At 64.7% G+C, this 57,671-nt stretch carries 41 protein-coding genes (2 of these 41 cut by a window edge); 20 read left to right on the top strand and 21 right to left on the bottom strand.

Annotated features, from left to right (window positions below):
- From Spa11_RS12630 to Spa11_RS12595, 8 genes are all read right to left on the bottom strand, one after another.
- Window positions 1-1,121 carry the 5' portion of an FAD-dependent oxidoreductase gene (locus Spa11_RS12630; RefSeq protein WP_197529356.1) on the bottom strand. Its footprint begins 568 nt before the window's first position, so the window shows 1,121 of its 1,689 coding nt (coding positions 1-1,121); the start codon lies at window positions 1,119-1,121; its stop codon lies off the left edge, out of view.
- 717 nt (window positions 1,122-1,838) lie between these two features.
- Window positions 1,839-3,290 (bottom strand): Gfo/Idh/MocA family protein, encoded by a 1,452-nt coding sequence (locus tag Spa11_RS12625; RefSeq protein ID WP_145112759.1) that lies wholly within the window; start codon window positions 3,288-3,290, stop codon window positions 1,839-1,841.
- Between the two features lie 54 nt (window positions 3,291-3,344).
- Window positions 3,345-4,340: a DUF6807 domain-containing protein gene (locus Spa11_RS12620; protein WP_197529355.1), complete on the bottom strand. Its 996-nt coding sequence runs from the start codon at window positions 4,338-4,340 to the stop codon at window positions 3,345-3,347.
- Between the two features lie 221 nt (window positions 4,341-4,561).
- Window positions 4,562-5,149: an imidazoleglycerol-phosphate dehydratase HisB gene (gene hisB / locus Spa11_RS12615; protein WP_145112755.1), complete on the bottom strand. Its 588-nt coding sequence runs from the start codon at window positions 5,147-5,149 to the stop codon at window positions 4,562-4,564.
- A 248-nt stretch (window positions 5,150-5,397) separates the two neighbouring features.
- Window positions 5,398-5,625 carry a hypothetical protein gene (locus Spa11_RS12610; protein ID WP_145112753.1) on the bottom strand — a complete coding sequence of 76 codons (228 nt, stop codon included), beginning with the start codon at window positions 5,623-5,625 and terminating at the stop codon, window positions 5,398-5,400.
- A gap of 225 nt (window positions 5,626-5,850) precedes the next feature.
- Window positions 5,851-6,762 carry a 16S rRNA (adenine(1518)-N(6)/adenine(1519)-N(6))-dimethyltransferase RsmA gene (gene rsmA, locus Spa11_RS12605; protein WP_145112751.1) on the bottom strand — a complete coding sequence of 304 codons (912 nt, stop codon included), beginning with the start codon at window positions 6,760-6,762 and terminating at the stop codon, window positions 5,851-5,853.
- Between the two features lie 103 nt (window positions 6,763-6,865).
- Window positions 6,866-7,213, bottom strand: coding sequence for a P-II family nitrogen regulator (locus tag Spa11_RS12600; RefSeq protein ID WP_145112748.1), 348 nt, complete (start codon window positions 7,211-7,213; stop codon window positions 6,866-6,868).
- Window positions 7,214-7,969: 756 nt separating this feature from the next.
- Window positions 7,970-9,466: an ammonium transporter gene (locus Spa11_RS12595; RefSeq protein ID WP_231932921.1), complete on the bottom strand. Its 1,497-nt coding sequence runs from the start codon at window positions 9,464-9,466 to the stop codon at window positions 7,970-7,972.
- A 624-nt stretch (window positions 9,467-10,090) separates the two neighbouring features.
- On the opposite strand from Spa11_RS12595, the gene Spa11_RS12590 reads away from it, so the two are divergent.
- The 3 genes from Spa11_RS12590 (at window position 10,091) to Spa11_RS12580 (ending at window position 14,599) form a co-directional block, all read left to right on the top strand.
- On the top strand, window positions 10,091-11,656 hold the full coding sequence (locus Spa11_RS12590; protein WP_145112745.1) for a glycoside hydrolase family 10 protein: 1,566 nt from the start codon (window positions 10,091-10,093) through the stop codon (window positions 11,654-11,656).
- A 79-nt stretch (window positions 11,657-11,735) separates the two neighbouring features.
- The gene (locus Spa11_RS12585; RefSeq protein WP_197529354.1) at window positions 11,736-13,040 is read left to right on the top strand and encodes an MFS transporter; all 1,305 of its coding nucleotides are present in this window, start codon (window positions 11,736-11,738) and stop codon (window positions 13,038-13,040) included.
- A 2-nt stretch (window positions 13,041-13,042) separates the two neighbouring features.
- A complete protein-coding gene (locus tag Spa11_RS12580) occupies window positions 13,043-14,599 on the top strand; it encodes a glycoside hydrolase family 3 protein (RefSeq protein ID WP_197529353.1) in 1,557 nt (518 codons plus the stop codon).
- Between the two features lie 9 nt (window positions 14,600-14,608).
- Here Spa11_RS12580 and Spa11_RS12575 read toward each other — a convergent pair whose 3' ends face one another.
- On the bottom strand, window positions 14,609-15,466 hold the full coding sequence (locus tag Spa11_RS12575) for a hypothetical protein (RefSeq protein ID WP_145112741.1): 858 nt from the start codon (window positions 15,464-15,466) through the stop codon (window positions 14,609-14,611).
- Window positions 15,467-15,778: 312 nt separating this feature from the next.
- Here Spa11_RS12575 and acnA point away from each other — a divergent pair, with 312 nt between their 5' ends.
- From acnA to Spa11_RS12535, 8 genes are all read left to right on the top strand, one after another.
- Window positions 15,779-18,490 carry an aconitate hydratase AcnA gene (gene acnA, locus Spa11_RS12570; protein ID WP_145112740.1) on the top strand — a complete coding sequence of 904 codons (2,712 nt, stop codon included), beginning with the start codon at window positions 15,779-15,781 and terminating at the stop codon, window positions 18,488-18,490.
- 143 nt (window positions 18,491-18,633) lie between these two features.
- A complete protein-coding gene (locus Spa11_RS12565; protein ID WP_145112738.1) occupies window positions 18,634-19,200 on the top strand; it encodes a hypothetical protein in 567 nt (188 codons plus the stop codon).
- Window positions 19,201-19,830: 630 nt separating this feature from the next.
- Window positions 19,831-20,223: an SRPBCC family protein gene (locus Spa11_RS12560; protein WP_145112736.1), complete on the top strand. Its 393-nt coding sequence runs from the start codon at window positions 19,831-19,833 to the stop codon at window positions 20,221-20,223.
- Window positions 20,224-20,609: 386 nt separating this feature from the next.
- Window positions 20,610-20,939, top strand: coding sequence for a DMT family transporter (locus tag Spa11_RS12555; RefSeq protein WP_145112734.1), 330 nt, complete (start codon window positions 20,610-20,612; stop codon window positions 20,937-20,939).
- A gap of 232 nt (window positions 20,940-21,171) precedes the next feature.
- Window positions 21,172-21,609 carry a nucleoside deaminase gene (locus tag Spa11_RS12550; protein WP_145112732.1) on the top strand — a complete coding sequence of 146 codons (438 nt, stop codon included), beginning with the start codon at window positions 21,172-21,174 and terminating at the stop codon, window positions 21,607-21,609.
- 115 nt (window positions 21,610-21,724) lie between these two features.
- Window positions 21,725-23,116 (top strand): M90 family metallopeptidase, encoded by a 1,392-nt coding sequence (locus Spa11_RS12545; RefSeq protein ID WP_145112730.1) that lies wholly within the window; start codon window positions 21,725-21,727, stop codon window positions 23,114-23,116.
- Between the two features lie 2 nt (window positions 23,117-23,118).
- Window positions 23,119-23,616, top strand: a complete 498-nt coding sequence (locus tag Spa11_RS12540; protein WP_145116997.1) for a GNAT family N-acetyltransferase — start codon at window positions 23,119-23,121, stop codon at window positions 23,614-23,616.
- A gap of 209 nt (window positions 23,617-23,825) precedes the next feature.
- Window positions 23,826-27,089, top strand: coding sequence for a PKD domain-containing protein (locus Spa11_RS12535; protein WP_145112728.1), 3,264 nt, complete (start codon window positions 23,826-23,828; stop codon window positions 27,087-27,089).
- Between the two features lie 77 nt (window positions 27,090-27,166).
- Here Spa11_RS12535 and Spa11_RS12530 read toward each other — a convergent pair whose 3' ends face one another.
- Window positions 27,167-28,108: an AEC family transporter gene (locus Spa11_RS12530; protein ID WP_145112726.1), complete on the bottom strand. Its 942-nt coding sequence runs from the start codon at window positions 28,106-28,108 to the stop codon at window positions 27,167-27,169.
- A gap of 220 nt (window positions 28,109-28,328) precedes the next feature.
- Here Spa11_RS12530 and bglX point away from each other — a divergent pair, with 220 nt between their 5' ends.
- The 6 genes from bglX to Spa11_RS12500 all read left to right on the top strand — a co-directional run bounded on the left by bglX (window position 28,329) and on the right by Spa11_RS12500 (window position 38,297).
- On the top strand, window positions 28,329-30,719 hold the full coding sequence (bglX, locus tag Spa11_RS12525; RefSeq protein ID WP_197529351.1) for a beta-glucosidase BglX: 2,391 nt from the start codon (window positions 28,329-28,331) through the stop codon (window positions 30,717-30,719).
- A gap of 97 nt (window positions 30,720-30,816) precedes the next feature.
- Window positions 30,817-31,833: a LacI family DNA-binding transcriptional regulator gene (locus Spa11_RS12520; protein ID WP_145382915.1), complete on the top strand. Its 1,017-nt coding sequence runs from the start codon at window positions 30,817-30,819 to the stop codon at window positions 31,831-31,833.
- Window positions 31,834-32,304: 471 nt separating this feature from the next.
- The gene (locus Spa11_RS12515) at window positions 32,305-33,777 is read left to right on the top strand and encodes a hypothetical protein (protein WP_145112720.1); all 1,473 of its coding nucleotides are present in this window, start codon (window positions 32,305-32,307) and stop codon (window positions 33,775-33,777) included.
- Between the two features lie 80 nt (window positions 33,778-33,857).
- Complete coding sequence (locus tag Spa11_RS12510) at window positions 33,858-35,081, top strand: DUF1559 family PulG-like putative transporter (RefSeq protein WP_145112718.1); 1,224 nt, start codon at window positions 33,858-33,860, stop codon at window positions 35,079-35,081.
- Window positions 35,082-35,185: 104 nt separating this feature from the next.
- Window positions 35,186-36,607 carry a glucoamylase family protein gene (locus Spa11_RS12505; protein WP_145112716.1) on the top strand — a complete coding sequence of 474 codons (1,422 nt, stop codon included), beginning with the start codon at window positions 35,186-35,188 and terminating at the stop codon, window positions 36,605-36,607.
- A 127-nt stretch (window positions 36,608-36,734) separates the two neighbouring features.
- Window positions 36,735-38,297, top strand: coding sequence for a sulfatase family protein (locus tag Spa11_RS12500; RefSeq protein WP_145112714.1), 1,563 nt, complete (start codon window positions 36,735-36,737; stop codon window positions 38,295-38,297).
- A gap of 86 nt (window positions 38,298-38,383) precedes the next feature.
- On the opposite strand, the gene Spa11_RS12495 is transcribed toward Spa11_RS12500, so the two are convergent.
- From Spa11_RS12495 to Spa11_RS12465, 7 genes are all read right to left on the bottom strand, one after another.
- Entirely contained in the window at window positions 38,384-39,403 is a 1,020-nt protein-coding gene (locus Spa11_RS12495; RefSeq protein ID WP_145112712.1) for a zinc-binding alcohol dehydrogenase family protein, read from the bottom strand.
- Entirely contained in the window at window positions 39,400-40,242 is an 843-nt protein-coding gene (locus Spa11_RS12490; RefSeq protein ID WP_145112710.1) for an amidohydrolase family protein, read from the bottom strand. The genes Spa11_RS12495 and Spa11_RS12490 overlap by 4 nt, the downstream gene beginning before the upstream one ends.
- Complete coding sequence (locus Spa11_RS12485; protein ID WP_145112708.1) at window positions 40,239-40,628, bottom strand: RbsD/FucU domain-containing protein; 390 nt, start codon at window positions 40,626-40,628, stop codon at window positions 40,239-40,241. The genes Spa11_RS12490 and Spa11_RS12485 overlap by 4 nt, the downstream gene beginning before the upstream one ends.
- Window positions 40,625-41,662 carry an aldo/keto reductase gene (locus Spa11_RS12480; protein ID WP_231932919.1) on the bottom strand — a complete coding sequence of 346 codons (1,038 nt, stop codon included), beginning with the start codon at window positions 41,660-41,662 and terminating at the stop codon, window positions 40,625-40,627. Before Spa11_RS12480 ends, Spa11_RS12485 begins: the two co-directional genes overlap by 4 nt.
- Window positions 41,663-42,065: 403 nt before the next feature.
- Window positions 42,066-43,805 carry an ammonia-forming cytochrome c nitrite reductase subunit c552 gene (locus Spa11_RS12475; protein WP_145112707.1) on the bottom strand — a complete coding sequence of 580 codons (1,740 nt, stop codon included), beginning with the start codon at window positions 43,803-43,805 and terminating at the stop codon, window positions 42,066-42,068.
- A gap of 4 nt (window positions 43,806-43,809) precedes the next feature.
- Entirely contained in the window at window positions 43,810-44,334 is a 525-nt protein-coding gene (nrfH, locus tag Spa11_RS12470; RefSeq protein ID WP_145112704.1) for a cytochrome c nitrite reductase small subunit, read from the bottom strand.
- Between the two features lie 167 nt (window positions 44,335-44,501).
- Window positions 44,502-47,012: a DUF3656 domain-containing U32 family peptidase gene (locus tag Spa11_RS12465; RefSeq protein WP_145112702.1), complete on the bottom strand. Its 2,511-nt coding sequence runs from the start codon at window positions 47,010-47,012 to the stop codon at window positions 44,502-44,504.
- A gap of 139 nt (window positions 47,013-47,151) precedes the next feature.
- Between Spa11_RS12465 and Spa11_RS12460 the strand changes: the two genes are divergently transcribed.
- Both Spa11_RS12460 and Spa11_RS12455 read left to right on the top strand, forming a co-directional pair.
- Window positions 47,152-48,609, top strand: a complete 1,458-nt coding sequence (locus Spa11_RS12460) for a sensor histidine kinase (RefSeq protein ID WP_145112700.1) — start codon at window positions 47,152-47,154, stop codon at window positions 48,607-48,609.
- Window positions 48,606-50,051, top strand: a complete 1,446-nt coding sequence (locus Spa11_RS12455) for a sigma-54-dependent transcriptional regulator (protein ID WP_145112698.1) — start codon at window positions 48,606-48,608, stop codon at window positions 50,049-50,051. Before Spa11_RS12460 ends, Spa11_RS12455 begins: the two co-directional genes overlap by 4 nt.
- A 205-nt stretch (window positions 50,052-50,256) precedes the next feature.
- On the opposite strand, the gene Spa11_RS12450 is transcribed toward Spa11_RS12455, so the two are convergent.
- The 4 genes from Spa11_RS12450 to Spa11_RS12435 all read right to left on the bottom strand — a co-directional run bounded on the left by Spa11_RS12450 (window position 50,257) and on the right by Spa11_RS12435 (window position 56,888).
- Window positions 50,257-52,971: an efflux RND transporter permease subunit gene (locus Spa11_RS12450; protein ID WP_145112696.1), complete on the bottom strand. Its 2,715-nt coding sequence runs from the start codon at window positions 52,969-52,971 to the stop codon at window positions 50,257-50,259.
- Window positions 52,972-53,331: 360 nt separating this feature from the next.
- Window positions 53,332-54,444 carry a DUF1559 family PulG-like putative transporter gene (locus Spa11_RS12445; RefSeq protein ID WP_145116995.1) on the bottom strand — a complete coding sequence of 371 codons (1,113 nt, stop codon included), beginning with the start codon at window positions 54,442-54,444 and terminating at the stop codon, window positions 53,332-53,334.
- Between the two features lie 123 nt (window positions 54,445-54,567).
- Window positions 54,568-56,286: a FecR domain-containing protein gene (locus Spa11_RS12440; protein ID WP_231932917.1), complete on the bottom strand. Its 1,719-nt coding sequence runs from the start codon at window positions 56,284-56,286 to the stop codon at window positions 54,568-54,570.
- A gap of 26 nt (window positions 56,287-56,312) precedes the next feature.
- Entirely contained in the window at window positions 56,313-56,888 is a 576-nt protein-coding gene (locus Spa11_RS12435; RefSeq protein ID WP_197529350.1) for a sigma-70 family RNA polymerase sigma factor, read from the bottom strand.
- Window positions 56,889-57,271: 383 nt separating this feature from the next.
- On the opposite strand from Spa11_RS12435, the gene Spa11_RS12430 reads away from it, so the two are divergent.
- On the top strand, window positions 57,272-57,671 hold the 5' portion of the coding sequence (locus Spa11_RS12430) for a DUF1559 family PulG-like putative transporter (protein WP_145112692.1). Its footprint extends 689 nt past the window's final position; the window shows 400 of its 1,089 coding nt (coding positions 1-400); it begins with the start codon at window positions 57,272-57,274; its stop codon lies beyond the right edge, outside the window.

Below are 57,671 nucleotides of genomic sequence, written 5' to 3'. Positions count from 1 at the left end.
CCAAGCTGCCATTTCTTGTGCGCCGCGGCGACGCGCTCGCGTCCGGCGTGGTCGAGCGTCACCCAGCTCCACACCGTCTTGCCGTCCTCGTCGAGCTTGTAATTGCCGCCGATGAAGTCCATCGACACGCCGCCGTTGTTGTTGGTGTCGGTCTTGCGATTGGGCATCAGGCTGGTAGTGAAGAACGGCCAGCGGTGGCCCGCCTCGATTGCGCGGAACAGCAGCTCGTAGTCCGCTTCGCGGTAGCCCTCGGGCTTGGCGATCGTGATCCGGTTGGCGGGGACGTCGGTTAGCGTCAGGCGGTAGCAGTACGATTGCAGCCGCTCGTCGGCCGAGCCGAGCGGCCCGCCGATCGTGGCGTTCACGCTCGGCAAGAGGCCGCTCGACGCGTCGCGGGCGACGACGTAGGGGTCGACGCCGTCGGGCATCTGGTGCGTGCGCCGCTGGCCGGTGTTGCCGTTGCCCATCTCGTTGAACTCGGCGTTGGCCTCGCGGCCGACGCGGAACGAGACGCCCGCCGCCGGGAGCAGGTCGCCCTCGTAAGAGGCGTCGATGAAGACGTCGCCCTCGATGAGCCCTCCACCCTCAAGCCGTAACGCCGTGAGGCGCCGACCGTCTTTGACCGCCCCGTCCGCCAAGTCGATGCGGCCGCGGACAACCTGAACACCAGCGTCCTTCAAAAGCTCATCGAAGACGGCTTCGGCGACGTGCGGCTCGAAGGTCATCGCCAACTGCGTCTTGTCATCGAGAGCCGGCGCCCCTTGGCCCACGTTGTTGAAGTCGGAGCGCGCTTCCCACTCCCAAGCGGCCTCGTCTTGGTAGTGGAGGTAAACGCGGTGGTAGAACTCCCGCGCGACGCCGCCGAGGATCGCCGAGCGACCGATGTCGGTCCAGCCGAGCCCGCTGCTGGTCATGCCGCCGAGATGGCCGACGGGCGAGACCAGCACCGTCTCCTTCCCCATCCGTGCAGCCTGCACCGCCGCGGCGACGCCGCCGGACGTGTCGCCGTAAACGACGACCTGGGCGCTAATGGCCTTAGCGGCAAGTGTCGTCTCCTCGGCAAAGGCGACAGAGACGACGCTAGCGAAAGCAAACAGCAGAGCGAGTGCAGAAGGCTTCATCGGCGGGGGTTCTCGATCGGGCGACGTGATTCGAAAGGTGGGAGCGGCGACATGACCCAAGAGCTGGTCCGTGCGACGATGGCATGCTTCAGAAAAGCGGCTCGCAGCTCCCGGCGGCGTGGGTTGATCTGAGCCGGCGCCAGGCGTGGTCGTAGACATGCGTTTAGAGGCTCATAGGGGGCCCTTAGGCGCGTCCTGACGCTTTTAACCAGGCCTCCCGATTTAAACGCCTCAAACGGCCTCCTAGGGGCCTTCACGAGGCTTCCCCCGGCAGTGGGGGGAGCCGTGCGGTGCTGACATCAAAAAGTAGGGTGGCTGCCTTAAGAGCGGACGACGCCTCAGTGTAGCGGCTCGCTTGAGAAAACTTCTTAGCCGAGGGCGGCCCAGGATTATGCAAGGGCTAGCAGTTACCACGTTCAGATAAGGACTTAAGCGTCGTCGGACTGCTATCGCAGCAGTGCATCATCGACGTAAGTCCTTTGTTAAACGTCCATTTGCTAGCAGTTGCATAATCCTGGGCAGCCCTCGGAGATCAGCGTGACTCGCATTCCACTCCGAGGGTTGCCGTCCACGGCTAAGACGAGACGGTAAGGCGAAGCGAGTTATGAGATACCAGTGAACCGTAGACGCGCTGCATAAGGGGGCTATCGCGTAACAAAACGGCCCCGGCCGCATCCGCGCGACCGGGGCCGTTGCAAGCTCAAAGATCGCTCCGGATCAGGCGTCGTAATCCGGCACCTCGTGGCCCTTACGCATCGGGCACTTGAAGTACTTCTCGGCGTCGCCGTTGTTGGTGAAGCGCTCGGTCTGCGTGTCGATGTCGAGCCACGGGCCTTGCGTCAGCACCGGCTCGCCGTCGACATCGACCTCGTTAGCGCGCAGGTGGCCGAGCATGCGGTCGAACGACGCGCTCAAGAGCGGCATGCCGGCGATCGAATTAGCGATGTCGGCGGTGGCGACCTTCTCGCCGCACTGGTGCGACGCCCCGCCGACGTGGCAGAGCGAGCTAGAGAGGTGGCCTTCTTGAATATCGGCGTTGAGGAGCGAGCGGTCGTTCGCCTCGATCGCCTTCAGCCAGTTGGCGTGGTGGTCGGCGCCGCCCTGCCAGTGCTTGACCTGTTCGCCCTTGAGGTCGTAGGCGGTCGCCTCGGTGTAGTTGGGCACCAGCACGTGGCCCTTCTCGCACTGGATGATCACGCCGACGCCCGTCCCGCGGTACCGGTCCATCGAACCGCCCCAACGCTTCTGGCCTTCCTTCGAACGCGGCAGACCGCGGGTCTCGAAGATCAGCGGCGCCTTCTCGTAGTCGAAGTAGCAGACCTGCGTGTTGGGCGTGTCGCCGGCGTCGTCGTAGCCGAGACGGCCGCCGATGCTGATCACACGTGGCGACAGCGTGTCTTCACCGAGGAACCAGCGGGCGATGTCCATCTGGTGGATGCCCTGGTTGCCCATGTCGCCGTTGCCGGTGTTGAAGTCCCAGTGCCAATCGTAGTGCAGCTGGGGCCGGTACAGCTCACGCTTCTCGCGCGGACCGCACCACAGGTCGTAGTCGATCGACTCGGGGATCTCGAGCGGCTGGTCGAGTTTGCCGATCGGCGGGCGCGGCTTGTAGCAGGTGCCCAGCGCGTACTCGATCTTGCCGAGGGCGCCGCTGTTCACCCAGGCGACCGCGTCCATCAGGCTCTTGCTAGAGCGTGACTGCGTGCCGCACTGCACGATGCGGTTGTGCTTCCGCGAGGCGGCGACGAGTTGGCGGCCCTCCCACACGTCGTGCGAGATCGGCTTCTCGCAGTACACGTCCTTGCCCGCCTCGATCGCGGCGATCGCGATCTGGCAGTGGGTGTGGTTAGGCGTGGCGATCGACACCGCGTCGATGTCGGCCTTCTCGAGCATCTCACGGAAGTCGGCGAACTTAGCGGCCTTCACGCCGTTGCGCTCTTGGTGCTCCTGCCCAATCCTCTCGAGCACGTCGCTGTCCACGTCGCAGAGACCGACGGCGTTCTTGCCGAGCGACCGTAGGTGCTCACGACCGCGGCCCTTCACGCCAACAACGGCGACGCGGAGATCGGCCGCCTTCTTGCTGGCGGCGCCGAAGGCGTGGACGCCGGTCATCGTCAGGCCCGCGACGGCGGCGGTAGCGGAGAGAAAGTCACGTCGATGGATTGGCATCTTGGCCTCGGGCAAATGGGAGCGCTGGGTAGCGAAGAGTATCAGTCTACAAAGTTAGTTGGCTTCGGCGTTCGCAAACGCGTCGAACCACTTCTGAATCTTGTCGGCTGCGACGTCGCCATCGTAGAAGACAACACGGTAGTTCAGAGTGAGCGTTTCGTCTTCGTCGAGCGTCACGGCGCCCTGAGCTGGCTCGCCCTTCGGGAAGTCCTTGTCGCCGCCGAAGGGGTTCGCGGCGAATAGACCGTAGGTGCGTACGTGCCAACGCGGGACGGGTCGGAACGACTCGGGGTGGCACATGATGACGACGCCGCCAGTCGGCTGGTCGGCTTCGCTCGTGGCGGTGAGCGGCCCGCCGTAATCGACCCACTCGGCGGGTCGGCCCCACGCCTTGCCGTCGGTCTCGCCGCGGCTGTTGCGGATCTTGCCGCCGAGTTTGTTGTCGACCGTCAGCGGACCCGAAACGCGGATGCCGAACGACCCTTCCTTCGTGTCGGCAAACGTCGCCGGCCCTTCGCTGGCGTTGAGCTTGATCTGGAAGTCGATGTAACGCGGCGAGTCGGCCGCGTCGCCCAGCAGGCCGAACGTCAGCCGCCGTGTGTCGGTGATGATCGTCTCGCCGCCGGCGTTCCAGTCGTTGGCGGTCTCGATCGTCGCCGCGTTGTCCAGCACCTCACTGCGAACAAACTTCTTGTGAACGATGTGCGTCTTGGGCTCGCCTTTGGCGACGGCCCAGAAGTCGTGGCCGTTGACGCCGCCGTGCGAGAACCACAGCGACTCGTGGTGCGGGTGGTCGACCTCTTCGGAAGGCTGCTGGGGACCGAGGGGCCAGCTCCGTGTCATCGCCTGACCGCTCGGGCCGTGGATCGGCCACACGGCGGGCTGGCGGCCCGTGTCGGTGAGGTACTCGGCAAACAGCTGGTCGTCGATCGACACTCGCTTGCCGGTAGGGGTGGACTCGATCGAGATCGCCGGCGTCGAGGTCGAATCGGCGCTGTTGTCGCCAGTGGCAACGTCGCCAACGGCAACCTTGCCGATCGAAGCCATCATGATGCAGAGGAGCAGCCGCCGGAGAAGCATTGCAGACCAGAAGACCCTTGCAGGCCAGAAGAGGAGTGAAATAAGGGAGCGTTTCCCCCACACGATGAGTATTCCGCGGGGTCGCTATTATTTACACAACTTTACGGGATTCCCAGGCAGCGGAAGGTGAGCCCCGTCGCAAAACCGCGGAGAATCTCCGGCTTTGCACGATTTGGGACCGCGTTTTCGCTTTATAGCACGCCCTTGGTGCTCGGGGCGCCCTTCATCCGCGGGTCGGGCTCGGCCGCCTGGCGGATCGCCCGGCCGCACGCCTTGAAGGCGGCTTCGGCGATGTGGTGGCTGTTGCGGCCGTGGTGGAGCACCACGTGCAGGTTGGCGGCGGCATTGGCGGCGAACGACTGCCAGAAGTGCTCGACGAGCTCGCTGTCGAAGTCGCCGATCTTCTCCGTCGGGATCGCCAGCCGCCACTCGAACGCGTATCGCCCCCCGAGATCGATCGCCGCGGTGACGAGCGTTTCGTCCATCGGCAGCGTCATCGAGCCATAACGACGGATGCCCGACTTGTCGCCCAGCGCCTCGCGTACGGCCATCCCAAGGCAGATGCCGATGTCTTCGACCGTGTGGTGCTGGTCGACCTGGAGATCGCCCCTGGCGTTAACCGTCAAGTCGATGCAGGCGTGCTTCGCCAGCAGCTCGAGCATGTGGTCGAGGAAGCCAACGCTCGTCGCCAGGTCGATGCGGCCCTCGCCGTCGAGGTCCAGCGTGAGCTGGATGTCGGTTTCGCGGGTCTTGCGGTTGATCGAAGCGGTACGCGACACGGCGGGGTCCGAAGGCGGTGGGGGCGACTCCCTAAGGATACCCGCAAAGCGGCGGGAGTTCGGCGCCGTCGGCACGCCGAGGGGAGATTAGGATCGGCCCCGTCGACCCGACTGGGCCGGCTGGGATGGTCGTAACGGCTCGCCAAACGGAAGACGGCGAGCCGGCGACGTTAGTCGTCGGTGTACGCCGCCGCTTAATTTGACCACCGGCTGCTTCAATCCGACGACTCGCGTCGCCGGCTCGCCAGCTACGCCCAGTTGAGGCCCGTCTCTTTCCGGATCCGCTCGTCGAACTCGCCGATCAAACCGCCGACGACTTCCCACCCCTCGGGGCGGCGGACCTCGATGTCCCCTTCACGGTTGACGCGGACGATCGTCGCCTCGTTGACGCCGGCGGCGACGAGGTCGTCGTGGTGCAATTCGTCCTCGACCAACAGCTTATCGAGCTGCTGTCCGGTCATCTCAATAAACGCCATGGTGGGGGTCTCCGTCTGCGGTGGGGGCGCCGTCAGCGTACGGCGGAAATCGAGAAACGCCAAGAGACCGGGCGGTGCAATGACCAATGACCAAGCCCCAATGACCAATGGCGTGCTGCCGCACGAGCGGTTTAACAATTTTCAACCTGATTAATGACCCCTGACTCCAGTCCTCTGACCCCTCCTTCCTTGGTCATTGGGGCTTGGTCATTGGTCCTTCCCCCGCTACAGCGTCCAATCCGGCGCGAGCTGCCGGAGCTTCTCCGCGAAGGCTTGCAGCGTGAGGATATCGACCTGCTCGGTGCGGGTGTCGGGGGCGAAGCCCATCTCGTCGAGCACCGCGTCGATCTGTTCTTTCGTCAGATGCCGCTTCATCGCCGAAACAACATTGGCCCGGAGGAACTTGCGGCGGTGGAGGAACAGGGCGCGGACGATCTGCTGGAAGTACTTGAGGTCGGGGATCGCCGCGCGGCGCTCGGGATCGACGACGATCCGTACGATCGCCGACTCGACCTTCGGCGCCGGCCAGAAGACCTTCGGCGACATGATCCGGACAATCTCGGTCGTCGCTTGGCTCTGCATCCACACCGAGAGGGCGCCGTAGTCCTTGCTCCAAGGCTCGGCGACGATCCGATCGGCGACTTCTTTCTGGATCGTCGCCACCATCGAGTGCGGCGTGTGCTCGCACAAGAGCAGGTTCGACAGGATCGGCGTCGCCACGTTGTACGGCAGGTTCGCCACGAGCTTGAGCCGCGAGTCGGGCGTGCCGCGCAGTGCCTCGCCGACGGCGTCCATCACCTCGGGCGCGAACGTGCTCTTGTTGTGCAGCGCGTCGACACGCAGTTGGGTGACGTTGTCAAACCGCAGCAGCTGCTCCGACGCGAGCTCGAACAGGTTGCCGTCGATCTCGACCGTGACGACATGACTCGCCAGTGGCGCCATCAAAGTTGTCAGCGAGCCGGTGCCGGTGCCGATCTCGAGCACCACGTCGCGCGGGCCGAGGTCCGCCGAGTCGGCGATCATCTGAACGAGGTTCAGATCGATCAGGAAGTTCTGCCCGTGCCGGGAGTTCGGCTCGACGCCGATCTCCCGCAGCTTGCTCATCAAGAACGACTTCGTTTGACGCGGGGCGGACATGGGGAGCGGTTGGCGGTTAGCGATTAGTCGTTAGCAGAAGGAAGGAGCGGCGGCTTTGCCGTCGCCACTTGGCTAACAGCTAACCGCTAAGAGCTAACCGCTCCTAAATCGCCTCGGTGCCGCGTTCGCCGGTGCGGATGCGGATGCAGTCGTCCATCGGGAGGACGAAGATCTTGCCGTCGCCGATCTCGCCCGCGTCGCCGGTGCGGCCGCCCTTGATGATGGCGCTGATCGTCGGCTCGACGAACTGCTCGTTGACGGCGATCTGGAGCTGGACCTTCCGCAGCAGGTTGACCGAGATCTCGGTGCCGCGGTACTGCTCGGTGTGCCCCTTCTGCCGGCCAAAGCCCTGGACGTCGAGGATGGTAAGGCGGACAACCTCCACCTCGGCAAGAGCGGCCTTAACGTCCTCCAGCTTGCTGGGCTGGACGATCGCGATGATGAGTTTCATGGGGAGTGGGCAGTGGGCGGTCGGCAGTGGGCAAGAAAGCAGCCCGTCGCCTGTGACAGCCCCTCATCTTAACGAGGAAAGGCCTCATCCAGAACGGCCCAAATCAATCCCTTCCCACCGCGCACTGCCGACTGCCCACTCCCCTCGAAAGACACCCCGGCTTGGACGGACTAGGCGGAAAGCCCGCCCAAGCCATATGGGGCGTCCTTCTGGCTTAGTGCGGGGCCTTTCGAGGGCGCCGCTGCCTTGGATTCCTCGCAACGAGCGGGACGGGGATCAGTGGGGGCGTTGGAGGTGCCCCAAAAAGCCATCCGGGACCCTCCAAAAAAACGCCCGGGGCGAGCGCGAGCCAGGCGGTAACTCGCACTCGCCCCGTCGGGCGCTGGTTGGATTGTCGATCGCCGGGGCGAAGAAGCCGTGCGATCATCATGGGGGTCGCCTAATCCCTTGGAGACGCAGGTCTAAAAAACACCCCCGAACCCGGCGGAGCCAGGCGGTAACCCCGCCGGGCCGGAGGCATTTGTTGAGCGGTTAGTCGTTAGCGATTAGCTGTTAGCGAGCGACTGACGGCTTCGCCGTCCTCTTGAGCTAACAGCTAATGGCTAACAGCTACAAAACGGGAAGTCTCGGCCCGCGGCGGCCAGGCGGTAACCAACCGCGGGCCGAGACGCTCTCCCATTACTCACTTGAAGCTTCGCCGCCATCCTGGCGGCTCATAAACCCGGCCGAGTCCGTGGCCGGTCGTAAGTTCACATCTCAGTGCGTGTAAGCGGCCATGCCGTGCTCACTGATGTCCAGACCCTGCTGCTCTTCCTCAGGCGAGACGCGGAGCAAGCCGACGGCCTTAAGCACACTGAACAAGATAAACATGGTCCCGAAACCCCATGCACAGATCGACAGTGCGCCGGTCGCTTGGATAGCAAACGACGTAGCGCCATCTCTCAGGTAGTCGTTGGGAATGATGCCGATCGCCAAGCAGCCCCAGATGCCGCAGAGACCGTGGACAGGCCACGCGCCGACGGGGTCATCAATCTTTAGCTTGTCGAGCATGATGATACCGAAGATCACCAATACGCCGCCGATGGCGCCTACGACGATAGACCACCAATCTGTCATGCAGTCACAACAGGCCGTGATGCTGACCAATCCTGCTAGGATACCGTTGAGACCCATGGACAGGTCCGGCTTACCAAACATCAGCCAGCTAAGGACCGTAGCAACGATGCCGCCTGCGCCAGCAGCAAGCGTGGTGGTAATGGCGCAGTGCATTGTGGCGTTGATGTCGTCCGTGGACGTAAACGCAAGCTGGCTGCCGGGATTAAAGCCGTACCAGCCGAACCAGAGGATGAACACACCGAGGCCGGCAAGCGGAATGTTGTGGCCCGGCATCGGAATACTCTTGGTCTCGACAAAGCGTCCAATCCGAGGGCCGAGAACAATCGCACCCGCTAGGCCCGCGAAGCCGCCGAGGCCGTGTACAACTGCCGATCCAGCAAAGTCTTGGAAGGCCATTGCAAACTCATTCGCAGTGGAATCGTAATCACCAAAGCGTGTAAGCCAGCCGCCGCCCCATTTCCAGAAGCCGCTCACTGGATAAACTAGACCGGTAAGAATGGCACTGTAAATCAGGTAGCCCGAGACCTTCATACGTCCGGCAACCGCACCAGAAACAATAGTTGCAGCCGTGGCAGCGAACACCGCTTGGAATAGCCAATCGACTTCGACCGAGAAGCCGGATGAGTATCCGCTCAAGCCAAGATTGCCGAACGAGAAAAAGCCCGGCGCGGTGTCCAGGTGCTCCGCAGCTTCAGCATTATTCTCGTACCCGAGGGGATACATGAGTCCGAAACCAACGGCGAAGAACAATAGAACGCCGACGCAGATGTCCATAGCGTTCTTGAACATGATGTTCACAGCATTCTTCGACGAGTTGAAACCGGCCTCGACCATCGCGAAGCCGGCTTGCATAAAGAACACAAGAACCGCGCAGAAGAACAGAACAGCGTTGTCGAACGCGTAACCGATGCCTAGATCAACGGCTTCTTCCTCAGGCGCCTCTTCCGTGGTCGCTTCCTCTTCAACAGGTTCTTCCGCCACGGCCTCTTCCTCGGCCGGCGCTTCGACAGCTTCTTCGGTTGCGGCGGGGGCTTCGGCCTCCTCCTGCGCGATCGCGTAGCCGGCGGGGCCGGCGAGTGCAGCGAGCAGGGCCAACAGCATCACGGCCCAGCCACGCCGCTCGAGAGCTAGCGTCATTTGTTTCCTCTCAACAAGTCATCACAGAAGGACGTTTACCGTCGCGGCCAGCCGGCGTTTCTCGTTCCACCTACGCCGGGGGCAGCGAGTGGCCGCCCGAGCAGCCACGCGACGCGGCAGAGCACGCGGCGTGCCAGACGCTGGCACGGATGGCCAGCTCGAAACCTCTAAGTCGCTGAAATGAAGCGACTTAATGCAGGAAAAAAAACGCCGGAGACTAGCCGACCCTTGCCACCACGCTGGGGGGATGCCACTAGCGCAAGCACGTGACGCCTAGAGAGTTGGCATCGCACGGCCGAGACCGTAGGCCGACGCCGGCCAGTCGTTCCTAGTCAGTCGATCCGCCGATGAACTGCGGCCCAAGACTGGCGGTGCGTCCGTTGGACGACTGTGTGTCGACAGCCGAATTGCCGGACGGTCCCATCGGCTCGTTAAGCCCATCGGCTCGGGTGGGCCACTGTGTTGAACTGCGGAGGCGTAATCCGCAGACGCGCGTTCAATCTGGCGAGACCTTACTGCAAAGGTGCGCGTTAGCGAGACGGAACTGCGCCGGATTCTCCCGCCGCGGCAGGCGATCAGCTACGCTGTTCGTTTCTGCTCGTGATCCCTCCAGACGATGCGCATATGACGTTTCGCCAACTGCTCGCCGCGACTCGCCCCCTCCTCTTCGTCGCCGCCGTCCTGGCGCCGACGCTCAGTCACGGTCAGGACGACGCGGCGATCACGCCGCCGCCCGTGCCGCGGGAGTTCCGCGCCGTCTGGGTCGCGACCGTCGCCAACATCGACTGGCCGAGCAAGCCGGGGCTCTCGAACGACGAGCTCAAGGCCGAACTGACCGGCATCCTCGACCTGTGCGTCAAGCTGAAGCTCAACGCCGTGGTGCTGCAGGTCCGGCCGGCGTGCGACGCGCTGTACGCTTCGGAGCTCGAGCCCTGGAGCGCGTTCCTCACCGGCAAGCAGGGGCAGGCGCCCGCCGACGGCTTCGACCCGCTCACGTGGGCCTGCGAGCAAGCCCACGCCCGCGGCCTCGAGTTACACGCCTGGTTCAACCCTTACCGGGCGACCCACCCGGCGGACAAAGGCCCGCTCGACACGTCGCACATCGCCGTCCGCCGGCCCGAGCTCGCGCCGCAATACGGCGTCTACCGCTGGCTCGACCCGGGCGCGAAAGAAGCGTCCGAGCACTCGATGGACGTGATGCTCGACGTGGTGCGTCGTTACGACGTCGACGCCGTTCACTTCGACGATTACTTCTACCCTTACCCGATCAGCGACGCCCTGGAAGACGGGACGGGCGAGAAGAAGCAGGTGGAAGTCCCCTTCCCCGATGACGCCAGTTGGAAGGTCTACTGCGACGAGACGCCCGAAGACGAGCGGATGACGCGCGAAGATTGGCGCCGCGACAACGTCAACCGCTTCATCCGGGACCTCGGCGTCGAGATCCACAAGGTGAAGCCCCACGTCCGGCTCGGCGTGAGCCCCTTCGGCATCTGGCGCCCCGGCCATCCCGAGGGCATTCAGGGCTTCGACCAGTACGCCAAGCTCTACGCCGACGCCAAGCTGTGGCTCAACGAGGGTTGGGTCGATTACCTCTCGCCGCAGCTCTACTGGGCGATCGACCAGAAGCCGCAGAGCTTCACGGCGCTACTCGCTTGGTGGGCGAGTGAGAACACCCACATCCGCAACCTCTGGCCGGGGCTCTACACGTCTCGGCTCGGCGGCGACGCCCCGAAGTACCCGGCGCAGGAGATCGTTGATCAGATTCTCGCAACCCGCGAACAATCGGGCGACGAGGCGGGCCACATCCACTTCAGCATGAAGGCCTTGGTGAAGAACTGGCTGGGCATCAACGACAAGCTCAAGGAGACCGTCTACGCCGACGGCGCCTTGCCGCCCGATTCGGATTGGCTGGCTGGCGACAAGGAAAGGCCCGCGGCGCCAAGTGTTGAGCGCGTCGAGGAAGAGGGGACGCCGCAGTTTGCGTTGTCGCTCGACGGCGACGCCAAGCCGTCGCGCTGGGTGCTGCAGAAGCGCTGTGGCGATGACTGGACGACCGGCGTCTTCGGCGGGCAGATCGAAACGATCCGCGTCCGCCCCAACGCCGACGGCGTCGCGGCCGACGCGATCGCGGTCTCGGCGGTGGACGAGTTCGGCCGCCTCGGCGAGCCGACGGTTGTAGCCATCGATTAACTCATCGCGGGGAGCGCGGAGGTCGCCAAGAGTTGCGACGTATCCTTCGCGCCCTCCGCGTACTCCGCGGTGGACTCTTTTGAATCACGCCAGCGATAAGCCCGCCCCTTCGACTCGCCTTGCGGCGTGGAGTTGGATTCCGACGCTCTATTTTGCGTCGGGGCTGCCCTACGTCGCCGTGATGACGCTGGCGACAGTGATGTACCAGAACCTGGGCGTCGCCAATTCGGTCAACACCGATTACACGGCCCTATTGATGTGGCCGTGGGTGGTCAAGCCGCTTTGGAGCCCGCTCGTCGATGTGCTGAGCACTCAGCGCCGGTGGGTGGTGGCGATGCAAGCCGTGATCGCAGCGGGGCTGTTTGCGGTCGGGATGGCGGCGCCGACAGAGAACTTCTTGATGCTCACGATGAGCGGCTTCTGGCTGTTGGCGATCGCATCGGCGACGCACGACATCGCCGCCGATGGCTTCTACATGGCGAGCATGCCCGAGCGTGATCAGGCTTGGTTCGTGGGCATCCGGAGCTCGTTTTATCGGCTATCAATGATCGTCGGTTCGGGCGCGCTGGTGGCGTTGGCGGGGGTGCTCAATAAGGCGGCTGGCTTTTCGATCAGCGAATCGTGGTCGGCGGTCTTTAGCGGCATCGGCGTCTTGTTCGTCGCCTTCGCGGCGTATCACGCCTTTGCCCTACCCCACCCTGCCGTTCGACGTGCGGTTGAGTCACGGACCGCCCGCGATGTCCTCGTCGAGTTTGGCAGGACGTTCAGCACCTTCTTTCAAAAGCCGGGAATCGGCCTGGCGCTCGCCTACCTGTTGATCTACCGATTCAGCGAAGCGCAGCTGGTGAAGATGAAGCCCCTCTTCCTGCTCGATCCGCGGGACAAGGGAGGCCTGGGGCTTTCGAACGAACAACTCGGTCTCTTGGACGGCACCATCGGTGTGACGTTACTGACGCTGGGTGGAATTGTCGGCGGCATCATCGTCGCCCGCGACGGCCTGCGGCGGTGGTTCTTCCCCATGGCGTTGGCGATCAACCTCCCGAACGCCGCTTACGCGTGGCTGGCGTTCACGCAACCCGAATCGATCTGGCCGATCGCAACCGCTATCGGCATCGAGCAGTTTGGTTACGGCTTTGGTTTCGCCGGCTACATGCTTTACATGCTGCACCTGTCTCGCGGCGAGCACCAGACCGCCCATTACGCCCTTTGCACGGGGTTCATGGCCCTCGGGATGATGATCCCAATGAAGTACTCCGGCGCCCTGCAAGAGTGGCTCGGCTACGAGAAATTCTTCCTCTGGGTGTTGGCGGCGATCGTCCCGAGTTTGATCATTACGTTGCTCGCACCGCTCCGTGAAGAACCGCAGGAAGCCTCTGCAACATGACTGTGAGTTCAACCCCCAAGCCAACCGACGAGCCGACCGATCTGCGCGAGCGCCTCGCTCAATTGCTGATGGTGCGCATCGGCTCGAACCTGCCGCCGATCCTCCGTGTTCATGAGGACGAAGGGCGGGTGGTTCAGCTGCTCGGCGACTGCCCCGTTGGTGGGCTGCTGCTCTTTAATGGCTCTTGGCCCGAAACGCGCGAAACGCTCCAGCGTTTGCAGTCGCAGTGTCGGCATCGCCTGCTCGTCGCCAGCGACATCGAACGCGGCGCCGGGCAGCAGGTGGCGGGGCTGACGCTGTTTCCCCATCAACGCGCGTTCGTCGATCTCAAAGACTCGGACGAAGCGATCGGCGAGTTCTGCCGCACGACGGCGAGCGAAGCCCACGCCGCGGGCATCGACGTGACGTTCGGCCCCGTCGCCGATGTGAACAGCGACCCGCGGAACCCGATCATCGCGACCCGCGCGTTCGGCAACGACCCGCAGCGCGCGGCGGAGCTTGTCGCCGCTTATATCCGGGCTTGCGAAGCGGAGGGCCTGATGACCACCGCCAAGCACTTCCCCGGCCACGGCGATACGCACCAAGACTCGCACGACGCCACGCCGCGCGTCGAAGCCTCGGCCGAAGAGCTGCGCCAGCGAGAACTCGTCCCGTTCCAAGCGGCGATCGACGCAGGCGTCTCGCTCTTGATGACGGCCCATGTCGAGTACCCCGCCCTCGACCCCAGCGGCCTGCCCGCGACGCTCTCGCGCCCGATCCTCGTCGATCTGCTGCGCGGCGAGATGGGCTTCGAAGGGGTCGTGTGCAGCGACAGCCTGCTGATGGCGGGCGTGCGCGATCGCTTCGACACCGAGGGCGAGATGTGCCTGGCGGCGCTCAACGCCGGCGTCGACCTGCTGCTCGACGTCGCCGACCCCGTGTCGGTCGTTAGCGCCCTGGTGGAGGCCGTCGAAGCGGGGCGTTTGACGATCGAACGGATCAACGAAGCCTTCGACCGCGTCTGGCGATTGAAAGAACGCGCGGCGTCTCGCGCGTCGATTCAACTGCCGACGCCCGAAAGCCTCGCCGGGGGTGAAGCCGCGGCGCTGCGGATCGCCGGCGCCGCGACGCGCGTCGTCTCGGCGTCGCCCGGCGCGCTGCCGCTCGATCGGTCGAAGAGCGTCACGTGCCTGATGCTCAAACCGCACCACCGCCCCACCGACCCGCCGGAGCAACCGCTGGCGGCGGCCCTGCGGGAGGAGTTCGCCGCGGTCCGTTACTTCGAGACGGGCCCTGAGATCGATCCCTCGCTCGCCGCCGACCTCCTCGCCGGATGTCCCGAAGGTTCGCCGATCGTCGTGGCGATGATCGTGAAGCCCGCCGCGTGGCACGCCTTTGGGCTGACCGAAGTGCAGGACGCAGTGATCCGCGAACTGATGGCGGCCCGGCCGGTGGTGCTCGTCTGCCTCGGCGTTGAGAACGCGCTAGACGGCTACCCCGACGCGGCGGCTCGGCTGGTGACGCACAGCGATGTGCCGGCGAGCCAGCGGGCGCTGGCGGCGGTCCTCGTCACTCGCTGACTATTCAATTCAGCGTTGACGACGGCGTCTGCGGGCCACGAGCGTGATGGCGGCGAGCAGCTGCGACGTGCCGGGCTCGGGCACAACGCTAAGTGAAGTCATCGTGTACTGGAGTTCGCCGATCTGACCACCGAGCGACGGGAAGCCGAGGCGCTGGAGCGTGGGCGAGTCCTCACGGTGGTTGATGCGAAGGACGGCAGCGGCGATGTCGTCCAGCGTCTGGGGCGGCCCTTGCGCTGCTTCGCTCGGCAGAGCCGCGCCGATTGGTCGGAAAGAGAGCGTTAGCTCTTCTAGGAACGGAGTCGATGCAGCGACGCCGCTGTATCCACCCACAATTGCAATCACCTCATGGCCTTCGATGACGCCGTCGCCGTTAATGTCGGCGAGAACCCTTATCGTTCCAGACGATCCGTTGCCATCAAGGTCGTCAGCTTGCAGGTCTTCTCTAGCAATGGTCAGGCTTGGCCCCACGATGTCTAAAGGCGTAGCAGCCAGCGAGTCACCAACATCGTTGGCTTCCAAGGTTTTGACGGCATAGTTGATCCAAGGGATCCGGAAAGCGGACGGCGGCGATGCTTCCGAAGCTTGTTGCAGGGTCGCGCTGGGGCGGGAACCGTTCGCCTCGCCTTCGGCGCCGAACCCCGTGAGGCCAAAGCCCGTCATCTGGTGGGTCCGAACGACGCCGAAGCGGTCGTCCGTTATCTCGACCACCTGCTCGTCGTCGAACTCGTAGAACCCACGCAGCGAGGCTGGGGCGCCAGCGAGCGCCCCCTCGGTAAGCGTCGCCACGAACTCGACGCGGACGGGAGCGGCGATCGCTGTTGCGGCCAGTAGGGTGACGATCAGGGCGAGTCCGGTAGTCCGCATCGAGGCCTTCCGTGGCGGCGATGGTGAAATGGGTGGGCGGCGAAATACTAGCCGCTCGGGGGCTATCACGCTGCGCCGCTTATCGGTTCCGGGCGCCGCCGACCCGCACACGGCCCGACTCCCGCCCCGTGGCGTAATTTGCTAGGGTGGTTGGGCTTACGCCGATGCGCTCCGGGAGCTGACGCTTCCCGGCTCGCAGGCGGCCGTAGCGCGTAGGGCGGGCCTTGCCTGCCAGAATCAAAGCCAAACGTGACGCCGGCAGGCGAGGCCTGCCCTGCGAGCCAATCCGCAATCCGCTATCCGAATTCCGCAATGGCAACCTTCGATCCGTTCTCCGCCCGCGACACCTTCAAAGCTCCCCAGGGCGACATCGGCATCTACCGGCTGTCGAAGCTCGAAGAGGCCGGCCTGACGAAGGTCGACGCCCTCCCCTACTCGATCCGTGTGCTGCTCGAGTCGGTGTTGCGGAACTGCGACGGTTACGTCGTCAGCGAGCAGGATGTGAAGTCGCTCGCCGCCTGGGCCGACACGAAGGGTCTCGAACCGGTCGAGGTGCCCTTCACCCCGGCGCGGGTCGTGCTGCAGGACTTCACCGGCGTGCCGTGCGTCGTAGACCTGGCGGCGATGCGGTCGGCCATGCGGCGGCTCGGCGGCGACCCCTCGAAGATCAACCCGCTGGTGCCGGTCGACCTGGTCATCGACCACTCGGTGCAGGTCGATCACTACCTCGGCGAGACGGCGCTCGACCTCAACATCGAGCTCGAGTTCGAGCGCAACGCCGAGCGCTACGAGTTCCTCCGCTGGGGACAGAAGGCCTTCGACAACTTCCGCGTGGTGCCGCCGGGCACCGGCATCGTTCACCAAGTGAACCTCGAGTACCTGGCGAAGTGCGTCTTCGTCCGCAACGACCAGCAGGGCCCCGTCGCGGTGCCCGACTCGCTGGTGGGCACCGACAGCCACACGACGATGATCGACGGCCTCGGCGTCGTCGGTTGGGGCGTCGGCGGCATCGAGGCCGAGGGCGTCATGCTCGGCCAGCCGATCTACATGCTCACGCCCGAAGTGGTCGGCATGAAGCTCTTCGGCAAGCTCCCCGCCGGCGCGACCGCGACCGACCTCGTGCTCACCGTCACCGAGATCCTCCGCAAGGAGAAGGTCGTCGGCAAGTTCGTCGAGTTCTTCGGCCCCGGCATGTCGAACATGGGCCTCGCCGACCGCGCGACGATCGCCAACATGGCCCCCGAGTACGGCGCCACGATGGGCTTCTTCCCCGTCGACGACGTGACGCTCGAGTACCTCCGCGGCACCGGCCGCACCGCGGCCGAGGTCGAGCTCGTCGAGCGCTACTGCAAAGAGAACCAACTCTTCCGCACCGACGACGCCCACGAGCCGACCTTCACCAAGGTGGTCCAGCTCGACCTGGCGAGCGTCGTCCCGTCGCTCGCCGGGCCGAAGCGTCCGCAAGACCGCGTCCCGCTCAGCAGCATGAAGGGCGCGTTCCGCGCGGCGCTGACCGCCCCGGTTGGGCCGGCAGGGTTTGGGCTCGACGAGAAGGCGCTCGAGCGCACCGCGACTATCGAAGAGGACCACCACGCCTCGACGATCACGCACGGCGCGGTGACCATCGCCGCGATCACCAGCTGCACCAACACGTCCAACGCCAGTGTCATGCTCGCCGCGGGCCTCGTGGCGAAGAAGGCGGCCGCCAAGGGCCTCAAAGCCAAGCCGTGGGTCAAGACGTCGATCGCCCCCGGGTCGCGCGTCGTGTCGGACTACTACGAGAAGTCGGGCCTCGGAGACGAGCTCGAGAAGGTCGGCTTCTACACCGTCGGCTTCGGCTGCACGACCTGCATCGGCAACAGCGGCCCGCTCCCCGAGCCGGTCGCCAATGCGGTCGTCGAGGGCGACCTCATCGTCTCGGGCGTGCTGTCGGGCAACCGGAACTTCGAGGGCCGCATCAACCCGCACGTGAAGGCGAACTACCTCGCCAGCCCGCCGCTGGTGGTCGCGTACGCCCTCGCCGGGACGACCGACATCGATCTCACCACCGAGCCGATCGGCCAGAGCGACGCCGGCGAGGACGTCTACCTCCGCGACATCTGGCCGACCCACGAAGAGGTGGCCGACGTCGTCAAGACCTGCGTGCTGCCGGAGATGTTTATCGAGCAGTACGAGGGGGTCTGGAGCAAGAACCCCAAGTGGAACGCCATCCCCACCAGCGAGGGCGAGCTGTTCGAGTGGGACGCCGCGAGCACCTACATCCAAGAGCCGCCTTTCCTCGAGACGATCACGCCCGAGGTGAAGTCGATCGAGCCGATCGTCGGCGCGCGGTGCATGGCGATGCTCGGCGACTCGACGACGACCGACCACATCAGCCCGGCCGGCTCGATCGCCAAGGACTCGCCCGCGGGCCGGTTCCTCATCGAGCACGAGGTCGAGCCCCGCGACTTCAACAGCTACGGCGCCCGCCGCGGCAACGACCGCGTCATGACGCGCGGCACGTTCGCCAACATCCGCATCCGCAACTTCCTCACGCCCGACATCGAGGGGGGCGTCACCCGCTACCTGCCGACGGGCGAGGTGATGTCGATCTACGACGCCAGCATGCGGTACCAAGCCACCGGCACGCCGCTAGTGGTCCTAGCGGGCGCCGAGTACGGCACCGGCAGCAGCCGCGACTGGGCCGCCAAGGGGACTTTCCTGCTCGGCGTCCGCGCGGTGCTGGCGACGAGCTTCGAGCGCATCCACCGCAGCAACCTCGTGATGATGGGCGTCCTGCCGCTGGAGTTCGAGTCGGGCGCCACCTACCAATCGCTCGGCCTCACCGGCGAAGAGGTCTTCGACATCGCCGACCTGAGCGACGCCCTCCAGCCGCGGCAAACGATCGCCGTCAAGGCGACCGCCGCCGACGGCGCCGTGAAGACGTTCGACATGAAGTGCCGCATCGACACGCCGGTCGAACTCGACTACTACCGCCACGGCGGCATCCTGGCGTTCGTGCTGCGGAAGCTTCTGAAGGAATGATTCACCGCGGAGGACGCGGAGAGAAATTTGGAGGACGCCATGGCCACGCTTGCGTGGCCATGTGCTTTTGTAGACAACGTTGCAAATCTAGGTTGCGTTGAATCGAAGCGTGAACCCGTTACCGATCTCTGCGTCAAATAATTATGGCTACAAGAGAAGAGCTAAATGCAGCGAGGCTCTTTGTTGAGAAAGCCAACCGCTTGCTGAAGAGTACATTCTTGAAAGAAGCTGCCGTGAACATGGGTTGGACGCTTTCCGGCAAAAAGGACGAAGCCGTCAGAATAGAGCACCGTGGGCCGCGGTGGGAGAATGTCGAGGCTTTCGTGCTCACGTTTAGATTCTTCATTCAAGACAATGAGTCCATCTCTATTCGCAACATGGCGAAAGTTTTCTCAAGCGATCTTGCTACACCGGGTGAGCGAAGGCGCTTTTATGAGATCCGAGAAAGCCTCAACAAGTACCTTGATGGCTCAAGCATGTTCAAGGAAGGAGCAAGGACCGCGTCTCGGCGAGAAGTAATGGATGTCTTCATCTATGGCGGGATGTCGCATGCCAAACCTAAAAAGAAAGAGAAGTTTGATGCGTGGATGCGACATGTGCTGCTTGGGCCGATGACTACAACCGAATTCACGACAATCCTGTCAACAGTCTTGTCGGCCATCGAAAATATTCAGCGGATTTGTGTTACGCTGCTTTACAGGTATGCCTAGTGAAGTAGGTCAGGCTATGCCTGACGGCCCTGCTATGAGTAAGAGTTCGAAGTAACGGGAAGAGTCGTCAAGATTGGAGAACCGTCAGTCACAGCCTGACCTACAAAACGTGTCGAGAACCATGCCGCTATTCGCATCCCATGGGTTCTTCCATCTGCCAATCCTGATAGCTGGCCTGCTGGTCGTAACGCCTCTCTGCGCCTTCTTGTACCAGTGGGCAAAAAGCAGCGTTTGGGGTGTCGCTACGCTGTTGCTACTGTTTGCCATTTCGGTTTGGTTCAACCTGAAGCTTTTTCGAAAAGACTAACCGGCGTTAGGCCGTGATTCGCCGGGGGCACCGCTACGCTGCGATCCCGGCCACACGAACGGTTTGACAAAAACCCCGGAGGGGCGGCAGCGCGTAGCCAGGGGCGCGAGCCCCTGGGAGCCGTATCGCTTCAAGAGGCGAAGCCCCGGAGGGGCGACAGCAACTCGGCAAACTGAGTTGCTGTCGCCCCTCCGGGGCTCACTCCAATCTCGCATCATGTTCCAGGGGCTGGCGCCCCTGGCTACGCGCTGCCGCCCCTCCGGGGCTATAAGGTTGGCTGGGTAATTACTAGCTTCCGCCTTCCGCCTTTCAACTTTCAACTCATGGCGTCCCTCTACCAAGAGACCCTCCTCAACCAGCCCGCCTCAAAGGTCTGGCAGGCGTTGCGGGATGTTGCGAAGACGCACGAACTGTTCGCCGGCGTGCTGACCGACTGCCGTGTCGAGGGCGACTTGCGGACGGTCACCTTCGCCAACGGCGTGGTCGTGGAGGAGCGGATTATCGCGATCGACGACGACCGGCAGCGGATTGCTTATACGGTGCTCGGCGACATGTTCGAGCACCACTCGGCGTCGATGCAGGTGATCGCCGTCAGCGAGAGCGAGTGCAAGTTCGTCTGGTTCAGCGACTTGCTGCCCGACAGCCGCGCGGAGGTCGTCGCCCCCCTGATGCGAGGCGGCTGCGCCGCGGTCCGCCGGTCGCTCGATGCGTCGTAACGCGGTGGCCAAAATCCAGCGAAATGCGGCCAGAAACACACAGAAAGTTACCCCGCGCCAGAGCCGCAAATTGGCACGTTGCAGCGGCTTCGGAGGCCGGTCGAAGAAGTTGTCGTCCGGGGCGTAAAGTCCCGCCTACGTGCACGCTAGGGCCCTTAGAATCGATGCTGTGACCACGTCGGCGACAGCTCGGCGCCGAAGCCTCTCGGTGGCCCAAATTCCACTGGGAGCAGCCGCCCACCCGGAAGCCCTTCGCCCCGCCTCCCCGGCCGTCGTGTCCTTCGTGCCCGTCGAGTTAAGCTACGTCTGCGAGGCCACGACCTCGGCCCCGCGTTGGGGAACGCTGCCCGGGACGGCCCGGCTTTCTCTAACCAAGAGAGCCTACGATGGCCTGGGTCTATTTAGTCGTGGGGGGCGTGCTGGAAGTCGTGTGGGTCTTCTTCATGAAGGAGAGCCGCGGCTTCACGAAGCCGACGCCGACGCTGCTCACCCTCGTGACCATGGCGGCGAGTTTCGCGCTGCTATCTGTCTCGATGCGGACGCTCCCCCTCGGCACGGCCTACGCCGTTTGGACGGGCATCGGCGCTGTGGGCGCCTTTGTGGTCGGCGTGCTGGCGTTCAACGAATCGGCAAGCCTCCTGCGCGTGACCGCCGTAGCGATGATCGTTGGCGGGCTCGTGCTGATGAAGGTGGCGTCGCATGCGCCGTTGGAGTGACCGTTACTTCGAAGATGGCGAGCCGGGAACGCCATCGCGAGTCGGGCTGCCCTGCGTTGCCGGCCGTCGTGCCCTCCGTGCCCGTCGTGGTCCCAGCCACTTGTACTCTATCGAAGCGTCGCCGAGTCCGATTGCATGAAGCCTATCAGGAGGGTTAGCCTCTCATCGGTGGAGACCGTAATCGGGGTCGGGAGACCCCTCCTACAAGAGTTCAATCCCCAGGGCGTCAATCATGGATGAGTTCCTCGCCGCTGCGATCGATGAAGCCAAGCTCGGGCTCGCCGAGGGGGGCATCCCGATCGGGTCGGTCCTCGTGATCGACGGCAAGATCGTCGGCCGCGGGCACAACCGGCGGGTGCAGCAGGGGAGCGCCGTCTTGCACGCCGAGATGGACGCGCTGGAGAACGCGGGTCGGCTCACGGCGGCGGACTACCAGCGCTCGACGCTCTACAGCACGCTGTCGCCGTGCGACATGTGCAGCGGGGCGTCGCTGCTCTACAAGGTGCCGCGGATCGTGGTCGGCGAGAACCGCACGTTCCAAGGCCCCGAGGCGTACGTCCGCAGCCGGGGCGTCGACCTCGTGATCGTCGACGACCCGGAGTGCGTGCGGCTGATGGAAGAGTTCATCGCCGCGCGGCCCGAGTTGTGGAACGAGGATATAGGCGTTTGAGAGCGACAGCGTCGCCCTGTGGGAGGGGTCTCCAGACCCCGATTACGGCGTCGGAGCCGTGGCGGTATGGTGCGCGTCATCGGGGTCTGGAGACCCCTCCTCCATTGGTTGTCGAATGTTCTCCTGGTTCCGCCGCCGCCCTGCCGCTGTTGCGAGCGGCGATTGGGAATCGATCCTCGCGCGGAACGTGTGGCACTACCGCTTCGTGCCGGACGAGTGGCGTACGCGTCACGGCGAGGTCGTCGCGCGGATGGTCGCCGAGCGGCGCTGGGAAGGCGCGGGCGGGCTCGTGCTGACCGACGAGATGCGCGTCACGGTGGCGGGCGTCGCGGCGTTGATGACGCTGGGCTATGACGACCGGTACGTTTATCACGATGTGCCGGCGATCATTCTTTACCCCGGGGCGTTCAACGCGCGGCGGCAAGACGGCGGCTGGCTCGACCTGTTGGGGGGCGGCGGCGATTCGGACGTGGGCTCGCACCGGCTCGGCGAGGCGTGGCGGCGCGGGCCGATCGTGTTGTCGTGGCCCGACGTGATCCGCAGCGCGCGTCGGCCGGGCCGCGGGCAGAACCTCGTGCTGCACGAGTTCGCTCACTACGTCGATGGCCTCAACGGCGACACCGACGGCATCCCGATGGTCACGGGCGCCGCGGCGCGACGCTGGCCGGCGGTGGTGAGCCGTGAGTTCGATCGCCTCGTCGCGCAGGCGCGGCGCGGCGAACTGACGGTGCTCGACCAGTACGGCGCCACCAACCACGCCGAGTTCTTCGCCGTGTCGACCGAGTGCTTCTTCGAACGCCCGCACGACATGCGCGAGCGGCACGGCGAGCTCTACGGGCTGATGGCGGACTTCTATCGGCAGGACCCTTCGCAGTGGCTGCCGCGCTTGGCGCCGCGGCGGCGCGTCGCGCAGTCGATGCGCGCGCCGATGCACGTGGACGTCAGTGGGCTGGGCCTCAGCGGCGCCGACGCGGCGTTCGCCGAAGGCCAGGCGTTGCTCTCGGCCGGCGAGTTCCGCGCGGCAGCGGCGGCGCTCGACCGCGCCATCGCGGCGGACCCAAACGACGCCGAGGCGCTCGTGCTCCGCGCCGAGGCGCGGCTCGGGCTAGGCGAGTTCGAGTCGGCGCGCGACGACGCGCTGGCGGCGATCGCCATCGAGCCCGACAGCGTCGCCGCGCAGGTCGCCGCCGCCGAGGCGTTCTTCGAACTCGATGACGACGCGGCGGCGGGCAAGCACGCGGCGCAGGCGCGACGGCTCGACGCGAAGGAGCCGGCGGGCTGGCTCTACGGCGGCCTCGTGGCGTTGAACCAAGAGCGGATGCGCGAGGCGAAGAACCTTCTCAAGCGCGCCGTCGCGCTCGACCCGTACGACGGCGACGCCCACTACTGGTTGGCGACCGTGTGCGAGAAGCTCGGCGACAGCCGCTCCGCCGCGCGCTACTACGACCGCGCCGAGCTGCTCGCCGCGGCGCCAGACGAGGCGGACGAGTCGGAGGACTCACCGTGACGATGGCGATACGGCTGGCCGACTGCGACGCGACGCACCTCGATGCGATCCGCTCGATTTTCAACACCGAGATCGCGCAGTCGATGGCCCTCTGGGAGGAATCGCCGCGTTCGGAAGCGACCGTGCGCGGTTGGTGGGACACGAAGGTCGCAGCGGGGTTTCCCGTGATCGGCGCGTTTGACGGCGACGAGCTCGTCGGCTTTGCGACCTACGGCCAGTTTCGGCCGCAATCGGGCTATCGGCTTACGGCCGAGCACTCGATCTACGTTGTCGCGTCGCATCGCGGGCGCGGGATCGGGCGGCTGCTTCTTACTGCGATCGTCGAACGTGCGCAAAGCGCAGGGATGCACGCCCTCATCGGCGTGATTGACGCCGCCAACTCGCCGAGCTGCCGCCTTCACGAGTCGGCGGGCTTTGAGCTGGTGGGCAGGCTGCCAGAAGTTGGCCGTAAGTTCGATCGTTGGCTCGATGCTTGCTTCTATCAGAAGACACTGAAATAGAGCGCTGCGCTTCGGCGCCCCGAACGCCGCTAGCGGGATTATGAAGCAGGCAAGAAGTTGGAAAAACGCGGCCCGTGTGCGTCAACTCGTGTAGTTGCAACGCCAGCGTCCAACTACAATCACCGCCAAGTCGCGCCCAGCTTGCCTCTTCTTCCGCGCGACGAACGCCACTAACGGTTTCGCGAACACCGCACGCAAGGAGATACACCGTGGGTCGTCACCGCTCATTGTCCGCTCGTCGCCGGTCCTTTGTCCGCCGTCAAGAACAGCTCGAAGCCCGCTTGCCGCTGACGGCCGACTTGGCGCTGGTCGGCAGCCTCCCGGATCAATCGATCGATGAGGGCGGCGCGCTCGACCTCACCTTTTCATTCACCGACACGCTGCAAACCTCGTCGGGCTCGTCGATCGGGCTGAACCCGGAGGACTTCGCCTCGCTGGGCGTGTTCGATCCGGCCAACCCGATGGAGTCGATCGTCATCGACACCGACGCGCTCACAATCACCGGCTTCGCCAGCAACGGCGCGACAGTTCTCAACAATGTCGGCGCTAGCGATTATGAGATCGCGGTCTTCACTTTTGACTCGTTCGACCTCGACGCGGGGCAGACGATCACCGCGACGGGGTCGCGTCCGTTTGCGATTCTCTCGCTGAGCGACATCTCGATCGGCGGCGTGATCGATGTCAGCGCGAACGGCCGCATCGCGGGCCCCGGCGGCGGGAACGGCGGCGCCGTCGTCCCAGGCGGCGGCGGCACCACCGCGACCAGCGGCGAGTCCGCGGCGGGTTCAGCGGCGGGCTTCGCGGGCGGGGCGGGCGCCTTCGGCCTGCTTCCTCCTACCTTCTCGTCTTTCGCTGGCAGTGGCGGCGGTTTCGGTGGGGCCGGCGGCACTGGCGGTCCTCAGGCCTGGAGCGGGACGACTCCCAATCAAGTCCCAAAAGCTGGTGCAGTGAATGGTGACCTATCGGATGGAATCCAGGGCGGCGGCGGCGGCGCGGGCGGCCGAGAGTTGAACCCAATAGGTTTGGAAGGCGGCGGCGGTGGCGGTGGCGTCGAGTTTGGCGCTGTCGGTGCGATCACCGTTGAATCGACAGGGTACGTCTTTGCCGACGGCGCCGATGGAATGAGCGGCGTGGGGTTCTACAGCGGCGCGGGTGGCGCGGGTGGCGGCATTCTCATGCACGCTAACGACATCAATATCAGCGGCTCCCTCAGCGCCCGGGGCGGCGCGGCCGGGTCGAACAACTTGTACAGCTACAGCGGTGGCGGCGGAGGCGGACGCATCCTGCTGGCCCACGACCAGAACGGCGCGTTCAGCACGGCCGGCGCTACGATCGACGTCAGTGGCGGCGTGTCGGGGACCGATCCCGACAACACCCTATTCGGCCGCAACGGCGCGGATGGCGTTGTCGCGGTCGAGCAGACGGTCTCTCAGACGACGCAAGACAATTACTACTACACGGTCGAATTGCTCGACTCCTTGGGGCAGTTGATTTCGGCATTTCCGCCCAGTAGCTCGCCGGTGACGGACATTGTTGTCTCAGGCGCCTCGCTGGTAGGCACGGTCACCCTCAGCGGTCTCACAAATGCCCTTTTCGAGGACGACGCCGACCTCCAGGTCCGCGTTACCGTGACCGACGACCAAGCGACGCCCCACGTCGTGACGGACACGTTCAATCTAGTGGTCAACAACGTCGCGCCGGGGATCGTCGATGAGTCCGGACCGGTCACCGGCCTGGAAGGCGAGCTGTTGACGACGTCGGGCTCGTTCTCTGACGTGACCGGGGACACGCTGACGTTCACCGCGTCCATTGGCGATGTTTCAGCGGATGGCAATGGCGGCTGGACGTGGACCTACACCGGCGATGACGACCTCACCGACACCGTGACGATCACCGCGAACGACGGCGACGGCGGCATTACCGAAACGACGTTCGATCTAACCATCGAGAACGTCGATCCGACAGTGGTCTCGACGCCCGGCGCGGTGGTGGGTGACGAGGGGACGGTGCTGTCGGCCAGCGGTTCGTTCTGGGACGTCCCCGGCGACGTGCTGACGTTCACCGCTTCGATCGGCAGCATCACCGCGGACGGCAATGGTGATTGGACGTGGACCTACACCGGGGAAGACGACCTCACCGACGTGGTGACGGTCACCGCCGATGATGGTGACGGCGGCTTGACCTCGACGACGTTCAATCTGACGGTTGAGAACGTCGCCCCGGTTGTCGTCGCGACGCCCGGCGCTGTGGTAGGCGACGAAGGTTCGCAGTTGACGGCGAGCGGCTCGTTCTCGGACGTCGTTGCCGATCCCCTGACGTTCACGGCTTCGATTGGCAGCGTCCTCGCCGATGGCGCGGGCGGATGGACCTGGTCCTATGCGGGTGAGGACGACTTCGCCGGTGTGGTGACGATCACCGCCAACGACGGCGATGGCGGTCTCACGTCGACGACTTTCGACCTGACGGTGGAGAACGTCGCTCCGGTCCTAACGAGCGTCACGTCGGACGGCGCCGACTTTGGCGCAAAGAAGGCGGGGCAAGCCGTTACGCTAAACGCCGCGTTTACGGACGCCGGTGTGCTCGATACGCATGACGTGACGGTCGACTGGGGCGATGGCACGACCTCAACTTTCGCGGCTGGCTCGGCTGGCTCGGCGGCGCTGACCCACGCCTACGCCGACGCCGGCTTCTACGACGTGACAGTGACGCTGACCGATGACGACGGCGGCGTAGCGACCGCGACGACGCAGTCGATCATCTCGGGCGTCGCGCTACAGGACGGCGTTCTGGTCGGTATTGGCACGAACGGCAACGATTCGTTCCAGGTCTACCGTGTCTCCTTCTTGAACAAGGTCTACGTCATCAGTGACCTGGACGGTTGCCCGCCCGTCATCCACCACTTCAACGCCAGCAGCGTTTCCTCGGCAGAGCTGTACTTGGGCGGCGGCAACGACATCGGATTTGTGTCGAGCACGTTCAACAAGTCGGCCTTCGTCGATGGCGGCGCAGGCGATGACTTGCTGGCTGGCGGCTCTGCCAACGACATCCTGTTGGGCGGCGCCGGTAACGATCTGTTGTTCGGCGGAGCGGGCCGTGACCTCCTGATCGGGGGCACGGGCATCGACCTGCTCTTCGCCGAAGGGGGCGACGACGTGCTGATCTCCGGAGAGACGCTGCACGACGGAGATAGGACCGCCCTCGACGCGATCCTCGCCGAGTGGGGCAGCAGCCGCTCGTACAACCAACGCGTCGATAACCTAGTCGGCGACCTCGATAACTCCGAGGATGGCCTCAACGAAGATTACTACCTGATCGTCAGCGGCGAGGATCAGACGGTCGTGGACGATGAGGAGTTCGATCTGCTCGTCGGCAGCGGCGGGCGCGACCTCTACTTTGCCGGTGAAGGCGACATCGCGCTAGCGACCGGTCTGGAGCAGGTCCTCGAGCTGGAGGCCCAGATCCCGACGGTCTAATCGATCGCCGGCCGAAGGAAGACTTGGCGAGCCGGCGACGCTCTACGCTTTCGTAGGGCGTCGCCGGGCGAGCCGGTTCATGCCAGCCAGATCATCACGATTGGCAAGGTGAACAGTGCGAGGGCTGTCTGGGCAGTAATCAGGGCGGCCATCTTCTCGGCGTCGCCGCCCATCTGGCGCGCCAGAAGGTACGAACTGGTCGCTGTTGGTAGAGCGGTAAACAGGACGCCGACGCCACGGGCGACGCCATCGACGCCCATCAGTGTCATCAAGGCCGCCGTCAGCGCAGGCAGGGCCAAGAGCTTGACGAACGTCGCCAACGCCTCAAGAAGCCGACAAGCGGCGATCGCCTCCCAACTCAGGAACGCGCCCACGGCCAGCAGGCCCATCGGTAGCGCTGCTTTCGAGAGCATCTGGGCCAGGTCACCGAGGACCGGCGGCTCGCCGATGCCCGACGCGTTGAGAGCGACGCCCACCGCGCTGCCGAGAATGAGCGGGTTGGTCGCCACCTGCCGCCAGACGCTCACACTCCCGCCGCCCGGTTGATCGCCCAACTCGGCGAGCATCCAGACGCAGACCAGATTCACCAGCGGCACGATCACGCCGATCGCCACCGCCGCATAGGCGAGCGCCTCGGGGCCGGCCCAACGCATGGCCACAGCCAGTCCGACGTAGGTGTTCATCCGGACGGAGCCTTGGTAGAGGCTGGTGAACCGCGGCCCGTCGATCGCGATGAGCCGGCGAAGGGCGAGCGCCAGCAGTGTCACGATGGCGATGGCCCCGGCGATTCCCAGCCCCATCCGCCTCCAGGGGAGCTCTGACAGGTCGGCGCTCGCTAGCGTCGAAGCAATCAGCGCCGGGAACATCGCGAAATAGGTCAGCCGCTCGGCGGGGACCCAAAAGCCGTCGCCGGGAAACCCGTAACGCTTGGCGGCGACGCCCAGGAGGAGCATGCCGAAGATGGGTAGCAAGACCTGGGCCAGGTGTTGAAACTGTTCCAGCGAGAGAGCGAGTGACATCAGAGGGACTGCGGTTGCAACGAGAGCGACTTTATACCGATCCGAATAGGGATGAAAACGCTTGCAGTCGCGGCCTCGTTGAGTTCATATGCTACTCATGGCAGCGCCTCGTCGATACCGATTCACTCTCGTCTTTCCTATGCCGATTCACGCTATTCCGCCGTCCGCGGCACTCTGTCGCGTTTGTTTCGCGCTCGCGCTCGGTGTTACTTCCGCTCTGGTGGCTAACGCCGAGGACGCAACGACCTTCAATCCGGCGGTGATCAACCCCGAGGTTGAGCGGACTCTCGGCGCGGAGGACCCGCTCGCCGAACCCGTCGGCCTGCCGGCGGTGGAAATCGATCTGACGGACGGCACAATCGACGAGATCGCTCAGCGAGTGCTCGATGCGATGAGCCTGCGCGAGAAGATCGGGCAGATGTGTCAGGTGTCGTCGTTCGGAACCGACCTGCCGAAAGAAGTCGCCGACGACCTCCGCGGCGGACGGATCGGCTCGCTTTTCTACACGGGGACGCCCGAGCAGACGCGCGAGGCGAAACGCGTCGCGATGGAGGAGTCACGGCTCGGCCTGCCGCTGCTGACGCCCCGCGATGTGATCCACGGGTTTGAGACGGTCTTCCCGATCCCGCTGGGGCAGGCCGCGAGTTGGAATCCCGAACTGATCGAAGCCGCCTCGGCGATCGCCGCCGATGAGGCGCGAGCGCAGGGCGTGAACTGGACGTTCGCGCCGATGCTCGACATCAGCCGCGACGCCCGCTGGGGGCGGATCGCCGAGTCGGTGGGCGAAGACCCGTTGCTCGCGTCGGCGATTTCCAAAGCGATGGTGCGGGGCTTCCAGCAGCCCGTCGAGAACGCCGACGGCACGGTCGCTTACGAAGGCATCGCCGCTTGCGCCAAGCACTTCGCCGCCTACGGCTTGACGGAGGGCGGCCGCGACTACAACCGCGCCGAGGTCTCGATCAGCGAGCTGCACAACGCGATCCTGCCGCCGTTCCGCGCAGCGACCGAGGCGGCCTGCGCGACCTTCATGACGGGCTTCAGCGCCGTCAATGGCGTTCCCGTTACCGGGCATCGTGAGCTGATCACCGACCTGCTCAAGGGACGCTGGGACTTTGAGGGGCTTGTCGTCAGCGACTGGACGTCCGTCATCGAGATGATCGAGCACGGCTATGCCGCGGACCGCCGCGAGGCGGCGCGGCTGGCGGTCTCCGCGGGGCTCGACATGGAGATGGCGAGCACGACGTTCCGCGAAAACCTGGTGGACCTTGTCGAGTCAGGCGAGATCGAAGAGTCGCAGATCGACGACGCCGTGCTCCGGATCATACGAGTGAAGCTCCAATTTGCGATGCCGCGTGATGACGACCCGCTGGCGGACCAGACGATTGAGTCGCGCCGTGAAGTCGCGAAGCGGCTGGCTCAACAGAGCTGCGTGCTGCTCAAGAACGACGGCGTCGCCCTGCCGCTGAAGACCGATAAGCTGAAGCGAGTGGCGGTGATCGGGCCGTTGGCGGACGCGGCCCGCGATCAGTTGGGCTGCTGGATGCTCGATGGCAAGCCCGAAGACGCAGTCACGTTGCTATCGGCGATGAAGGAGACGCTCGGCGATGGCATTGAAGTGGTCCATGCCGCCGGGTCCGAGTCGAGCATCGACGATTCGACCAAGGGTTTTGACGGGGCGCTGGATGCGGCCGAGGGCGCCGACGTGGCGATCGTTTGCGTCGGAGAAGGCTGGATGCTCAGCGGCGAGGCGCGGAGCCGGGCCGACTTGCATCTGCCGGGCTCGCAGCGTGCGCTCGTGCAAGCGATTGCCGAGACGGGAACGCCTGTCGTGCTGGTCGTCATGGCGGGCCGTCCGCTGACGATTGGCGCCGAGGCCGAGCTCGCCGACGCGGTGCTCTACGCCTGGCACCCCGGCACGATGGGCGGACCGGCGATCGCCGAGCTGCTCGTCGGCGACGAGTCGCCGAGCGGCAAACTGCCGGCGACCTTCCCGAAGCAGGTCGGCCAGTGCCCGCTCTACTACAACCACCCCAACACGGGCCGCCCTGCCCTGCCGGAGACGAAGGCCTTGATCGGTTCGGGTCGCGCCGATTTCCCTGAGGATCAGAAGTACCGCTCGCATTACATCGATGTCGATCCGTTCCCGCTCTATCCGTTCGGGTTTGGCTTGTCGTACACGAGTTTCCGCTACGACTCGCCGGAGTTGACGACGGATTCAATCAAGCCGGGTCAGACGATCGGCGTCCGTGTCCGGCTCACCAACACGGGCGATGTCGCCGCCGACGAGGTCGCGCAGCTCTATGTGCAGGACGTGGCGGCGAGCTTGGTGAGGCCGGTGCGCGAGCTGAAGGGCTTCCGCCGGGTGCGGCTGGAGCCGGGCGAGTCGCAGGTGCTAGAGTTCGCACTCTCGACGGACGACCTGGCCTACTACGACAACCGCGGCGAGGTCGTGCTCGAGCCCGGCGAGTTCCGCCTTGGCGTGGGGGGGGATTCGACGGTCTCCCTGTCGGAGACCTTCACGCTCCGCGGCTCGGAGGTCACGGACGAGGCGAAACGGTCGCGGCTCCGCGGCGCCAAAGCTAACGTTGTCGCCCCGGTGGCGTCGAATTAACCTAATGCGGCACGGAGTCGTCTCCCACAGGGTAGGGTTTCTATCGCCGGCCCGTCGCGACGCGATAACGCCATCCCTCTTCCCCTCACGTCCGCTCATGGCTGCTTCGATCGAAGACGTTGCGAAGAAAGCCAATGTGTCGATCAGCACCGTCTCGCGCGTGTTGAACCGGCGGAACTTGGTGAACGTCGAGACGCGCAAGCGGGTCGAGGCGGCGATTGCGGAACTTGGGTATCGACCCAACGTCTTCGCCCGCGGCTTGATGCTGCGTAAGAGCAACGTGCTTGGCCTGGTGCTCCCCGACCTCCACGGCGAGTTCTACTCGGAGATCATCCGCGGCGCGAACCAGAAGACTCGGGAGCTGGGCTACCACCTGCTCGTCTCTTCCGTTACCGCCGACGACGACGGACAGGACGTGCTCGCGGCGGTGGGGACGCAGGGGCTCGTCGACGGCATGATCGTGATGGTCACCGAGATGAGCTCGATGATCCGCAAATCGCTGCAGAACGCCTCGATCCCGCTGGTGGTCCTCGACGGCGACATCCAGGGCGCCAAGCACGACACCGTCGCCATCGACCACCACAACGGCGCCGAGACGCTCGTCCGCCGGCTGGTGTCGTCCTACCCGGGCAAGCGCATCGTCTTCCTCGGCGGTCACGAGACCAACCTCGACACCATTGATCGGCTCAACGCTTACCGCAAGGTGCTCGCCGAGGTGGGCGTCCGCCCCGCCGCCGAGGACGTGGTCCACCTCGACTACCGCTACAGCACCGCGTTCGAGTACGCCACCGAAAGGGTCAGCGAATGGGCCGCCGCGGGGGCGACGGTTTTCGCCGCCAACGACGAGATGGCCGCCGGCGTCGTTGACGCCGCCATCGCCGCGACGCTGTCGATTCCCGAGGACCTGCGGGTGGTCGGTTTCGACGACACCCGCATCTCCCAGCTCACCAGGCCGCGGCTGACGACGGTCCACGTCCCCATGGCGGAGATGGGCGCCAAGGCGATCGAACTCCTCTGCGAGCGGCTCAACGAGCCTGAGCGGCCTTCTAGCCGGGTGATCCTGCCGACACGGGTGGTTGTCCGCGAGTCGTGCGGGACGCTCTCCGGCAGCTGACCGGCGCCAACTGACCGGCGCCAGGGCGCGCCGTGGCGGGCAAGCACTTGAAAGCTGCCGGTTGCCGCTCGGGGTGGTCCTGCGTAGAAATCTGACGGAAAAGTTCGGTTAATTCGTCGTGAAAGCGCTTGCAGTGAGTGGCGGCGATGGATTACTTTCTTAGGTAGGGACATACGTGCGTCACCCCCGGCCCTGCTGTGGCTATTTGGCCCCTGTCATGGTTCCTGCGGTGGCGTGACGCTGGCTCGGCTTATCGATAACGGCTTTTCATGACGCGGCCCGCCAGTGGTGGGTTGGGTTTACAAGATGGCGGCTCAATCAGTCGCTGAAACCTCCCGCAACACTTTCGCCCCGCAAAGCGGCTCTGCATCGAATAGCAGAGGGCTCCGGTTGGCGGAGGCTCCGGGAGGCAAGCGACCTCTTCACGTTCGAAGTCACGGCAGGTTGGACACTCTTCAAGGAAAGCTACTCATGACGACCAAATGGCGACTTGTTGCTTGTACTCTGGTTGGCGCCGCGGCCCTCGGGGTGGCGCAGCGTGCGACGGCGGTCGAACTGCTGACGTTCGGCAATTTCGAACTCCCTGCACTACCATCGATCCCCGAGGTCCCGTTCTGGACGCTCGAGGAGTTCCGCACGGCGGACCCCTCGCTGATGGTGGATTCGGCTTCATTGGCCGGCTTCGCGGACAATCCGATCGACCCCCTCGCCGTCGATCCGGATCACCGCGGCCTGTGGATCAAGCCATTCAGCGGCAATGAAGCGAACGGCACCACGGAAGCGATCCTCACGCAGATCGTGGCGGCCGTTCCCGGCCAAGAGTACTCGTTTACGGGTGACGGGCTGTTTGAGGCAAACTATGGCGGCACGGCCGGCTTTTCCACGGACATCAACTTTGAGTTGGCGTTCCTCGATTCGAGCGGGATGGTGATCGGCTCGCCGTTGGTGCGCGACCTAGAGACCGAATTAATTGCGGGGCTCGGCTGGTCGGGCCGGGACGGCAACCCCGATATCACGCCGCTAGTAGGGGTCGCCCCGGCGGGCGCCGCGTCAGTCCGGGTGCGGGCTCAGGGCCTCAACATGACCACCAACACCAACGGCGGAGCGCAGTCGGCTTTCGTGGACAATTTCTCGCTAACGACCACCGCCGCGCCTACAACTCAGTTGCTGGAGAACGCCAATCTGAACATCCTGCCGGAAGTGCCGCCAACGGCGGAAGAGCGGTTAGTCGAAGCCGGGTGGGAGTTCATTGAGAACCCTGAAGGCGTCAACTCGCTGGCGGCGGCGGGCTTCGCCAACAATCCCGCTACCGGTGGCACAAATGGGATCTGGGTCCGTCCGTTCGTTGCGGATGCGGACTCGGCCTCGATTCAACAGTCTGTCGCTGGGGTGGCCGGAACGGAGTACATGTTTACGGCTTCTTCGCGTTGGGAGGTAAACTTTTACAACGCTGGCGGCGACGAGAATCAGATGCTTCTCGAACTGGCGTTTCTCGATAGCGAGGGAGTCGTTATCGATTCGTCCACTCTCGACCTACGTGCTGCTGGACAGACCGCCGACAACAACTGGCACACGCATTCTCTGTCGGCAACGGCGCCGGCGGGAACGGTAGATGTCCGAGTCGCTGGCATCACCAACAACATCACCGCCAACCCGGACACCGGCACGACGGTGTCGGCCTTCTGGGACGACTTCTCGCTGATGGCCGTCACGGGTGGTCTGGCGGGCGACTACAACAGCGACGGCAAGGTTGACGCGGCCGACTACACGGTCTGGCGTGACGGCAACTCGCCCGACAGCAGCCAAGCGGGTTACGACCTGTGGGCGGACAATTACGGCACCACGTCGGCGCCATCGGCGGCGGCCGCGATCCCCGAGCCGACCGCTTGCGTACTTGTCTTAGTCGGATTGACGGCCGTTGCCGCTCGGCGGCGACTCGTCTGAAGCGGATCGATGATCCGGGGTGGTTAGCCGGGTGTGGACCCGTATTGGCGACAAGTTAAAACCTACAAGCAGGTTTTCAAATGGAACAGGCAAAGTTGAAAGGCAATCGCCAATACGGGTTCACCCTGGTCGAGCTGCTGGTGGTGATCGCCATCATCGGCATCTTGGTCGCGCTGCTACTGCCGGCCGTGCAAGCGGCGCGCGAGGCGGCGCGGCGCACGCAGTGTAAGAACAACCTGAAGAACATCGGGTTGGCGTGTCAAAACTTTTACGACACCCAGGATCAGTTCCCCACGGGTGGGACGACACCGCAGGCCAGGATCGAGAACTACCTCGCAGATACTTTTTCTCAGCCCAACCCGGCATTGAGGCAAGGTCCGCCTAACGGCCCCGAAACGCAAGGACTCGGCGTCTTCTATCAGATACTTCCTTTTATGGAAGAAGGGGCCATCGCCGGTGTCGTTCAGCAGAGCCAGATTAGCGAATTCACTGTTGCAATGTATTACTGCCCGTCACGTCGAAGTCCCGGCACTCCAACGCCTGGCACCGCTTCTAAGGTAGATTACGCGGCTGTGAATGCGGCCCCAGCGCGTTCAGAGATGAGTGGGGCGAACGAAATGGAGAACATGCTTGCCAGCCCGATGAATACAACGCCTTATAACCGCCTCAATCAGTCGACGTGGGGTTGTTCGACATGCGCTGAAGGGGTTCCCCCCCGAAACGTCGTCCAAGGCCTAAAGAATCCTTCGAGGGAGGCGCAAGGCCAAGTCCAATACCGCGGCGTGATTCAGCGGACCGACTGGATTCTGAATGGTAATCCACCGACTTCGGGTGAAGCCGGCGGCGCCGGTTCGAAAATGACCTTTGCAAAAATCACGGACGGATCAAGCAAGACGATGCTGATCGCCGAGAAGTGGCTTGTTCCCGACATCATTACTGGGGCCAGTAGCGGCGTGGGCTTTGGCATTGGGGCGGGCGATGACAATGGCTGGGCCGACGGGTGGGACTGCAATAACGTCCGCACGACGCTATTTCCGCCGCGAGCCGACAACGACATTTCTCAAGTGCCTGGTAAAGCCAGCACCTCCGACCAGAGTCGCGATCAGCAGCTCGCCGCCATTTTCGGTCCGGACGGCTCGTGTGACAATGTCGGCGACTGGGTGCTTGGGTCCTCGCACCCCGGTGGCATCAACTCGGTCTTCGCCGATGGGTCCGTGCATTTTATCTCCTTTGGCGTCGACCCGGAGAACTTCAATCGGATGGGACATCGGCGCGACGGCGAGACAGTCGACGTGAATCTTTAAGCACAAAGCGCACTGGGGCTTGGCCCTACTTTCATATCAGCTGAAATCACGGGGAGCGGACAACGAGTCCGCTCCCCTTCTCTTTGAACACCTGGCGTTCCTGCATGATTCAACGGACTTCAGCGCAGTTGATCGGCCTCCTTTTCGCATCGCTCCTAGCGTCGCCGAGTGCTGCGATCGAGTCGGACTCCGCCTTCCTCGACAACCTCCAGCAGCGCACGTTCAACTTCTTCTGGGAGACCGCACCGGCCGAGAACGGTTTGACGCCCGATCGATATCCCAGCGCTTCGCCCTGCAGCATCGCGGCGGTGGGGTTTGGGTTGACGGCTTACTGTGTCGGCGTCGAGCGCGGGTGGGTCGAGTGCGACGAAGCGGCCGAACGGACGCTGGCGACGCTGCGATTCTTACGAGACGCTCGTCAGAACGAAGAGACCGCCGGAGCAAGCGGCCATAACGGGTTCTTCTATCACTTCCTCGACATGCGCACCGGCGAGCGCTGGCGCAACTGCGAGCTGTCGAGCATCGATACGGCGTTGCTGATGATGGGCGTGCTCGCTTCGCGCGAGTACTTTGATGGCGACAACGGCACGGAGCGTGAGATTCGCGAGACGGCCGACGCGCTGTATCGTAACGTGCGTTGGGACTGGATGCAGCCGCGTCCGCCGCTGATCGCGATGGGGTGGAAGCCCGAAGAGGGAGGTTTTGGTCGGGCCGACTACCGCGGTTACGACGAGGCCATGTTCCTCTACGTGCTGGCGATCGGCTCGCCGACGCACCCGGTCGAGCCGGAGGCATGGGAAGCGTTCACGAAGACCTACAAGTGGGCCGACTTCCAGGGCCAAGGCGAGCACGTCAACTTCGCCCCGCTCTTCGGTCACCAGTACGCTGCCTGCTGGATCGACCTGCGCGGCGTCGCCGACGCCTACTTGCGCGAGAAGGGGATCGATTACTTCGAGAACTCGCGCCGCGCGACGCTCGCGCAACGTGAGTACGCGATCGCCAACCCGGCCAGCTGGCGCGACTACGGCGCCGATGTCTGGGGCCTCACCGCTTGTGACGGGCCCGCGAACGGGGAGTGGAGTCACAACGGCCAGTCGCGCCGCTTCCACACGTACATGGCCCGCGGCGCGAGCGCGACCGCGGTGATCGACGACGGCACGATCGCCCCCACCGCGACCGGCGGATCGATCCCCTTCGCTCCGAACGAAACGACCCACGCCCTCAAGTCGATGCGCGAGCGATACGGCGATCGGCTCTACGGCGAGTATGGCTTCCGCGACGCGTTCAACCCCTCGTTCCGCTTCGCCGACGCCCGGCCGCAGCGCGGCGTGATCGATCCCGAGCACGGCTGGTTCGACTCGGACTACCTCGGCATTGACCAGGGGCCGATCCTGTTGATGGCCGAGAACCACCGCAGCGGTTTCGTGTGGGACTTGATGAAGCGTAGCCCGTATGTCCGCGCGGGTCTGGAGCGTGCGGGCTTTGCGGGTGGGTGGTTGAACGAGGGCGCGAAGGAGCGCGAGTGATGGCGGGGTTTACTTAGCCGCCGGTCATTGACCGGGGGCTAAGTGACGTGCTTTTCTCGTAGGAAATGGCCACCCAATAGTGTACAATCGTCCTCGTCTCGTGACCCTGTTTCCTGCGGAGAAGGCGATGGCTCCCAAGAGAATCCGGCGTTCCTTGGCGCTCCCCGCGTCGTGGCGGTTCCTCCTGCTTGCGTTGCTGATTGCGGTCAGCGCCGAGGGGGCGCCGCGGCCGAACTTCGTGTTCATCATGTCGGATGACCACGCTTACCAAGCGGTCAGTGCCTATGGGGCCGGCATCAATAACACGCCGAACATCGACCGCATCGCCCGTGAGGGGATTCGCTTCGATCGGGCGTACGTGCCCAACTCGTTGTGCGGCCCGTGTCGGGCGACGGTGCTGACGGGTAAGCACAGCTCGCGGAACGGGTTCTACGACAACCGTTCGACGTTCGATGGCACGCAGTGGACGATGGCGAAGTCTTTGCAGCGAGCGGGCTACCAGACGGCGATCGTCGGCAAGTGGCATCTGGTGTCCGAGCCGACGGGCTTCGATCACTGGGATGTCCTGCCGGGCCAAGGGAAGTACTACCGGCCCGACTTCATCACCCCGGCCGGTAAGAGCGCGATCGACGGCTATGTGACCGATGTCACGACCGACAAGGCGATCGCGTGGCTTAACGGCGCGGGCGAGACGGGCCGCAAAGCGGACAAGCCTTTCCTGTTGATGATCCATCAGAAGGCGCCGCACCGGCCGTGGGACCCGGCGCCGGAGCGGCTGAAGGAGTTCGTCGGCCGCGAGATCCCCGAGCCGGCGACGCTGCTGGACGACTATTCGACGCGGACCAGCTCGGCGGTGGACGCGAAGATGCGGATCGGGGAGACGATGAACGACCGCGACATCAAGACGTGGGCGGAAGACAATAACCACCGGCAGTGGCTTTACAACCATATGACCGCCGACCAGAAGGCGGCGTGGGTCGAGCATATTGATCCGCGGCAGGCGGAGCTCGAAGACTCGGGACTCGAAGGGGACGAACGCACTCGCTGGAAGTGGAGGCGTTACATGGAAGATTATTTGGCGTGTGTCGCAAGCGTTGACGAGGGCGTCGGCCGCGTGCTCGACTGGCTCGATGGCGCCGGGCTCGCCGAGAACACGGTCGTCGTCTACATGAGCGACCAAGGCTTCTATCTCGGCGAGCACGGCTGGTTCGACAAGCGGTTCATGTACGAGGAGTCGCTGCGGACGCCGATGGTGGTGCGCTGGCCAGCGGGTCTGAAAGAGCCGGGTCGTGAAGAGGGCCGCATCGTGTCGAACCTCGACATCGCGCCGACGTTCCTCGAACTCGCGGGCGCCGAAGTCGATCCAGAAGTTGACGGCCGCAGCCTGACGGCGATCCTGCGGAGCGAGCCGACGCCCGATTGGCGAGAGGATTTCTACTATCACTATCACGAGGGTCCCGAGCGGGACCACAACGTGCAGTTGCACGACGGCGTGACCGACGGCCGGCACAAGCTGATCCACTTCTACAAGCGTGACGAGTGGGAGCTGTACGACCTGGAGGAAGACCCGCGAGAGCTCAGCAACGTGGCGGACGATCCCAGGTACGCCGAGGTCCGAGAACGGTTGACTGCGCGGCTCGCCGAGTTGCGGGAGGACTACGGTTTCACGCCGCCGAAAGTTGGTGAATAACGCCAGAATGTGGGAGGCGTCTCCAGACGCCGATTACGGTGTCTTGACCGAAATCGGCGTGTGCGCGTAATCGGCTCGCAGTTAAATCACTTTCTGAGCTGCACGTGAATTTTTGTCACGTCGCCCGGCGCCCGGTCCCAGTTGGCGAGTGCGGTGGGGGCGTCGGCGAGCGACACGTCTTGGGTGACGATCCGCTCGGTTGGGACGCGGCCGGCGGCGAGCATCGCGATCACCTGCTCGAAGTCGCGGGCCAACGCGTTGCGCGAGCCACGGATATCGAGCTCTTTCATCACGAACCACTTCGTCTCGTAGGCGACAGGCTCCTTCGCATAGCCGATGTAGACGACGCGCCCCGCGAACGCGACGAGGTCCACCGCCGCCCGGAAGGTCGCCGGCAGGCCGACGGCTTCGATGACAACGGCGGGGCCGTGGCCTTCGGTGAGTTCGTTCAGCCGCGCCCCGAGGTCGTCGCGGATCGAGTGCAGGCGTTCGGCGGCGCCGCAGGCCGCCGCGAGGTCGAGCTTGGCGTCATCGACGTCGATGGCGACGACGCGGGCGCCGAGATAGGACGCCGCGGCGATTGCCCCAAGGCCAATGGCGCCGCAGCCAAAAACGGCGACGGTCTCGCCAGCCGTTACTTGGCCGCGGGCGACGGCGTGGGCGCCGACGGTGAGCGGCTCCACCAGCGCCAGCTCGCGCGGGCCGAGGCCCGCGGCCCGCATCGCCTTGCCGGCGGGGATCGTTGCGAACTCCGCCAGCACGCCGTCGCGTTGCACGCCGAGGGTCTGGTTGTTCTTGCAGCAGTTGGGGCGACCGGCCAAACACGAGGAGCAAACGCCGCACTCGGTGTAGGGGAACACCAGGAGTTGCTCGCCGACGGTCCAATCGCTGACGCCCTCGCCGAGGCCCTCAACGACCGCCGCGACCTCGTGTCCGGGGATGCGTGGGTAGGCGACCAGCGGGTTGCGACCGCGGTAAGTGCTCAGGTCGGTGCCGCAGTAACCGACAGTGTGGATGCGTAGCAGGAGCTCGCCGGGCGCGGGCGTGGGCTCGGGGCGATCCACCAGACGGGCGGCGCCGGGCTTGGTGATCTCGAGGGCTTTCATTCTTGGGCAGTCTCTAGTTGGTAAGCCGTCTCGGCGGCGCCGTGGAAGAACGACGCCCGCTCGCTTGGAGAGAGCGCGTCGGCCCAGGCGGTGACGACCTCGACCCAGCGCCGATAGTCGGCGGCCAGCAGACAGACGGGCCAGTCGGAACCGTACATCAATCGCGTCGGGCCGAACGCTTCGAGCGCTGCGTCGAGGTAAGGGCGGATCGAGTCCGCGGACCAGTTCGACCAGTCCGCCTCGGTGACGACGCCGGAAACCTTGCAGGCGACGTTGGGACGCTGCGCCAATTCGATAAGTTGCCTGCGCCACGGCTCGATCGCGCCCGCGGCGATGCGGGGTTTGGCGAGGTGGTCGAGCACAACGCGGCCGTCGGGATGGCGATCAACGAACTCAATCGCCGCCGGCAACTGGCGCTCGAAGATGAGAATGTCGTACGTCAGTCCACGCCGCAGCGCTTCGGCCACGCCGCGATTGAAGTCATCACGCAACAGGAAGAAGTCGTCGGGCTCGTCTTGAACGACGTGCCGGAGGCCTTTGAGCTTGGAGCGACCGGCCCAGCGGTCGAGCACTTCGCCAACGTCCGGGTCTGCCAGCGGCGCCCACCCGACGACGCCCTGTACAAAGTCATCGGAGTCCGCGATGTCGAGTAGCCAATTGGTCTCGGCGATCGTCTGCCGCGCTTGCACGGCGATTGAACCGGTGACGCCGCATTCGCCTGCTGTCGCCCGCAAATCGGCGACGGCGAAATCACGGGCCAAGACGCTCATCTCGTCGGAGATCCAGCCGTACTCCTCACGGCTGTAACGCCACAGGTGGTGATGGGCGTCGAGGATCATGCCGACTCCAGGATCATGTTCGCGTACTGCGTCGTGTCGCCGGTGCGGATGAGGCCGGTGGCGTGCGGGACGCGTTTCTTGAACTCGTCGTGCGGCTCGTGCGACAACCGAACGCCACTCAGGGCGCCGGCGAACGTCTCTTGGGTGACGCCCTTGTTGTAGGCGAGGAACTCTTGGGCCATCCACGCGGCGCCAAACACGCCTTCGGCCTTGATCGCTTCGAGCACCTGCAGCACGGTCGGCACGTCGTCAACGAGGCTGAGGTCGATCGTCTCCAGGCCCGGCCAGGATGGGAACCCGCGGTCGGCGATGACTAGGGTGTTGGTGTGACGCACGCGCCGCAAGAGCGAGGCGAGGTGCGGGTTGAGGATGCCGCTGCGGATCATGCGTTGTTCCCGAGGTACGGGTAGGCGTCGTCGATGAGACCAATCGCTTTAGCCTCTAGCCAGAAGTCATCGGCGATCGGCGTGACGGCGATCTCGACGTTTTCTTGAACTCGATCGGGATTGGTCGTGTTCAGCGCGACCGAGACGACGCCTTGTGGAGAGAGGCCGAATTGCACACAAGCGTGGGCAGGGCGTGTGCCGTGCCTATTGCAGAGCGATAGGAATCGCTCACGCCAATCGAAGAGCTTCTTCTCGGCGGTCGGCGAGGGGAGACGATAGTCAAAGTAGCGGCCGCCGACGAGGAAGCCCGCGTTGAAGACGCCGGAGTTGACGACAGCTACACCCTGCCGGGCGAGGCTGAGGATGAAGTCGAGGACCTGGGGTGGGTGCGTGTAGATCGTCACGCAGTTGGCGAGCATCACCCAATCGAGCCGCACGGACTCGGCGATCCGCTTGGCGACGCGCCAGTCCTTAGAGCCGACGCCGAGCGTCGCGCCCGGGGTTTCGTCGCGGAGCTTGCTGAGCGCCTCGTAAGCGGCGACGAGGTCACGCCACCGCACCTCGGGGTCGCCACTGGCGAGATACTCGTCCGGGTCGTGGACCGAGAGCATCCGCGGAGCGTAAGGTTCGCCGAGCAGCTCAAGGCCCTGGCGCCAACAGGCGAGAATGCCCTCGGCCTCGATGGACTGCGCGGCGTCGTGCCCGAGGTCACGCCAGACACCGGGCTCGAAGGTCGGCTCCTCGCCCACGAGAGGCACTCGGCGCCAACCGAGTTTGTTGCTGATCGTGACTCGCTCGGGGGGCACGTTGAGGCTCCGCAGGCAATCGCCGAGGCACTCCAGCGCCAAGCCGGCGCCGTACTTGCCGGCCGAGTCGATGACGACATTGTCGCCGCCGTGCTCGATCCAAGCGCGGGCGATAGCAAGCTTGCGCTCGAAGGGGATCGCCTCGTAGAGATTGCCCAGGGCGCTCGAGCCGAAGATTACCCGCGGCAGCCGCGGCGGCTCAACGATTGGCGGAGTTGAAGGGTTCACCGCGGTGGTACGACGAGTGAGGCGTGGGACGCTCGGCCACGGCGATGCCTCGCCGGCCTACGGTATGGATACCCTGCCCCGCCATCGACCGCCAGCCGAGTGACGTGATACGAGGCGGCTATAGCGTACTTCCTATTGCCGTAGCGTCTCGCGCAGAGACGCGGAGACGCAGAGGGTCGGCAGCGAAGACTCACGCCAAGCCGCCAAGGCGCAAAGACAAAGTCGTTGAGAAATGAGCGCAGTCGAAAACGATCGCACAGCAACTTGTTCTTTGCGGCTTAGCGCCTTGGCGTGAGTCTTGAAAGCATCCAACTCTGAGTCTCTGCGCCTCTGCGCGAGACGTCCCCACGTTGTTTCGTAAATCAGAGCGAGGCTAAAACGCTATGGCTAAGTGAAGCACGCTCTAGCCATCGGTTGTAGGGGGAGCGTTTAACGACACGGCGTCGGTCTCGGGTTTGCCGGCCGGTTCCTTGACGATTGGCTCGGTGGGCGTCACGCCCTGGATCGGCTCGATCGGAACGCCTTCGATGTCCGGCGCCTCGGGGGCTCGTAGCCGCAGCGCCAGGGCTTCGGCCTGACGGCTGTAGTCGATCGACTCGGCGAGGATCCTCGCCGCCTCTTGCGGGGCGTGGAAGCCGCGCGAGTTCTCGCTGCTGACGTAGTCGAGCCGCCAAGTGGCCTTGCGTTGGAGCTTGAGGACTTCTTCGAGGCCTTCCTCATCGGCGCCGGAGGCCTTGGCTTCGAGGATGGCGTCGAGCATGGCGGTCATCGCGCCGGCGGCGCGTTCGAGCAGCGCTTGATTGGTGGTTTGAATCGTCTCGATCCGCTGGGCTAGTTCTGCCTCGCTCTGGCGGTGGCACGTCTGGCATGCCGAGTTGAGGTTCTCGAGCGGTGAACGGACGTGGTGATTCGAGACCTTCGCGGCGCCGACTCGCTGGTAAGGCATGTGGCAGTCGGCGCAGCTGACGCCGTTGCGGGCGTGGACGCCCTGGCTCCACAGCTCGAACTCGGGGTGCTGGACCTTGAAGGTGGGAGCGCCGGTCTCACCGTGGGCATAGTCCATGAAGGGGCTGCCATCGGGGAAGGTCGTCTCTTCCCAAGTCTGCTCCTCGTCCTCCATCTTGAGGCCGTTCTTCCACGGGAATGTGAGCGTCATCTTCGATGCGCAGTAGTATTCGACGTGGCACTGGCCACAGACGAACGAACGCAACTCTTGCCGTGACGCGTCCTTGTTAGGGTCGTAAGGAGTCGCTTTGCCACCGCGGCGCCACTTCTCGATGCTCGGGATGTGTGGGACGGGGGCGTCTCCTTCGGCGAGGGCGGCGATGCCGTTGACGAATCCCGGACGGGTGACGCGGATCGCCATCGTGGCGGGGTCGTGGCAATCGATGCAGGTGACGGGGTGGGCCTCGCCGCCGCCGGTGTTGGCGTGACCTTCGGGAAGGGGTTGTCCGGCGATCTCGCCGGTAAAGCCGCCGGCGGGCGCCGGCGGGAAGACGGGCTCGTTCTCTTCGGGCGTGCCGTCGGGCGTGGCCTTGAGCATGTCGAGGACTTCGCCGTACGTCTTCGTGCTGACTTCCTCGAAGCCGCGCTGCACGGCTTCCATGTTGAAGTGGGCGGCGAGGGCCTCGTCGTCGGCGTCCTCGCCCATCGCTTCGAGGCCGACCTGGCGGTACAGCACCGTGGTCGAGCCGTGGCAGTGCAGGCAGGCGCCGGCCTGGGGCTTCTTGGTGACGCGCTCGGTGACGCCCTGGTCGTAAAGCATGTAGGCGTGGCCGCGGGCTTCGCGGTAGTCGATGCTGAACGCGTAACCGGCGTAGAGGCGTTTGAGCCAAGGCTGCTTATCGAGTTTCGACTCGGGCATCGCGCTGGAGCCGCCATAGAACTTGTCGCCGGCGGTCGACTTCCAGCCGTCGAACTGGTGCGGCCAGTTGAGGCCCCAGGGCTCGGGATCGACCGACACTTCGTTGAGTTCAACCACACGCACGTAAGGCGTTCGCGCCTCTTGCTTGTGGCCGAACATCGTCACCAGCACCCATGCCACGAGGGCCGTCCCGATCGCGGCGACTAGGAACGCTAGCAGCAACAGGCCGACGCCGCCCTTGCGGCCGCTTCGAGAAGAGTTGCGAATGGTCGACGGCATGGATTCAGTACCCTTCGTAACGGCGCGGCGCCACGGTTTGTGAGTGGCCCACGCTAGCGTGGCAATGGACGCAAGAGATCATGTCGCCCCCGTCTTCGGTTGGGAGCAGGTGGTTGACGAGATTCTTATGGCAATCGAGGCAGGCGTGCTGCACGACGCGGCTGTTTCGGGCTTTGATCTGGATCGGGTCCTTGAAGTCGCCGGTCGTGAACGCCAGCGAGTGGAAGAAGCCGTTGTCGGCCTTGGTGAGGTACTTGGCGACGATGCTGTCGTGGGGCGTGTGGCAATCGTTGCAGACGGCGACGTTGTGGTGACTCGATTTAAGCCACGAGTCGTAGAACTCTTGCATCACGTGGCAGTTGGCGCAGCTGGCGGGGTCGTTGCCGAGATAGGCGTACCCCTCGCCGTAACCGAACGTGAAGAAGCCCAGGCCGCCGAAAACGCCGAACATCGCGGCGACGGCGACCGTCAGCAGCGTCGCCTTAGCGACGCCACGCGACGGTTTGTCATTCGTAGCGCGGCCCGCCATGGCGACGACGAAAGTGTGGAATTAAGACAAGGAGGACTTCGAAGTGTCGTCGCCTTGGGCGACGACCCACTGCGCCGCGTTATAACGTGCTGACGCCGTCATGACAAACCGATCGCTCGCGGCGTTTGCAAAACGCTACAAGTGGCTGGAAGAAGAGGCTGCGACGATTACAAGATCGCCAGAGGGTTTCTTTTCTCTTCGAGCGTGCCGCGCGTGACGCCGACACGATTGGCGGCCTTCAAGCGGCGCCAGACGTCTTTGCCAGAGATGCGTCCGGCGAGCAAATCGCGGTACACACGCAGCGTGTCGGCGATGGCGTCCTCGTCTTCGAGGAACTCGACGCGGAACGAGCGGATGCCGGTCGCCAACAGCGAAGGAATGGCTTCGGCCGCCGACTGTGGCACAGCGTTGAAGAGCGTGTTGCGACAGCCGACGTCGGCGGTGAGGCGGTGCAGCGCGCCGGTGCGGTCGCGGAGCTTCACGTCGTGCCGATCGCAGGGCCTGCCGCAGTTGGTCTTGTTCGTCCCCGGCGACAGCAGCGAGCAGAAGACGCAATGCTCCATGTGGAACATCGGCATATGCTGATGGACGACCACCTCGAGCCACTCGGGCGGCGTTTGCGCGGCGAGGTCGAGGATTTGTTCGCGGTTGAGGTCGTACGAAGCGGTGACGCATTCGGCGCCGAGTTCTTTCAAGTAGGCCGCGGTGATCGGGTTGGCGGCGTTGAGTGAGAAGTCGCAAACGAACCGCAAGCCGTGCTCGCGGCAGAAATCGACGCCGGCGAGATTACGCACCAGAAAGCCATCGGGCTGTTGCTTACGCATCGCCAGGAAGACGCCCGCTTCGCCGGGCTTCTGGATGCGCGGCGTCGCCAGCAAGAGGTCGGCGCCGGCGTCGCGGGCGATGCGGACCGCTTCGCCGTATTCACGGATGTCGGCGAAGTCGGCGGCGAGACGCGTTTCGCCGGCTGCGAGCACGGCGCCGAGTTGCCACAACGAACGCACCAACACCCGCAGTTGAGGTTCACCGGCGGCTTGCGATTCGACGCGCTCTGGCATCAGGGCACGGGCCGCATGACGGTCGATCCGTCGCGCCGGCGGCGCGGAGAGGGCCTCGTCGAGTTTTGCGATCAATTCGCGCCGCAGTTGGCCGAGAATGCTCAGCGGGACCATCGGACCGCCTTCGATCGACGCCGTGAGCTGACGCAGTTCGTAGTCCGATCCGCCGAGACGCCCGAGTTGCTCGGCGAGCATCGCTTCGCTCGCTGGGTGACGCTGGGCTACTTCCAAAGGCTGTGCCGACGCCACCCGGACTTGGGTACCTCGCAATGCCGTTGCCGTCACAAGGAGGTGTTCGCCCGCCTTGGCTTCCACTTCCACATCGATCGGCTGGCGACGGAGGGGATCGGCGCCGGTGTATGTCTTGCGCAGCGCGGCGTTGAGCTTGGGGTCGTCGGTTTTCCAGAGCGTTTGTCCTGGGTAGAGCGAATCGAGGTCGATCGCGCCGTGGCCGAACGCCAGCTCGACTTCGCCCGGCGAAGCTTCTCCCGTGATCCATTCGCCGTCGAGGTGAATCGTGTAGACGCGGCCCCCCTGCTCGGCGCCGGTGAGGCGGTCGCCGTCGAAGACGACGCCGTCGCCCGCCGCCAGCGGGTTCGAGAGCCGCACCATGACCCGGTCGCGCCGCACGTCGATCACCTCGCCGATGCGCACGCCGCGCTTCGCCGAGCTCGTGGCGGGGACGAGTTGCTTGTGATCGCAGCCGTGCAGCCAGCCGGGCGAGAAGCCCCGGGAGAAGGAAAGCTCCATCTCGGTCACGTCGCGTTGCGAAAACGAGACGGCGCGACCCGCGGCGGCTGCGTCAATTGCGCGGCGATAGTGACGGGTGATGTTGGCGACGTACTCGGGCGTCTTCAGGCGTCCCTCGATCTTCAAACAGCCGACGCCCGCGTCGATCAACTCGGGAACGAGTTCGAACGCCGCCAAGTCTTGGGGACTAAGCAGATACTTCTGCGCGCCGAGTTCGACATCCTTGCCATCGCAAACGAGCTCGTACGGCAGCCGGCAGGCCTGGGCGCACTGCCCGCGGTTGGCGCTGCGACCGCCGAGCGACTCGCTCGTGAGGCACTGGCCCGAGTAGGCGACGCACAGCGCGCCGTGAACAAAGGTCTCGATCTCGACCGATGTCCGATCGCGGATCTTGCGGACCTCGGCGAGCGACAGCTCACGTGCCAAGACGACGCGCTCGACGCCGAGTCGCTCGGCCGCGCGGACGGTCTCGGCGCTGGTCAGCGTCATCTGGGTGGAGGCATGGACCGGCAGGTCCGGGCAGACGGCGCGTACGAGCCGCACGAGGCCCAAGTCCTGCACGAGAACGGCGTCGACCCCGGCCTCGGCGACGGCGATAACGGCCTCTTCGATGGCCGGCAACTCGTCGCTGAAGATCAGCGTGTTGAGCGTGACGTAGCCCTTTACCCCGCGGCGGCGGAGGAAGGCCATGGTCTCGCCGAGGTCGTTTAGAGCGTGGTTGTCGGCCCGGGCCCGGGCGTTGAAGCCGTTCTGGAGGCCGAAATAGACCGCGTCGGCGCCGTTCTCGACCGCGGCGCGGACACACTCGAAGTTGCCGGCGGGGGCCAGCAACTCGGGGATTCCCGGCGGACGTCGTTCTGCGGTTGGCATTCCCGCCAGTATACCGTGGCCGGGCGGCACAAGGAGTGCTAGCCGAGAGGGGCCCCGCTCTCGCTATGCTAGAGCGGCGTCGCCCGCCAACCTTGGTCCCATCTTTTACCTGTACAACCGCTGGCCACCGCGTTCAGTTGTGAAACGACAAATCCCGCTGATGTGGCGGATGAGCCTGCCGACGCTGGTCGTCAGCGTGTTGCTGCTCGCCTTCGGCCTCGTCGCCGGCGCCTACATCTATCAGCTCAACGCGCACCTCTCTGACGAGCTCGACCGGTGGGTCGACGCCGTCTTGAGTTCGGAGGAGTTGGTGTTTGCGCTCCGTGACACCCGCAACGAGATGACGCTATACGCGCGCGGGACACCCGAGGCGCTGGAGGCAGCCCAGGCGTCCTTTGCCGAGGCGGCCCACTTGCTCCAGACGATTAAAGAACACCCGCACGACCGGCAACTGCTTGAGGTGGTGCAGCAGCGGATGGCGACGATCGAGAACCTGTTGTCGAACGCCGGGGAGATGGGTCGTGAGGAGTTTGAGGCCGGGATGGCGGTGCTCCGCGGGCCGGCGGTCGACGCAGCGGGCGACCTTCTCAACGCCAACCAAGGGACGCTCGAGGCGATCAGCTCGGAGAATGTCTTGTTCGCCCGCCGTGTCGGCACGGGGCTTGCCTTCCTGGGGCTCTGCGGGTCGGCGGCGGGTCTGATCGCGGGCTTGGGCGTTTCTCGGAGCGTTGTCCGCTCGATCGAGACGCTCGGCGGCTCGGTGCAGTCGCTCAGCGAGTCGTTGACGGAAGGGGCGAGTCCCGCCCAGCCAACCAGCGAGCTCCAGGAGTTGATCGACGTCATGAGCGAGGTCCAGGTGAAGACCGAAGGGATGGTCACCGAGTTGCAGCGATCGCGCGAAACGGCCGCGCGCGCCGATCAGCTCTCGGCGGTTGGCCAGCTCGCCTCGGGCATCGCCCACGAACTGCGCAACCCGTTGACCGCCATCAAGCTGCTCGCCGACAACTCGGCCGAGCAAGGCGAACCGATGAACGCCGCGGAAGTGGCGATGATCCGTGAAGAGGCGGCGCGGATGGAACAGATGCTGCAAACCTTCCTCGACTTCGCCCGGCCGCCGCGGCTGGTGAGGGGTCGCGTCGACGCCGTCGCCGAAGTGCTGCAAGCCGTTGATATCGTTCGGCCCCGGGCGGAACGGGTCGGTGTGACGATCGAGCACCAGGTCGATGGCGCCGTCGAGTTGCTCGCCGACAGGCAGCAGTTGCGGCAGGTGCTGCTGAACCTGATGATCAACGCCATCGACGCCCAGCCGGGGGGCGGCGAGGTCCTGGTGACAATCGGTCCCGCGGCAGACGGTGAGGCGGTCATCGAAGTCGCCGACCGCGGCGCCGGCATCGACCCGGAGATCGAGCCGCGACTTTTCGAGCCCTTCGTCAGCACCAAGGACACCGGCATCGGTCTCGGGCTGGCGGTCTCGCAGCGGATCGTCGCCTCCCACGGCGGCCGCATCGCCGCGGAGAACCGCCCCGACGGCGGCGCCGCCTTTAGCGTCCAGCTGCCAATCTACGATCGCTCAACTCCCCTGAAGCCAACGGTATGAGCACCGACCGAATTCTTGTTGTCGATGATGAAGCGAGCGTCCGCTACTCGCTCGCCAAGACGCTCACCTCCGAGGGCGTCGCCGTTGAATCGTGCGAGACCGCACGGGCGGGCATCGAACGGGTGCGGGCGGGCGGCGTCGATCTTGTGCTGCTCGACGTGCGGCTCCCCGACCTGTCGGGGATCGACGCGCTGTCGGCGATGCGGGAGATCGACCCGCGGCTGACGGTGGTTGTCATCACCGCCCACGGCACGACCGACACCGCCATCGAGGCGACCAAGCGTGGCGCCTTCGACTACCTGCTCAAGCCCTTCGACCTGCCGACCTTGCGGGCGGTCGTCCAGCGGGCCTTGGAAGCGAATCGTCTCGCCCACCGGTCCGTGGCGACCGAGGACGCCGCGGCGGGTGACGCGGCGGCTGGCGGAGTGGAGGACGATCGCCTCGTCGGACGCAGCGCCGCCATGCAAGAGGTCTTCAAGGCGATCGGGCGTGTCGCCGAGTCGGACGTCAACGTGCTGCTGCTCGGCGAGAGCGGCGCCGGCAAGGAGCTGGTCGCCCGCGCGATCTATCAGCACAGCCGGCGGGCCAACAAGCCATTCTTGGCGATCAACTGCGCCGCGATACCGGAGAACCTGCTAGAGAGCGAGCTGTTCGGCCACGAACGCGGCGCGTTCACCGGGGCCGACCGGCTGCGCGTCGGCCGGTTCGAGCAGGCCGACGGCGGCACAGTCTTCCTCGACGAGATCGGCGACATGAGCCCCGGCATCCAGGCCAAGGTGCTAAGGCTGTTGCAGGACCAGCGGTTCGAACGCGTCGGAGGCAACGAGACGATTCAGACCGATGTCCGCGTCATCGCCGCCACGAATCAGAATCTGCCCGAGCTGGTGTCCGCCGGTCGCTTCCGCCAAGACCTCTTCTACCGGCTGAACACCTATACGATCGCGTTGCCGCCTTTACGCGCCCGGCGGGACGACGTGCCGCAGTTGGTCGAGTTCTTTCTCCGTCGGCACGCCGCCGAGGTCGGCCGCCGCGTCACCGGCGTGGCGCCCGAGGCGTTGCGCCTCCTCGAAGCCTACGACTGGCCGGGCAACGTGCGCGAGCTACAGGGCGCCGTAAAGACGGCCCTCGTGAACGCGACGTCCGACGTGCTCACGCCCGATTGCCTGCCCGAAGCGATCCGCAATCTCGGCGAGACCGTCGAGCCAAGCGCCGACGGCTCGCTCGATGTGGCGCAACTAGCCCGGCAGCTGATCGCGGGCGGCACGGGCCACGTGTACCGCAAAGTCGTTCTGGCCGTGGATCGCGTCGTGCTCGACGAGGCGCTGCGGGTGACCGGCGGCAACCAAGTCGAGGCCAGCGCCTTGCTAGGCATCTCGAGAACGACGCTGCGCGCGAAGCTCGGACTGATGCGCTCGCCCTCCGGCGCCGACGTGAACCCCTAGTTCGAAGTTCGTACCCAAATTGAACCAGGTTTAAAACGAGACATGATTAGAGACTAACCACGACGGGCACGAAGAACACGACGGCCTGCTTGGCGAGGCGTCATAGCATCAAGAGGCAAACCGTCGTGTCCGTCGTGGTGCTCACTCCTTAGCATCCGCATCGCGGCACGGACTCTGAATGTGAACGAACGACTAACTCAGGACACTAGATCGCCTTGGACGCCACGATTCCGGTCGCGATCGGCTCGACGTTGTCAACGCGTTTCTTCGGTGGATCGAACACCCGGCCCAGCGGGCTGAAGAGCATCGCCGGCAGCAGCACGAGCTCGGCGACGATGCCGGCGATGAGGATCGCCAGCATCAGCAGGCCGAAGCGCTGCGTCGGGATGAACGAGCTCATGGCGAAGACCGACAAGCCAAGCCCGTTGACAAGCCCCGCTTGCAACGTCGGTGCGGCCGAGCGCTCGTAGGCGGAGACGATCGCCTCGTTGCGGCAGCCGAGTCTCTCGACATCGTCGCGGTACCAAGCGAGGAAGTGGATCGTGTCGTCCACCGCGACGCCTAGCGCGATGCTGGCGGCCATCATCGAACCGATATCGACCGCCATGCCGGCCCACGCCATCCCGCCAAAGACAACGAGCACTGGGAGCACGTTGGGGAGCATCACGACAATGCCGCCCAGGAAACTGCGGCAGACAAAGATCATCAACGGCAAGATCGTGCCGAACGACCACCAAGTGCTTTCGATCAGGCTATTGAGCAACTCCCGCTGCGCCTTGTAAACGATCGGTAAGACACCGGTGTAGACGACACGGACGGGACCGTCAGCGGACTCCGCGGACATCGGTTTGACGGCCGGTCCCAAGGCGCGCAACGACTCCAGGTCGGCGGCCGAAGCGCCGTAGGCGAGGACGTAGTCTTGTTCCTTCAGCGCGTTCCGCTCGCTCTCGGTTGCTTGGCTTAGCGGATGATCGAGCACCGCCACGCGCAACCCGCGGTCGCGCAGCAGGCCGCCCGCCGTCCGTACGTCGTCGGTGACGCCCCCGCGCGCATAAATCGCCACCTTGGGAACGCGGGGGGCTTCACCTTCGAACTTCGAGATATCGGCGAGCGTCTCGACTCCTGCATCGTACCCTGCGATCACGGGGGCGACCACCTTGCGGATGTCGCCAACGACTTCGTCGCGGTCCTCGGCATGAAACGCCGCGCAGCGGACCGTGATCCGCCAGAGTTCTTCCCCTGTCTCCGCATCCTTGCGCAAGAAGCCGGTCTTCTCGAGCCGCGGCCAAGCCTTGATCAGCTCTTCATTAATTGCGTAGCGCTGCCCCGACCGGCCGAGCCCTGACGTGTCCTCGGGGGTCTGCGCGAAGGTCGCCGCTGACATCGTAGCGCCGACGAGTCCCTCGCCGTCGGCGCCGAGACGCTGCCGTACGGTGGTCTCGATCCGCCGCACCAACTCGAGCCGCTCGAGCATCGTGAACGAGGACGCCACCGTGCGCGGCGTCGCCGTCTCGGGGAGCGACTCCCGCAGCGCCGAGCCAGGGAATCGCACCACGAGCTCCGCCGGCACCAGCTTGCCGAGGTGGTCCTCGAACCAGCGGTAGTCCTGGAGCAGTTGCGCGTCGGGGCTGAAGAGCTTTAGCAGGTCGATCGAGGTCGTGGTTCTCGGCAGCCCGAGCGCCAGCGCGATGATCACAGCGATCGAAGCGAAGAGCACTTTGCCGTAGTGGCGCTCCACAGCCATCGCGTAGCGACGCCAGAAGGGGCTCTGGCGCGGCTCGTTATCGACTTGTGAGCCCTTGGGGCGCCACGGCCACAGCGTCAGCATCGCCGGCAGAAAGCTGAACAGCACCACCAGCGACATCATCACGCCGATCGCCGAGTAGAGGCCGAAGCGGCGGATGGGCGTGATATCGCTGGCAAGGAGTGACAGCAACCCGACAGACGTCGTGACGTTGCACAACAACGACGGTCGCCAGGCGTGCCAGAACGCTTCGGAAGCGGCGTGCTCGACGCCCTCGCTGATCGCGATCGTCTTGTAGTAGTTGAGGTAGTGCAGCGACCCCGACACGGCGAGCACGTAGATGAGCGCCGGCATCGACATCATAATCGCGTCCATCGACCCGCCGGTGAGCGGCACCATCGCCAGCGACACCGCGCTGCTGCCGAGGCCGACGATGAACACCAGCGCCGTCATCCGTAGGCTGCGTAGCGACCACCACGCCAGGCCGATGCCGAGGCTGCTGGAGAGCACCGCCAGATTGGCCAGCGTCTTCTGCCCCTCTTCGTCGATCGCGACGTTGTCGATCGGCGGTCCGCCCAGATGCACCTCAGCCGGGTCGAGGCCCGCCCCCTGGATCGCGGCGAACAGCGGCGAGAGCGGCGACTCGGGCTGGATGAGTGTCGCCGGTCGCGGGGGCGCGATAACTTCTTTCATGTGGTCGACGGCCTCATCGCTGAGGACCGCCATCACGCATGTCTGCTTGCCGTCAACGCCGACGAGCGTCCCCGCCAACCGCTCGCGCGCGATCGGCTCGGGGATATCAGCGGCCGCCATCTCTTCGAGCGTCTTGCGGCCGTTCGTCACGCTCTGGAAGCAGGGCGCCTCGTTCGGCGGGAGCGAGGCGACCTGCAGCGCCGCGGTGAGCTTGGCGATGCGCGGGTCGTCCTCCGCCGGCGTGTCACCGAGTGTACAGCCCTCCCAGCTGATGACCACAAACTGGTCAGCGACAAAGCGGTGACGGAACCACCCGAGCTCTTGCGTCTCTTGGTAAGTGGTCGGCAGCCAGTCCTCGACCCGGTTTTGATGCCCGCGGATGGCTTGCTGAGCGAGTCGTCCGACAAAGGGGTAGGCGGTTACGAGGGCAACGACGACAAGCAGAGCAAGCCTGCGATCAGCCGTCAGTTTATTAAGGTTCATACCCTAGGAGATCGGTAGATTGCGGAAGTCGCTAAACATGAGAGCAGCGGACGATGCGATTGCTGCTTCGGCATGAGGCGGGCTATTCCACGAAACATAAACAAGCATTGGACACACAATTGTCAAAGGAGGGAATGGGTTCTCAGCACGACGAGAGCCAAGGTGTAAGAGTGAAGGTCCGCAGCTGTACACAATCTGACCGGCGAAATAAGAAATCCGCCAATGAATTACATCGAGGAGGCTACACGCAGACCTAGCGCCTGGGTTGCTCTGGTAAAATGCCGTGGCGTACGCGGCCTGCTTACGCCTATCGCGGCGATGAGAGATGATGGCTCAAACTTTGGAGCCGATGCGAGATGGCTAATGGCCGGCTGCAGACAAATCCACTGCTACTGGCTGATTGCCGTCGAGTCGGTTGCCGAGGTCACGGTGGACCCGCCAGTCGATGTCGTAGGACATTTCTCGCACGCTGCCGTCGCAGAAGGCGACGCTCCAGGCGGCGGGGTGAGCCGAGCCAAAGCGGCCGTGATGTTCCTCAAGCCCTTGCGCCGAGTCGGGCGCAGGGGACGCCTCGACGAGCTCGCCGCCGACGAGTCGGGCAGTCTTGCGGTAGTTGTCGTTGTTGAAGCCGGTGCACCAGGTCTCGTTGTCGCCGCTGTCAAAGCCCGTGAGGTATTCCGCCTGGGAGATGTTACGTTCACCGAGCAGATAAGTGTGCGACAGTCCGTCCGACACTTGGCGGAGGGCGACTTGGCTCCGCTCGAAGGCGATTCCCGTCATGGCAAAGGAACCGGGCACCCTCTTGGTCACGGCCGGTTGCTCGCCGCCCCAGAAGCTGTTCGTCGTCCAGTAGTCCGCCTCTTGGTAGCTGCGCGGGCCTCGGCCGAGTTCCTGCTGGGGCCATTCGTTGTAGACGTGGCCCGAGTTGATCGCGTAGTCGCTGCGGCCGGCGGTTGGCGGCGTGATGGCGTTGAAGAAGCCGTTGGCGCCGCCTGAGTTGTTTGACATCGGGTAGGCGGTGTTCGCGCGGCGCGACGGGCAGTTGATGATTCGTAGGGGCGTTTGCACGATCGTCATGGCGCCGAGCCGTTGTTGCCGTGTCAACACATACGGGTCGCCATCGGTCGTACCGTCGTAGAGGGGATACTCTTCGACGTAAGGCAGGAGGTTGAAGATCCAGCCCCCGGGCTGGTCCTTGCCGAAGCCTCGGTCGGCGTCGCCCACCCAGTACCAACCCCACCCGCCTGTCGGGAAATGGCCGTGGACATCGTGGTGCCCGACGCAGGCGAGCGCCAACTGCTTGAGGTTGCTCTTGCACTCGATCCGGCGGGCCGACTCGCGAGCGCATTGGATCGCGGGGCTCGTGATGGCCACCAACAGCGACACGATCGAGATCGTCACCAGCAGCTCGACGACCGTGAACCCGATCGAACGGTGGGGCCTCAACCAACGCTGACAGCGGCGGTTTGCCATGACGGAAAACGATCAGGAGAAGAAGAGAGGAACTGCCCTCAGCATAGCCCTGCCGCCCGCCACGTGCGAGCACCAAGGGTGTCGTGTCGATATTTCCGCTAGGCCAAGCATTGCCGCCTTCGCTCACGAACCTGGGGGGATCCTGTAGCGCTCCGCCAGGTAGCCGTTCAATGCCGCCATCGCCTCGCTGTCCAGCGCGGCGTCATAGATCAGAACCTCGTAGATGTTGCCGAAGAACGCCGCCGCAAGGTTGAGATCGGGGTGCCTGCCGATGTAGCGTTGGCCCGGCTGCTTAAAGCCGATGGGCGCGTCCGATTGACCTTGGCTAACGCCGTTGTTCCAGAGTTCGGAACGCCCCGCGACGGCGTCGTAGGTGTATGCGACCACCGTCACCCCCGAGGCCTCCACCGGGGCGCTGCGCACTACGCCCACGTTGCCATCGCTCCCCGGCCCGGGCCACACCCAGCCGTGGGTGGAGCGGTCACCGAAAACGGCGACTTCGAGCGACGGAGCGGTGGGGTACTTGAGGAGGATGCCGCCCTGGTGGTCGGTCGCGAAGTTCGCCGGGCCCGCCGCATAGACGACGAAGACCGTTTGTCGGTCGCTGGTGTCCATTGGCGCCGTCTCGAGGTAGGTGGACCAACCGTTGAAACGCAGCGCGCGGCGGTCGGCGTCGTCTTCGACGAGCAGTGGGCAACGGCCCTCCTCGAACTGCCAAGCGTCGTCGGGGAACTCGTTGTCGCCAACCAGAACGTCACGCCAGCTGGAAACGGGCTGGTTGAGCGTGATGTTGGAAACGAGGTCAGCGGCGTACCAGACGCCTAAGTCTTTCACTACCGGCAAGGGCGGCAGCGACTCCGAAGTGATCGCCGGCCCGAGCCTCCGGACGAAGTCAGCAGTCCGCGCGGCGAAACGCTGTGGCTTGTCGCTGGTCGAGCCGAAGCGAACCGCTTGGTTCTGCTGGGCGTGCACCAATTCTGTTGACGCGTTCTTCAAGCGTGATCGAGCCACGACGTCGCCGTCGAAGACATGCACCTCGGTGTCGCCAAGGTCATCGACCGAGACGCCGAACTGCGTGCCGAGATCGACCACTTCGGAGGTGGGCGTGAAGATCGTGAAGCCCCGCGCGGCGCGCGGCACCGCGGCGGCGATCCTGCCGTGATCGAGGGTCGTCTCGATCGTCGATCCCGCCTCGAACTTCGCGGGCCCCTCGATGGTCACCTTGGCGCCGGTGGTGAGCAGCAGCTCGACGACCCCACTGGTGAGGCTGATCATCCGCCCTTGCAGCACCGTCTCGCCGAACCGCAGTGCCTGTTCGTCGCTCTCCCACTCGACTCCATCAAGACCCGAGACGCGGCCGACAACTTGTTTCGCAGGGGGCGACGACGAACCGTCGCTCTGCGCTGGCGACCGGCCATCGGCGGTTTCGACCTGGGCGATATCGACGACGGCGAGCGAATGCAACCGGTCGATCTCCTTCAGTGCCCGCAGGTGCAGCACGGAGAGCCCTACCAACAGCACGGCCGCCGCGGCCGCGACGACGGCGCCACGGTTTTCATAGAAGAAGCCCAGCCAAGAGCCCGGCGTCTTCCGCCGGGCGGGCGTCGTTCGGAGATGCGGCGCCGACAAGGACTCGACCAAGCCCTTCACCTGCCGTGCCGGCAGGATCAGCTCGGCGATCAGCGAGTCATCGACGAGATACCTGCAAGCACGCGTGCGGAACTCGGCGTTCTGCCGCAGCTCATCGCTGAGCCGGGTCAACTCGTCTTCGGTCGCCAGCCCCTCGAGGGCATCGGCGAGAATCTCGTCGAGGTCGCGGTGATGGGCTGATGCGTCGGACATCCGGTACAAACCAACAAGCAAAAGCTTTAAGCAGGGGTTTCGCGGGACTCAGCGGCTAAGCGACGTTCGACGCATGCCTCGAGTGACCGTCTCACCCGGGCGAACGCGCTCTTCACGGCGCTCTCCGTTTGTCGCAACTTCTCGGCGATCTGTTGCAGCGTGAACTCCGACTCATAGCGTAATTGAATCAGCCGCCGACTCTTGGCGGGGAGGTCGCCGAGGCAGTGGCGGAGGGCGTATTGTCGCTCGGTCGGGTCGGCGACCTCTTCTTGGACCGTTTGTAGCATCAGCATCGCCACGTCCTCCGAGAAGACGTGGCGGTCACGCCCGCGTTCACGGTAGTACGACCGGATCTCGTATTTAGCGATCGTGATCGCCCACGGCATGAACGGCGCGCCGGGTCGGAAGCTGGCGGCGTTCTTCCAGAGAACAAGGTTGGTGCGCTGCAGGATGTCGTGGGCGTCGGTGCGGTTACCGATGGTCGCAAGAATATACGCTCGCAGGTTGGTTTGGCTGCCGGTGAGCTCGGTGACAAACGTATCGAGTTCGTCGCCCATCGTCGGTTCGACCAGCCTTGCGTCGGTTGGGGTAATAGAATCCACGAATCGACAAATTGGCCGAGAATCCCGGTTCGGTTGGGGCGTCTCGTTGGCGAGTTGAATGACGAGTTGTTTGACAAGGCCGCCAAGTGTGACTCGCCCCAAAGGGATTGTCCACTTGCCGCGTTCAGGTGTCGAGAATTCTCTGCAGAAGCCGTCGTTTCTTCGCGGAGGGGCGAATCGGCGATTCTTGCAGATTTTTCTGCGACCCTCGCCGTCGTTAGCGCCCATGTCTGGTAAGAGCGGCCGCGGCCCCTGCGCTCGGCAGGCTCTCGCGGCGTCCGCCGCGCCTTGTCTCAGCACTCTTCAACGTCACACAAGCCGCCGGTGAGGTCGTTATCAAGCACGGCCTCGTGCCGTGCCGGCTTCTGCAAGCAGCCATTGGTATGCAGCGTCCAACAGCATCTCGAGTCCGTCCCGATGCAGCGGCCAGCGGCTTTACGTTGGTCGAGTTGCTGGTGGTGATCGCCATCATTGGGATACTGGTCGCCCTGTTGCTCCCGGCTGTTCAAGCGGCCCGCGAAGCGGCGCGGCGCAACCAGTGCAAGAGCCAGCTCAAGCAGCTCGCTCTCGGCTCGATCAATCACCACGATGTGCACAGCCATTTCCAGACCGGCGGATGGGGGTGGGCGTACATCGGCGATCCCGACTGGGGATTCGGCAAGGATCAGCCGGGCGGGTGGGTCTTCAACACGCTCCCGTTCATCGAGGAGCAAGCGCTACGTGACAGCAGCGGCGACGGCCAACGGACCGACGCCTCGGGCCGCCGTCCCGACAGGACCCAAC

The organism is Botrimarina mediterranea, assembly GCF_007753265.1.
GTDB lineage: Bacteria > Planctomycetota > Planctomycetia > Pirellulales > Lacipirellulaceae > Botrimarina > Botrimarina mediterranea.
The sequence above is the reverse complement of the archived record's forward strand: the minus strand, read 5'-3'. Positions and strand labels throughout refer to the sequence as shown.

Excerpts from the sequence above, each read along its gene's own strand:
- Spa11_RS12560 (WP_145112736.1), top strand. The coding sequence starts at position 19,831 with ATGGCGTCCCTCTACCAAGAGACCCTCCTCAACCAGCCCGCCTCAAAG.
- Spa11_RS12510 (WP_145112718.1), top strand. The coding sequence starts at position 33,858 with ATGGAACAGGCAAAGTTGAAAGGCAATCGCCAATACGGGTTCACCCTG.
- Spa11_RS12595 (WP_231932921.1), bottom strand. The coding sequence starts at position 9,466 with ATGACGCTAGCTCTCGAGCGGCGTGGCTGGGCCGTGATGCTGTTGGCC.
- Spa11_RS12625 (WP_145112759.1), bottom strand. The coding sequence starts at position 3,290 with ATGCCAATCCATCGACGTGACTTTCTCTCCGCTACCGCCGCCGTCGCG.
- Spa11_RS12455 (WP_145112698.1), top strand. The coding sequence starts at position 48,606 with ATGAGCACCGACCGAATTCTTGTTGTCGATGATGAAGCGAGCGTCCGC.
- Spa11_RS12590 (WP_145112745.1), top strand. The coding sequence starts at position 10,091 with ATGACGTTTCGCCAACTGCTCGCCGCGACTCGCCCCCTCCTCTTCGTC.
- rsmA (WP_145112751.1), bottom strand. The coding sequence starts at position 6,762 with ATGTCCGCCCCGCGTCAAACGAAGTCGTTCTTGATGAGCAAGCTGCGG.
- Spa11_RS12495 (WP_145112712.1), bottom strand. The coding sequence starts at position 39,403 with ATGAAAGCCCTCGAGATCACCAAGCCCGGCGCCGCCCGTCTGGTGGAT.
- Spa11_RS12500 (WP_145112714.1), top strand. The coding sequence starts at position 36,735 with ATGGCTCCCAAGAGAATCCGGCGTTCCTTGGCGCTCCCCGCGTCGTGG.
- Spa11_RS12620 (WP_197529355.1), bottom strand. The coding sequence starts at position 4,340 with ATGATGGCTTCGATCGGCAAGGTTGCCGTTGGCGACGTTGCCACTGGC.
- Spa11_RS12505 (WP_145112716.1), top strand. The coding sequence starts at position 35,186 with ATGATTCAACGGACTTCAGCGCAGTTGATCGGCCTCCTTTTCGCATCG.
- Spa11_RS12550 (WP_145112732.1), top strand. The coding sequence starts at position 21,172 with ATGGATGAGTTCCTCGCCGCTGCGATCGATGAAGCCAAGCTCGGGCTC.
- Spa11_RS12445 (WP_145116995.1), bottom strand. The coding sequence starts at position 54,444 with ATGGCAAACCGCCGCTGTCAGCGTTGGTTGAGGCCCCACCGTTCGATC.
- Spa11_RS12485 (WP_145112708.1), bottom strand. The coding sequence starts at position 40,628 with ATGATCCGCAGCGGCATCCTCAACCCGCACCTCGCCTCGCTCTTGCGG.
- Spa11_RS12545 (WP_145112730.1), top strand. The coding sequence starts at position 21,725 with ATGTTCTCCTGGTTCCGCCGCCGCCCTGCCGCTGTTGCGAGCGGCGAT.
- Spa11_RS12520 (WP_145382915.1), top strand. The coding sequence starts at position 30,817 with ATGGCTGCTTCGATCGAAGACGTTGCGAAGAAAGCCAATGTGTCGATC.
- Spa11_RS12490 (WP_145112710.1), bottom strand. The coding sequence starts at position 40,242 with ATGATCCTCGACGCCCATCACCACCTGTGGCGTTACAGCCGTGAGGAG.
- Spa11_RS12565 (WP_145112738.1), top strand. The coding sequence starts at position 18,634 with ATGGCTACAAGAGAAGAGCTAAATGCAGCGAGGCTCTTTGTTGAGAAA.
- acnA (WP_145112740.1), top strand. The coding sequence starts at position 15,779 with ATGGCAACCTTCGATCCGTTCTCCGCCCGCGACACCTTCAAAGCTCCC.
- Spa11_RS12600 (WP_145112748.1), bottom strand. The coding sequence starts at position 7,213 with ATGAAACTCATCATCGCGATCGTCCAGCCCAGCAAGCTGGAGGACGTT.
- Spa11_RS12450 (WP_145112696.1), bottom strand. The coding sequence starts at position 52,971 with ATGAACCTTAATAAACTGACGGCTGATCGCAGGCTTGCTCTGCTTGTC.
- Spa11_RS12530 (WP_145112726.1), bottom strand. The coding sequence starts at position 28,108 with ATGTCACTCGCTCTCTCGCTGGAACAGTTTCAACACCTGGCCCAGGTC.
- Spa11_RS12540 (WP_145116997.1), top strand. The coding sequence starts at position 23,119 with ATGGCGATACGGCTGGCCGACTGCGACGCGACGCACCTCGATGCGATC.
- Spa11_RS12610 (WP_145112753.1), bottom strand. The coding sequence starts at position 5,625 with ATGGCGTTTATTGAGATGACCGGACAGCAGCTCGATAAGCTGTTGGTC.
- Spa11_RS12440 (WP_231932917.1), bottom strand. The coding sequence starts at position 56,286 with ATGTCCGACGCATCAGCCCATCACCGCGACCTCGACGAGATTCTCGCC.
- Spa11_RS12475 (WP_145112707.1), bottom strand. The coding sequence starts at position 43,805 with ATGCCGTCGACCATTCGCAACTCTTCTCGAAGCGGCCGCAAGGGCGGC.
- Spa11_RS12555 (WP_145112734.1), top strand. The coding sequence starts at position 20,610 with ATGGCCTGGGTCTATTTAGTCGTGGGGGGCGTGCTGGAAGTCGTGTGG.
- Spa11_RS12465 (WP_145112702.1), bottom strand. The coding sequence starts at position 47,012 with ATGCCAACCGCAGAACGACGTCCGCCGGGAATCCCCGAGTTGCTGGCC.
- Spa11_RS12515 (WP_145112720.1), top strand. The coding sequence starts at position 32,305 with ATGACGACCAAATGGCGACTTGTTGCTTGTACTCTGGTTGGCGCCGCG.
- Spa11_RS12575 (WP_145112741.1), bottom strand. The coding sequence starts at position 15,466 with ATGCGGACTACCGGACTCGCCCTGATCGTCACCCTACTGGCCGCAACA.
- nrfH (WP_145112704.1), bottom strand. The coding sequence starts at position 44,334 with ATGGCGGGCCGCGCTACGAATGACAAACCGTCGCGTGGCGTCGCTAAG.